Origin of the sequence: Streptomyces bambusae, assembly GCF_019400985.1 — a bacterium.
GTDB classification, from domain to species: domain Bacteria; phylum Actinomycetota; class Actinomycetes; order Streptomycetales; family Streptomycetaceae; genus Streptomyces; species Streptomyces bambusae_A.
In genome coordinates this window covers 1-43,299 of record NZ_WTFF01000019.1, presented here as the reverse complement: position 1 = coordinate 43,299, position 43,299 = coordinate 1, and the positions used below count along the sequence as shown (strand labels likewise).

Here is a 43,299-nt window from a genome sequence, read left to right as displayed (position 1 = left end):
CAGCGGGTGCCGGCGGGCGTCAGCGGGTGCCGGCGGGCGTCAGCGGGTGCCGGCGGTGATGCGGAAGCGCAGTCGGCAGATCACCGCGTCGGTGTCCCGGCGTACGGCGTGGGCGACCACCGAGCCGCGCTGGTTCTGCAGGATCCGCTGCCAGAGGCGTTCCGGCTCGGTCTCCGGGATGAGGACGGTCACCTGGGTGCCCGGCTGCTGCTCCGTCAGCTTGCGGACGTAGCCCGACACGGGGCGGCCGAGCGAGCGGGTCGGCGAGGTGAGTTCGACGAGCTCGATGCCCGGGTTCCACAGCTCCCAGTCGCGGCGCAGCGCTTCGGCGGCCGCCCGGTCCTCGGGGGCGGGGTGGGTGACGGTGACGGCGAGGACGTCGTCGCCGAGGGAGCGGGCTGCGGTCAGCGCGCGGCAGGTCAGCAGCGACAGCCCGGAGACGGGGACGACGACCAGGGAGCGGGAGCGCTGCGGGGGCTGCGGGATGCGGCCGAGCTCCAGGCGTGCGCCGATCCGCCCGTAGGCGCGGTGCACCTTCTCGAAGGCGAGGACGAGCACCGGCAGGGCCACGACGACCAGCCAGGCCCCTTCGGTGAACTTGGTGGCCGTCACCACGACCGCGGACACGCCGGTGAGCAGGGCACCGAAGCCGCCCAGCGCGGCCTTCGCCCGCCAGCCGGCGGGGCGTTCCAGCGACCAGTGGCGGACCATGCCGACCTGGCAGACGGTGAAGCCGACGAACACGCCGATGGCGAACAGCGGCACCAGGGTGTTGGCGTCGCCGCCGGAGAACACCAGCAGGAGCGCGGACACCAGGGCCAGCCAGACCACACCGTGCCGGTGGACCTGCCGGTCGGCCTTGAGCGCGAAGACGTGCGGGAGGTAGTTGTCCCGGGCGAGCAGGCTCATCAGGACGGGCAGCCCGCCGAAGGAGGTGTTCGCGGCGAGCGCCAGCAGCACGACGGTGGCGAACTGGACGACGTAGAACGCCGCGTTGTGGCCGAACGAGGCGTCCGCGAGCTGGGCCAGTACGGTCACGCCCTCGACCGGCTGGAGGTGGAAGCGGCCGATGAGGACGGACAGGCCGATCAGCATCACGCCGAGCAGGGTGCCGAGGGCGACCTCGGTGCGCTGGGCCCGGCGGGCGGCCGGGGCGCGGAAGGACGGCACGGCGTTGGCGACGGCCTCCACACCGGTGAGGGCGGAGCAGCCGGCGGCGAAGGCCTTGAGCAGGACCAGCGCGCCGACGGTGGTGGCGCCGTCACCGAGGGCGGAGGCGTGCCCGGCAGCGGTCTCGGTGGACACCGGCCCGTCCCGGAACAGGCCGACAGTGATCATCGCGAGGATCGAGCCGACGAACACGGCCGTGGGTACGAGGAACGCCTTGGCCGAGTCCACGACCCCGCGCAGGTTCACGGCCGTGACGAGCGCGAGCACGCCGAGGCAGATCCACACCCGCTCCCCGTACAGCGAGGGGAACGCCGAGGTCAGGGCGGCCACGCCGGCAGTGACCGACACGGCGACGTTCAGGACGTAGTCCAGGATCAGCGAGGCCGCGGCGACCAGGCCGGCGCGCCTGCCGAGGTGCCGCCCGGCCACCGCGTAGGAGCCGCCGCCGTCCGGGAAGGCGGCGATGACCTGCCGGTACGAGGCCACCAGCACGGCCAGCAGCGCGGCGATCGCCAGGGTCACCGGCAGGGTGAAGCCGAGGCCGTACGCACCGGCCGCGGCGAGCACGAGCACGATCGACTCGGGGCCGTACGCCACCGAGGCCATGGCGTCCAGGGAGAGCGCGGCAAGCCCCTGGAGCGCGGTCAGCCTGTGCCGCTCCCCCGCCTCCACCGCCGCCCGCACGCCGGTATCAGGGGGCTCCTCCTGGCCCGGCCCCTGACCGGCAGCGGTCGGTTCTCCTGTGTGTATGGCCATGTCGCCGTTTCCTCCGAAGTGAGCGCGGTGAGTACAGCGTCGAAGCCGCTCACTCCGGCCGCCAGCCGCCTTGGCGCGATCCATACGCCGACCGCGCCACTCTTCACGCACTCGATACGCCGGACCGACCAGGAAGGGACGAAAGCCGCACTTCACGGCCGGTGCCGGCGGTCGGCGTCAACGCTGCGTCAAAGGTTCCGGCGGGCCCGTATGGACCCCGTCAAGGTCTCTTAACGCGGCCGGTGACTCGCGCTTTGCTCTGTCTCGGCCACTCCGGCCGATTCCGTCTCATCACTTCATCAGGAGCTCACGATGGCCGATCTGGCCTTCGTCCTCACCACGGTCGCGATCTTCGCGCTGGTGGGTCTCGTCGCCAAGGGGGTGACCAAGCTGTGACTGCCGAGAACATCGTCGGCCTGGTCGTGGCCGTCGCCCTGCTGGGATACCTCGTCCTCGCCCTCGTCAAGCCGGAGAGGTTCTGAGTCCGGAAATGAGTTCCCAGATCGCTGGTGTGCTCCAGCTGCTCGCGCTGATCGCCGCGCTCGCGCTGGCCTACCGTCCGCTCGGCGACCACATGGCCCGCGTCTACTCCTCCGAGAAGCACTACCGCCCGGAGAAGTGGATCTACAAGGCCATCGGCGCCGACCCGAACGCCGAGATGCGCTGGCCCGCCTACCTGCGCGGCGTCCTGGCCTTCTCGGCCGTGAGCGTCCTCTTCCTTTACGCCCTGCAGCGACTGCAGGGCAGTCTGCCCGGCTCGCTCGGCTTCGCCTCGATCGACCCAGACCAGGCGTTCAACACCGCCGCCTCCTTCGTGGCGAACACGAACTGGCAGTCGTACTACGGCGAGCAGGCCATGGGCCACGTCGTACAGACCGGCGGCCTGGCAGTGCAGAACTTCGTGTCGGCGGCCGTGGGCATGGCCGTCGCCGTCGCCCTCGTCCGGGGCTTCGCCCGCTCCCGCACCGGTGAGCTCGGCAACTTCTGGGCCGACCTGGTCCGCGGCGTCGTCCGGATCCTGCTGCCGATCTCCGTGATCGGCGCGGTCATCCTGGTGGCCTGCGGCGCCATCCAGAACTTCGCCGGCATCCACGAGGTCGGTCAGTTCTTGAATGAGCACGGCATGCGCGGCACGCAGCAGTGGAACGGCGGCGCGGTCGCCTCGCAGGAGGTCATCAAGGAGCTCGGCACGAACGGCGGCGGCTACTTCAACGCCAACTCGGCCCACCCCTTCGAGAACCCCACTCCCTTCACGAACCTCTTCGAGATCTTCCTGATCCTCGTCATCCCGTTCGCCCTGACCCGGACGTTCGGCAGGATGGTCGGCTCGGTCAAGCAGGGGTACGCGATCCTGGCGACGATGGCCGTCATCTGGGTCACCTTCGTCGCTCTGATGATGTGGACCGAGTTCACCGGCAGCGGCCCGGCCTTCGAGACCGCCGGCGGCGCGATGGAGGGCAAGGAGACCCGGTTCGGGATCGGCGCCTCCTCGATCTTCTCCGTGTCGACCACCCTGACCTCGACCGGCGCGGTCAACTCCTTCCACTCCTCCTTCACCGGCTTCGGCGGCGGCATCCAGCTGCTGGGCATGCAGCTGGGCGAGATCGCCCCCGGTGGTGTGGGCTCCGGCCTCTACGGCATGCTGATCATGGCGATCATCGCGGTGTTCATCGCCGGCCTGATGGTCGGCCGCACCCCGGAGTACCTGGGCAAGAAGATCAGCACCCGCGAGATCAAGCTCGCCGCCTGCTACATCCTGATCACCCCGGCCCTGGTGCTGTGCTTCACCGCCGCTGCGATGGCCCTGCCCACCCCGGTGAACTCGATGACGAACTCCGGCGCGCACGGCTTCTCCGAGATCCTGTACGCCTACACCTCCGGCGCCAACAACAACGGCTCCGCCTTCGCCGGCCTGAACGCCGACACGCAGTGGTTCAACTCGACGATCGGCATCGCCATGCTGCTCGGCCGGTTCCTGCCCATGGTGTTCGTCCTGGCGCTGGCCGGCTCGCTCGCCGAGCAGAAGCCGGTCCCGGAGACGGCGGGCACCCTGCGCACCGACAAGCCGCTCTACACCGGCCTGCTCGTCGGCACGATCATGATCATCACCGGTCTGACCTACTTCCCGGCGCTCGCGCTGGGTCCGCTCGCCGAAGGGCTGGCGTCATGACCTCCGACACCAAGAATCAAGAGGACGTCATGTCGACCGTGACTCCGACCCGCGCCCCGCACCAGGACGTTCCCACCGGCCACAAGCCGGATGCCGGCCGCGTCGGCGGGGGGCTGTTCGACCCCGAGCAGCTGCTGAAGTCCTTCCCGGACGCCGTGCGCAAGCTCGACCCCCGTGTGATGGTCAAGTCGCCGGTGATGTTCGTGGTCCTGATCGGCTCGGTGGTCACCACCGTGCTGGCGCTGAAGGACCCGACGGACTGGTTCGGCTGGGCGATCACCGCCTGGCTGTGGCTGACCACGATCTTCGCCAACCTCGCCGAGGCCGTGGCCGAGGGCCGCGGCAAGGCCCAGGCCGACACCCTGCGCAAGGCCAAGACCGACACCGTCGCCCGCAGGCTGACCAAGGACGGCAAGGGCGAGGAGTCCGTGCCCGGCACCGATCTGCGCATCGGTGACCTGGTGGTCTGCGAGGCCGGCGACATCATCCCGGGCGACGGCGACGTCGTCGAAGGTGTCGCCTCGGTCGACGAGTCCGCGATCACCGGCGAGTCCGCTCCCGTGATCCGCGAGTCCGGCGGCGACCGCTGCGCCGTGACCGGCGGCACGAAGGTCCTCTCCGACCGGATCGTCATCAAGATCACCACCAAGCCGGGCGAGACGTTCATCGACCGGATGATCAACCTGGTCGAAGGCGCCGCCCGGCAGAAGACGCCGAACGAGATCGCGCTCAACATCCTGCTCGCGTCCCTCACCATCGTCTTCCTGCTCGCCGTGGTCACGCTCCAGCCGTTCGCGATCTACGCGGGCGCCGAGCAGTCGATGATCGTGCTGACCGCGCTGCTGGTCTGCCTGATCCCCACCACCATCGGCGCGCTGCTCTCCGCGATCGGCATCGCCGGCATGGACCGGCTCGTCCAGCGCAACGTCCTGGCCATGTCCGGCCGCGCGGTCGAGGCCGCTGGTGACGTGTCGACCCTGCTGCTCGACAAGACCGGCACCATCACCCTCGGCAACCGCCAGGCCGCCGAGTTCGTGCCCGTCAAGGGCACCTCCGCCGGCGAGGTCGCGGACGCCGCCCAGCTGTCCTCCCTCGCGGACGAGACCCCCGAGGGCCGCTCGATCGTGGTCCTCGCCAAGGAGAAGTACGGGCTGCGCGAGCGCCACCAGGGCGAACTCGCCCACGCCGAGTGGATCGCCTTCACCGCCCAGACCCGCATGTCGGGCGTCGACGTCGACGGCCGCAAGGTCCGCAAGGGCGCCACCGGATCGGTCGTCGCCTGGGTGAACGAGCGCGGCGGCGACGTCGCGGACGACGCACAGGCGCTCACCGACTCGATCTCGCAGGCCGGCGGCACCCCGCTGCTGGTCGCCGTCGAGGACGACAAGGGCGCCCGTGTCCTGGGTGTCATCCACCTCAAGGACGTCGTCAAGGAAGGCATGCGCGAGCGGTTCGACGAGCTGCGCCGCATGGGCATCAAGACCGTCATGATCACCGGCGACAACCCGCTCACCGCGAAGGCCATCGCCGAGGAGGCGGGCGTCGACGACTTCCTCGCCGAGGCCACCCCCGAGGACAAGATGGCCCTCATCAAGCGGGAGCAGGCCGGCGGCAAGCTCGTCGCCATGACCGGCGACGGGACGAACGACGCGCCCGCGCTGGCCCAGGCGGACGTCGGCGTCGCGATGAACACCGGCACCTCGGCCGCCAAGGAGGCCGGGAACATGGTGGACCTGGACTCCAACCCCACCAAGCTCATCGAGATCGTCGAGATCGGCAAGCAGCTGCTGATCACCCGCGGCGCCCTGACCACGTTCTCCATCGCCAACGACGTCGCGAAGTACTTCGCGATCATCCCCGCGATGTTCGCCGTGGTTTACCCGGGCCTGGACAAGCTCAACATCATGGGCCTGGCCTCCCCCGAGTCGGCGATCCTGTCCGCCGTCATCTTCAACGCGCTGATCATCATCGCGCTCGTCCCGCTCGCCCTCAAGGGCGTGCAGTACAAGCCGACCAGCGCCGACAAGATGCTCCGCCGCAACCTCGGCCTCTACGGACTCGGCGGCCTGATCGCCCCGTTCATCGGCATCAAGATCATCGACCTGCTCATCTCCCTCATCCCCGGAATCGGCTGAGCCATGAACAACTCCGTAGCAAACACAGCGCGTCTGATCGGTGCGGGTCTGCGGGCCCTGCTCGTCCTGACGATCGTGTGCGGCGTGCTCTACCCGCTCACCGTCACCGGGATCGCCCAGGCCCTCTTCAACGACCAGGCCAACGGCTCCGAGATCAAGGACAAGAGCGGCAACGTCGTCGGCTCCTCCCTCATCGGGCAGACCTACAACCTGCCCAAGCAGAACCCCGACGACGCGGAGGAGGCGGCCGAGCCGGACCTCAAGTGGTTCCAGCCCCGCCCCTCCAACGGCCTGGGCGCCAACAGCGTCAACACCCAGTACTCGATCATCCTCTCCGGCGCCACCAACCGCTCCGGCGACAACGGTGCGATCGACGGCAAGTGCACCAAGGACGCCGACGAAGGCAACCTCTGCGCCCAGGTGATCGCCGCCAAGGACGCCGTCATCGCGGACAACTCCACCGCCGGCTACAAGGTCAAGCCCGAGGACGTGCCGGCCGACGCCGTCACCTCCTCCGGCTCCGGCCTCGACCCGAACATCTCCCCGGAGTACGCCGGCCTCCAGGTCCACCGGGTCGCCGAGAAGAACGGCCTGGACGTCAAGCAGGTCGAGAAGCTCGTCGCCGACCACACCCAGGGCCGCACGCTCGGCTTCATGGGCGAACCCCGCGTCAACGTCCTGGAGCTCAACATCGCGCTCAGGGCACTGACCGAGAACTGACGGTTCGCCTGCCGCGATCCGGGAGCCGGCGGGGTGCGCACCTCCCCCAGCTACCGCTGGGTGGGGGTGCCCCCGGCCGGAGGCCGGGAGGTCCCAGCACCCCGCCGGCCTGTCACCGATACCGATCCGCTCACGACGAAGGAAGGCTGCACACCGATGACCCGGGTGCTGGTGGTGGAGGACGATCCTCAGCTCGTCCGCGCACTCAAGATCAATCTCCAGGCGCGGAAGTTCGACGTCGAGGAGGCGCCCGACGGCGGCTCGGCCCTGCGGCTCGCCGCGGCCCGCAAGCCCGACGTCATCGTCCTCGACCTCGGGCTGCCCGACATGGACGGCATCGACGTCATCAGGGGGGTGCGCGACTGGAGCCGCATCCCGATCCTGGTCCTGTCCGCCCGGCACACCTCCGAGGAGAAGATCCGGGCACTGGACGCCGGTGCCGACGACTACGTCACCAAGCCCTTCAGCATGGACGAGCTCCTGGCCCGGCTCCGGGCGGCCACGCGGCGCCAGGCGGATCCGGAGCAGCGGACCGGCGAGGTCACGCTGGTCACGACGGACGGGTTCACCATCGACCTGCTCGCCAAGAAGGTCCGGCGGGGCGAGCGCACCGTACGGCTCACCCCGACCGAGTGGCACCTGCTGGAGATCCTCGTCACCCACCCGGGCCACCTGGTCTCCCAGACCCGGCTGCTGCTGGAGGTCTGGGGTCCCACCTACCGTGAGAACACCAACTACCTGCGCGTCTACATGGCCCAGCTCCGGCGCAAGCTCGAGGCGGACCCCGCCCACCCCCGGTACCTGATCACGGAACCGGGCATGGGCTACCGCTTCGAACCGTCGACCTGACCCGGCCCTGAAGGGCCGGGCTCGGAGGTAGCGCCCAACTGGCTGCCGGGTCGGCTCCTCCGTCCAGACACCCCTCGGGTGTCGTCGCAGAGGAACAATGTGCCGAGGCGGCCTCCCTTGCCGGAGCTGATGACGCCGCTGTCGAGGTCGGTCGTACCGCGGAGGTACGCCCCGCCGTAGCCCCGGCCGGCCAGGAACACGCCCCAGGTGAGCACGGCGGGTTCGGGCGGGCCGCCGCCCGGGGCGGGGAAGTCCTCCGCCACGGGCCGGACCCGGCGCTGCAGGATGAAGGGGCCACCCGCCGCCGCGCGGACGCTGTCGGCCCACTCCTCGGCGGACGCCTCCCAGCCCGCCAGCACGTCCAGGCCGCTGTGCGAGCTGCTCGCCTTGAGCACCAGGTCCTCGCGGTGTGCCAGCGCGTGGCGGAGGAGGTCCACCCGTTCCCCGGCCAGCTCGGCCTTCTCGTCCCGGACCAGCCGGGTCCACGGCAGCAGCGCGTCGATCACCTCCAGCTCGGCCTGGTCGAACAGGGACCGGTTGCGCTGGTCGCTGAGGAGGGCCAGGGCGGCCTTGGTGCCGTACACCTCGTTCTCCAGCGGGGTGAACAGGTGGACCAGCCCTCGGTCGGCGGCCTCGGTGAGCGGCGCGAGCAGGGCCGCGTCCTCGGCGGTGTCGACGTCGTTGATGACGAACCAGCGGTGTACGAGATCGACCCGGCGCCCGGCGACGTGGACGCCGTCCGAGCGGTATTCCAGCTGGCCGAGGTGGCAGGGCACGGCTTCGACGCCGTGTGCGGCGAGCAGACCGGCCATCCGGTGCAGATGCCGCTCCATCGCCGGGTAGCTGCCGGGCCATTCGAGCAGGGCGACGAACGGGTTCGCGGAAGGGCCCAGGCCGGGAAAGGACTCGCGCCACAGGTTCAGCAGCACCTCGATCCCGTCGGTGAACCCGAGGCGGTGCCGCTGTACGAACGAGGCCGTGTACGGCTCCTGGAGCAGGGCCTCGTTGAGCAGGGCGATGTCCCAACCGCCCAGCGGGCTGCCGCCGTTGAGTTCGAGCAGACGGAAGCCCTCCTTCTCCCGGTACAGGTCGGCGCGGGCGGACCGGGGGAGCTCGCGGGGCCTGCCGTCGGCCCGCAGGGTGGCGCTGATCTGCGCCGGTGACCAGCCGAGGGCGGTGGTGAACGCGCGCAGGTCGCCGTCGAACAGCCGGTCGGGCAGCGTGAGCAGCAGATCGTACAGTCGGCTGAGCCGGGCGCCCAGCTCACGGCTCTCGCCGCGGCCGAGGAAGACCGGCCGGGTCAGGAAGGCGCTCCCGTAGATGTCCCCGGCCAGGGCGGAGCCCTCGCAGGAGCGTTCCGGAGCGCATCCGGCCGGCAGCCCGCTCAGATACTCCCGGGTCAGCCGGGCGGCGGCGGTGGGGTCGGTCGATCCGGTGGGGGCGGTGGAGCCGGTGGAGTCGGCGGCGGTGGGGTCGGTGGGCATCAGTCGACCTCGATGGTGACGTCGGCGATCGCCTCCGCCGCGGCCCTGTTGACCTCGGCGGCGGTGTCGGCGTGCAGGATCACGTAGCCGACCCGTGCGTCGTTGTCCCCGGGTGCGCGCACCTGGCCGCCCGGCTGGACCGTGACCCGGCTCAGCGCCACCGCGTCCGAGTCACCGATCCCGCTGACCGAGCGGAGGACCCCGCCGTGCGGCGGGACCAGGAACCGGATGCCCGCCGCCGTATCGGCGGTGGGGGTGAGGTCCGGCTCCATACCGAGCGCGACCTGCACGTAGACCCTGGCCTCGTCGATCCCCCGGGCCTGCCGCATCAGGGCGACCACATGGTCCCCGGGCAGTCGGGCACCGAGCTCGATGATCCGCGTGGTGCCGTCCGGAAGCAGCTTGAGTTCGGTGTGGGCGACGCCGTTGGTGATGCCGAGGGCCCGCGCGGCTGCCACCGCGGCGTCCTGCAGGGTACGTACCGACGCGTCGTCGAGCTCTGCGGGGACGGTGTGTCCGAACTCGGCCCGCTTGGCGCCGCCGGTGGTGAACTTGTCGTACGGGAACAGGGGCGTCGCCCGTCCGCGGGCCACCACCGTCTCGATGCTGAACTCGACGCCGCCGACGTACTCCTGGACGACCACGTGGGCGTCCAGCGGAATGCCGTGCGGCATCTGGAAGAGGTGGGACTGGGCCAGTGCGAAGGCCGCCGCCAGCTCCTCGTCGCTGCGGACCACCGACACACCCCAGGAGCCGGACTGCTCGGAGGGCTTGACGACGAGGGGATAGGCCAGGCCGGCCGCCTCCACCAGGACGTACGCCTCCTCGACGGACCGCGCGGTGACGGTCCGGGGGGCCGGGATGCCGTGCTCGGCGAACGCACGCGCCATGATGCGCTTGTTGCGGCAGCTGAGCGCCCGCGAGGGATCGTTGCCGGGCAGCCCGAGGTCGGCGGTGAGCCGCGCGACCAGCGGAGTCAGGAACTCCCAGCAGGCGACCACGCCGTCGACTCCCTCGGCCCGGGCCAGCTCCGCGAGCTCCCTCAGTGCGCCTTCGCTGTCGGAGAAGTCGGTGAAGACCAGCTTCGCGTGGTCCCTGATCTTCGTCTGGAGCGCGGGGGAATACCACTCCTCGAAGACGTCCTCGTGGGTGACGACGATGACCTCCACGCCCAGCTCCCGGGCGGCGTCGAGTACGTATTCTCCGGTGTTCCCCATGGCTTCGAGCAGGAGCAGTGTGGGCATGGCGGTGTGGCCCTCCGAGAAGAGTCGGGTTGACGGTCTAGTCCGGTACGGAAAGGGAGAACAGGGGCGCGGCGTACTGGCGTGGGCGTTCGGCGACGATGCGGGCGCGCAGTGTCCGCGCCGCGGCTCCGGTGAGTCCGAGGCCCTCGGCCACGCAGCGGAAGGTGGCGTACCGGGCCCGGGGGGCGGCGGCCCGCAGTTTCTCCAGCCAGAGGTCGAGGTCGTGCAGGGCCTCGTCCACCGACCCCGTCGGGGAGCCCGTCTCCGGTGGCCGCAGCGATCGTTCGCGCTCGCGCTGGAGTTCGGAGAAGCCGCAGACCTCCCGGCTGACCTGCTCGGCGGCGTCGAGGGTGCCGACACCCCGGACGTACAGCGCGTGGGCCAGCCGGTTGCGTTCCAGCACCCGGTCGGTGGGGATGCGGTAGACACGGGCGCCGGCGTCGGTGAGGACCACCGGCCTGCCGGTGTCGCGTACGACGCAGCCGCCGCGCAGTCCGCGGGCGGCCGCGGCGAGGAGCGCGCTGGCCTCCGAGGGATGCCAGTCGAAGATGTGCTCGACCTTGCGGGTGTCGGATGCGGTGAGGGTGACGTAGTCGGTACCCGCGTCGGGCAGCAGGTCCTGCTCGGGGACCTCGCAGTCCAGCCCGGGGCCCGCGAGACGGAGATCGGCCGGCACACCGGCGGTGGCGCACGCGGCGATCACCAGGGCGTCCGGCAGGGGGCTGAGCAGGGTCGGCTCGTCGCCGCGGGCGAAGACGTCCCCTCCGACGTCCACCACCGTGACCGCGTCGACGGCGTACTTCTCGGCCGCCTGCGCGATCTGGTCGGCCAGGTGGAGGACACCCCCGTAGGGATTCAGCAGCCCGAGTGTGACGGGCAGTTCGGCGGCCAGTCGGGGCAGCGTGGAGCCAGCCGGCGCGATGGCGGACGACGTGGCGGTGATCTGTGAGACGCGCGGCGTGAGAGGTCGCAGACCGGCGAAGTCCTGCTCGGCGCGCGGACCGGGGATCGGGTCGACGACGAGGCGCTCCCACGAGTAGCTGAGCACCACCGCCGGCTCGTCACCGTGCAGCGCGTGGTGCACGAGGGTCGTGCCGATCACATCACCGCCCCCGCCCGCGGCGATGAGCAGCTGCGTCATGACGTTCTCCTGAGTCCTGAGTCGGTCGGCAAGGAGGAAATGCGGCAGCGGCGCCCGGTACGGTCACCGATATCCGTTCGGTGACCGCACCGGGCGAGGTTCCGGGCCCGGTGGGAGAATCAGCCGTTGGCGGTCTTCAGGCCCGAAATGCTGACGGGTTCGGCTCCCATGTGCTTCTGCGCACGCTTGTTGCTCTTGTGCAGACCGGCGTAATACTCGCGGTCCAGGTCGATGACGTTCTTGGAGAAGAACATCCAGGACAGGATGTCGCGGTACTTGAATCCTGATGGCGTCAACTGAATGCGGTTGGTGGGCAGTCGGCGGATGAGGCCGACTTCTTCCGCTGCTTCGAGCACGGGCTCGAAGAGGTGCGCCGTCTCCTGGTAGCCGAAGCGGTCGAGTTCGCCCAGATCCAGGTCGAAGGAGTCGAGGACGAGGCGCTTGCGGATGATCTCCTCGTCATTGAGGACAAATCCGGTGACCGGAGTCAGTTCGTGGTTCCGGGCCTTGGTGATGTAGTCCGCGACCTCCGTGAGACTCGGTTTCACGCTGCCGACCATGTAGTCGACCGAGCTGGTGTAACTGCGGGCTCCGGCTCCGAGTCCCAGCAGCGGGATGCCGTGGAAGGTCAGGACCTTCTGCTGGTATCCGCCGCGTCCGAGCTTCTTGTAGCGGACGTTCGACTCCTGGACGTACCCGGCCGCGGCGAAGGCGGCGTTCGCGTAGTCGTACCGCTCGTACAGGTCCGGGCTCATCATGTACTGGTACGCACCGGTCCTGGAGAACCAGGCGTCCGGCCTGACCGTCAGGAAGTAGGTGCTGACGGTCTCGGGGGCGAGGGCCGCCAGTTCGTCGACGGAGTGCCGCCAGCTCTCCGGGGTCTGCCCGGCGAAGCCCATGATCAAGTCGGTGCTGAGGTTGGGCAGTTGCTTCTCGCGGATGATCTCGACGGCCTGGCGGATGACCCGCTCGTTGGCCTGGCCGCGGCCGGCCTCCCGGATCTCGGCGGGGACTAAGGACTGGATGCCGATGTTCGCCCGGGTGAGGCCCAGGTCGATGAGGCCTCCCAGGGTGTCCGGCTCGTTGACGACGGAGTCCGGGGTGGCCTCGATGGCCACCTCCTCCACCGTGCTCCTCCAGTTGGGGTAGACCTCGTCCAGCGTGGCGAAGAGCTGCTCGAAGTGACGCAGGCTCAGCAGGCTCGGCGTGCCGCCACCGATGTAGACGGTGCGCAGGCGGCGGCTCTGGATGACCTCGGCGTGGTCGCGGATCTGGGTGCACAGCGCGTCCATGTACGCGTCGTACACGTCCATGTCCTCGGAGATGACCGTGTACAGGTTGCAGAACCCGCACTTGTAGCGACAGAACGGCACGTGCAGGTAGAGGTTGAGCTCCGGCACGGGATGTCGCTTCAGGTCCTGCGCCCAGATGTCCTGGATGTTCCAGGCTCCGTTCAGGGGGCGGTAGGCGGAACGCGACGGGTACGCGTAGTTGAAGGGTGGAATGACGCCCTGTTCGATGTGCCGAGCGAGCTCATGGCGAATGTCACTCAACGTGCCTCATCCTTATATCCGGAGGAACAGCTTCGAACGGCCTGTCAACGGGGAGTGGTGCCGCGGTCCGTGCGGCACGGAACAGAGAACGTGACTGAACCGCAGATCCATGCGGCGCAAGGGGAAGCGTGAAGGCAGGCGCGGCGGCGCATCGCTCCCGTATGCCTCTTTCACGATGGTCCGGCTGCTTGCCCGAATCCGGCAGGCTCAGCTGTCCCGTTGGCCAGTGCGTGGCGCAATGGCGGAGGCTTTTGCCAGTAGACAGGCGGCCGCGAGGAATGCGACAGGGACAGAACCGACGAGGGTCGGCGTTCCCTGCCGGGCACATTTCGTCGCTTCCTCCAGATCGGTCCGGACTGTGAGATCGCCGCTCTCCAGGCCTGTTCACGTCGCCCTGTCCGGTTAATGTCGCCGGGCCGAACAGGTCGCGAAACAGGCCGAGTTGGGGCAGGAACAAATCCAGAACTCTGTACGGACGAGGCGGATGAACCGGTCCGCCGGACCATGACGGACGTGTCGGCTGCACCCATGCCGCGCGCCGGCACCCACCGCAGGCCGTCGAGCGGCGCCCGCCGCCACCCGGCCGACGATCGAACTGGAGTACCCATGACCGCCTCGGAGATCAGGCGCATCGCCTACATACGCTCCATCCCGATCTCGCGGGCCGGCCCCTACATTCCGGAGCTGGCCAAGGCGGTGGCCGACGACGGCCGCGAAGCCCGCATCTTCTACACCGACGGCGACTGCGCAGCCGCGGACTTCCCCGGCGGCACCTGGGAAAAGCTGCCGGAGGACGCCACCCCGGACCAGATCGTCGACCGCATCCTGGCCTGGGGCGCCGACGGCGTCGTCTCCCTCTCCTTCCCGGACGAGGCCGCACTCCGCGACGCCGTGGTGAAGGCGAAACTGGCCGAGCACGGCATACCCGTGGTCACCAACGGGGTGGAACCGGCCCGCCTGCTCGGCGACAAGGGGGAGACCAGGAAGATCCTCGCCGACCACGGCCTGGACGTCCCCCAGGGCATGCTGATCGACGGCACACTGCTGAAGAACGCCGCCGCTGCCGTGCCGGCCTACGCGGACATCGTCCGCCTCAAGGCGGAGGAGTTCGGCTACCCGCTGCTGACCAAGGCGGTATGGGGCAGCTCGGGCAGCGGCATCCGCTTCATCCGCGACCGGGCGGACCTGGAGGAGTTCCTGGCCACCCCCGACGAGGGCAACCTCGTCATGGAGCAATGCATCACCGGTGAGCTGTGCACGGTCGAACTCGTCGGCGCCGACGGCGAGTACGCGGTGCAGCCGCTGTGCTTCACCGGACCGGCCGGCGGCAAGCCCACCTTCGCCTTCTGGGAGCTGCGGTCGTCCGCTCCCCGAACCGCGGACGACGCCGCCTTCGTGCCGGTGGCGCAGAAGCTGAAGAAGCTGTGCACCACTCTGGGCATCACCGGCGTCATCAACCTGGACATCATCCACAGCCGTGGCACCTACTACGTACTGGAGATCAACCCCCGGGTCTCCGGCGCCACCGCCCTCGGCGTCGCCGCCTCGGGCCGGAACACCTACCTGAGCATGACCGACATCCTGCTCGGCCGGTGGAAGGCCCCCGCCGAGCCGGTGCTCCCGCGGCAGCGCTGGTCGTTGGAGTTCCCGGTCGACAACGTGACCGACGTCTTCGTCAAGGAGGCCGAGCAGGCCCTGGACGTCGTCCAGATCACCCCCGCGCTCGTGGTCGACGGCCGCGAGTACGGCGGCCTGATGATCGCCACCTGTGAGTACGGGGCCGAGGACGCCTTCGTCCAGCAGATCACGGCCCTGGACGCCACCCATCACGTTCTCTCGGCGGACATGCTCGCGCAGCTCACGGATCTGCTCACCGGCCCGGCCGCGCAGGCCGTCCGCTGACCCCCGGAAAGCCGCACCTCGCGCTCCCGCCCGCACGAAAGGCCTCGTCGCTGCCATGCCTGAGCCGTACGTCCACCTGTCCGCCACCGAGATGCTCCAGGCCCTCGCCGCATTCGGCGAGACCGAGATCAAGCAGCTGCGCCAGTCCTGGGACGGGCTGCCGGTCGACCGCTACATGAGGGACGGTGCCCGCTACCGGCGGCGCCGGTACAGCGAGTTCCACCTGACCGACAGCGGCCTGGTCCGCGCACCGCACGGTGCCTTCCGCCAGTCGCTCGCCGTCAATCCCCTGCACGGCGGGGTGGCCCGGGAGTTCGAGCCCGTCGAGCAGGAGGTGGCCGACTCCCCGCTCCTGACCGCCCTCGTCCGGGCGCTGCTCGCCCGGCTCCCCGGCAGCTTCGACATCGCCACCGGCGGCATCGGCATCCACCAGATCCGCATCCTCGCCTCCCGCGACGCCGAAGGCCTGCCGGCGCCCGAAGGCATCCACGAGGACGGCCACCACTTCGTCGCCCAGGTGCTCATGCGCCGGGAGAACGTCGACGGCGGTGTCTCCCAGCTGTACGACCGGGAGAAGGCCCCGCTGTTCCGCACGCTGCTCACCGAGCCGTTCGAGACGGTCGTCATCGACGACCGGCGGGTGTTCCACGGCGTCTCGGCGGTGGAGGTGGCCGACGGTGCGCCGGTGGGAGTCCGGGACATGATGCTGGTGGACTTCTTCCCGCGCGCCGCCGGTCCGGACGCGGCGGGCGAGCCGGCGGGGGCAGGCGAGCCGGCGGCATCGGGCGAGCCGGCGGGATCGGGCGGGCCGGACCGGTCGGACCGCCCCGGGTCCCGATGACCGGGCGGGAGTTACTGGCGAAGTGGGGGCTTCCCGAGCTGTCGGGGAACGGCCGCTTCGTCACCGCCAACGTCATGGACAGCCTGGGCAACGGGCTCGTCCTGGCCTTCACCGTCCTCTACTTCTCCAGCACCACGTCCCTGTCGCTCGGCTCCGTCGGCGCCGCGCTCTCGCTCGGTCAGCTCATCGCCATGCCCGTGCCGGTCGTGGCCGGCCTGCTGATCGACCGGTTCGGCGCCCGCACGGTGGTCGTCGCCGCCAACCTCGTCTCGGCCGCCGGGTTCTGCGCCTTCCTGCTCGCGGACACGGTGTGGAAGATCGTCGCGGTCCAGTTCGTCGTGCAAGCGGGTTCCGCCGTCTACTGGACGTCCAGCCGCGGCCTGGTCCTCCTCGCGGCCCGCCGGCAGGACCAGGCACGCTGGTTCGGCTTCATCGGCGCCCTGCGGAACATCGGCGGGGGCTTCGGAGCCGCGGCGGCCTCCCTCGCGATCGCGCTGGACAGCGGCGGCACCGGCATCCGGGTTCTGGTCCTGGTCAACGCGCTGACGTTCGTGGTCGCCGCGTTCCTGATCGCCGGCTGGCGGCCCGGGGCCGCCGAGGACGCACCCCGCCGCGCCCGCCCGGCTGCCGGCGGCGGGGGGTACGCCGCGGTGCTGCGCGACCTGCGCTATCTGCGGCTGGTCCTGGCCAACCTGGCCTTCGTACTGGCCGCGGCCGTCCTGCCGGTCCTGCTCGCCGTGTACATCACCGAGGTACTGCACGCCGCCGCCTGGCTGGCGGGTGCGTGCCTGGTCGGCAACATGGTCGTGGTCGCCCTGGTCCAGACCCTGGTCGCCCGTACGACCGAACGCCGCCGCCCGAGCCGGGTCCTGGCGCTGGCCGCCGTGGCCAACGCCGCCGCCTTCGCCGTCTTCGGGCTGCTGCCGGCGGTCCCCGGATGGCTGGTGGCCGCCGGACTGCTGCCGGCGATGGCGCTGTTCACGCTGGCCGAGATGCTCAGCATGCCGCCGAGCAACGAGCTCAGTGCGTCCTTGGCGCCGGAGCACATCCGCGGCCGCTTTCTCGGTGTCTTCCAACTCTCGTGGACCGTCGGGAACACCATCGCCCCGGCCCTGCTCACCATGCTCCTGAGCCACGGGCCGGTCTGGCCCTGGGTGGTCCTGGGGGCGTTGAACCTGCTGGCGGTGCCGCTCGTGCTGAGCCTGGGCGACCGCGCCCCCGAGGACGGCAGCCGCCAGGAACCCGCGCCCCCCGCACAGCCCGCCCAGGAAAGGCTGACGTCGTGACCACCGCTCCCGACCGGCCGCGCGACGTCGCGGGGCTTCGCGCGGTCGCCCGGATCGCGGGTGCCGCGCTGCCCGCGATCTCGTTCGCGGCGCGGCTGCCCGCCGCGATCTGTCCCATCGGCACCCTCATGATGCTGACGGAGCTGGGCAGCATCGGCGCGGCGGGAATCGCCGCCGGGATGCTGTGGACGGGGCAGGCCGTGGGCGGCCCGTTCCTCGGGCGCCACGCGGACCGCCGAGGGCACCGGCCCGTGATCCTCGCGGCCTCCCTCGCGAACGCCGCGGCCATCGCCGCCCTCGTCACGTCGGCGATCACGGCGATGCCGCTCGTCGTGCAGGCCGCGCTCGCGGCCGTCGTCGGCCTCACGGTGCCGCAGATCGGTCCGCTCTCGCGCACCCGCTGGGTGGTGCTGACAGAGTCCAGGAGGGAGGAAAATCCGGCGGCATCACCGGAGTTGACCCGTCGGGCCCTTTCCTTCGACACGGCCGTCGACGAGGTCAGCTTCATGGCCGGACCCGCACTCGCGGGCCTGGCGGTGGCCGTGGTCCACCCCGCGGCCGGGCTCGTGCTGGCGGGACTGGTCATCGCGGTGTTCGGCACCCTCTTCGCGCTCCATCCCACCGCGCCGGGCGGCACGCCGGACCGGGCCTCCTCCCGGGTGCGGCTGCTGCATCCCGCACTCATGGCGCTCTTCGCCATGGCCCTGCTGCAGGGCATGATCTGGGGAAGCGCGAACGCCGGTACGAGCGCGCTCGCCGAGCACCTCGGCGACACCGGCATGGCCGGCTTCGTCTGGGGCGCCATGGCCGTGACCAGTTCGGCCGCCGGTCTGGTCGTCACGATGCGGCCGAGCACCCTGGACCCGACGCTCCAGCTCCGTATCGCCATCACCGCGCAGGCGGTGCTGCTGCTTCCCCTCCTCGTCGTCGACGGCTTCCTCGGCGCGGCCGCCGCCGTCGCCGGCATCGGAATCGCCGTGGCCCCGCACCTCATCGCCGTGTTCATCCTCGCCGAACAGGTCGCCCCGATGGAACGCATGGGGGAGGCGATGGCTCTCCTCGGCAGCGGCCTGATCGTCGGCCAAGGCGTGGCCGCGCTGGCCGCGGGGCAGTGGGCCCAGCACTCCGGACACCACAGTGCGTTCGTGCTGACCTGTGCCTGCGGGGCCGCGGCGGTCTGCGCCGCATGGGCGTTCGTGCGCCCCAGGACCGTCGACCCGTACCGCGCCGCGCACGTACCGGCAGCGGACCTCCCCGAAGCCGCTACCGCCGGCTGACCGCAAGGAACGGACCTCTGCCGTGATCCTCACCCTCGTACCCGACATCATGGACGTTCCCGCCGACCGGTGGGACGCCCTGTCCGCGCAGGCGGGCTTCTACCTCTCCCACCGGTGGCTGTCGGCCCAGCAGCACGACCCCACCGCCCGGGTCCGCTACGCCCTGGTCCACGACGAGGGCCGGCTGATCGCGGCCGCACCGCTGTACGTGGTGGACACCGAGCCCAACGACCTCTACCGCGTGCACGAGATCGTCCCCGGCCGCGCACCGGGCCGGACCGTGCTCGCCGGCGCCCGCCGTGGCTACCTGAACGCTCCGCTCCTCCACCCCCGTCTCACCCCGGACCGGCGGCGCGAGGCACTGGGCCGGCTCGTGGCGGCCTCCCGGTCCCTGGCCGCCGCCGAGCAGGCGCAGCCGTGGTGGCTCTACGTCACCGATGCGGCGGCCGCCGAACTGGCCGACGTCTGCAACGCCGTGCCCGTCCAGCTGAACCAGGACGCCCGTATTCCGCTGCCCGGCAGCACCTTCGACGACTATCTCGCCGGCCTGCCGTCCAAGCGGCGCGTCACCATCCGCCGCGAACGCCGGGCGTTCGCCGAAGCCGGATACGAGCTGCGCACCCTGCGGCTCTCCGAGTGCGCCGACGCCGCCGGCGCACTGGCGGCTCAGCTCCAGGGGCGCCACGGTCACCCGGCCGACCCCGGCTTCATGGCGGCGCTGCTGCGCGAGCAGGCCGAGGGCATGGCGGACACGGGAATCGTCCACGCCGCGTACGCCGAAAATCGTATGATCGCCTTCAGCCTCTTCTACCTGCACGCAGACACCGTCTGGATCCGCTCCACCGGATACGAGTACGCACAACTGCGCGGTGCACACGAGTACTTCAACCTCGTCTACTACCTCCCGATCGAGTACGCCTACGCCCACGGCGCGACCGCCCTCCACCTCGGCATGGAGTCCCTGCGCGCCAAAACGTTTCGTGGAGCGGTTACTTCGGCGCTGTGGGCGGTGGACGGGAGCTGACCCGGAAACCGGTCCCCCGGGCCTTGACCCGGTCCCGGTCCGGCGGCACCTTCACCGACCGGTGGACAGAGCCCCAAAGTTTGCACACGGATTTCACACATCTCCGCTTCGAGCCGATCCCGATGGTCTAGATTGACCGTGCTTCAGCTGTTCGGACACAAGGCGACCAAGAATGATCAATAGGTCCAGTGCTACGGAACGCCAGCAGTCGCGTCCCGGGCGCCGGACGTGGGGATGATCAATTCTTCGTGCCTGAAAGAGGGCCTTGGGTGTGGGGACACCCAAGGCTTCGGCGAGTGGTTCACGTAGGTCTGGAACAGCCAGGAACTCGTGTGCGGGGGGGATCCCGCCGGGAGGAACAGCGCGGCGCCGGAGGCGGGGGCCTCCCGGCGAGCAGCAGTGTGCGGCGAACACGTCCAACCACTGGGGACCTTGGGGGGTTCTGTGCGGCAGGGGGGATTGGTCAGCCCGCTTCCGCCGACGCGCGAGCGTCCGGCGGACGGGGCAGTCGGACAGCAGGCGATCGACTGGGAGCAGCGCTACCGCGGTACCGTGATCACCAGCGACACCGTGGCCACCGCCTTCGTGGTGGCGGCGATCGGCAACTTCTTCGGGGCCCGGGACGCGGCCAACTGGCACGAGAAATGGGGAATTCTCGCATTCGGCACCTGGCTGCTGGTGCTGGGTGCGCTGGCCGTGAGCCGGTCGTGGACTGCGGCCGTGCTCGGCCAGGGCGCCGAGGAATTCCGCCGGCTCGGACGCTCACTGTTCATGGCGACCGTCGTCCTGGCGCTCGGCGGGATCGCCCTCACCTCGCGCAACATCAAACTCTGGATCTTCGTCGCGATCCCCGCGATCGCGATCGTCACCATGACCATGCGCTATCTGCTGCGCCTCCGGCTGCACAGACAGCGTAAGGAAGGCCGGTGCCTGAGACCGGTGCTCGCCGCCGGGAGCCCGGCCACCGTACGCGACCTGATCGCCCGGACCCGCAAGTTCCCGCACCTCGGCTGGCGGGTGGACGCGGTGTGCACGCCGGACGGTCCCGGGCGGGGCGGTGACCGGATCGACGGAGTGCCGGTCGTCGGCCGGCTGGCGGACGTCGCGGGCCACGTCCGCCGCGACGGCTACCGGGTCGTCGCGGTCACACCGGACCCGCACTGGTCACCGGACCGGCTGCAGCGGCTGGCCTGGAACCTCGAAGGCAGCGACGCCGAGATGGTCGTGGCCCCCGTGCTGATGGAGGTGGCCGGCCCGCGGCTGCACGTCGACGCGGTGCTCGGGATACCGCTGCTGCGGGTCAGCATGCCGGCCTTCACCGGAGGCCGCCGGGCGGTCAAGGAGGTCGCCGACCGGATGGGCGCGGCGGTCCTGCTGGTGCTGTTCGCGCCGCTGATGGTGTTCGTCGCACTGCTCGTGCTGGCGGACAGCCGGGGCGGGGCGTTCTACCGCCAGCGCAGGGTCGGCAAGGACGGCCGCGAGTTCACCATCGTCAAGTTCCGCACCATGGTCGCCGGGGCCGACCGGGCACGGGCCGGACTCGCCGACCGCAACGAGGGCGCCGGCCTGCTGTTCAAGCTCCGCCGGGATCCGCGGGTGACCCGGGTGGGAGCGGTGCTGCGCCGGTACTCGATCGACGAGCTCCCGCAGCTCTTCAACGTACTCACGGGATCGATGTCGCTCGTCGGTCCGCGGCCTCCGCTGCCGGAGGAGTCCGCCGCGTACGGCCCGGACATCCGGCGGCGGCTGCTGGTCAAGCCCGGACTGACCGGCCTGTGGCAGATCAGCGGACGCAGCGACCTGCCGTGGGAGGAGGCGGTCCGGCTGGACCTGCGGTACGTGGAGGACTGGTCGCTGGCCCTGGACACAGTGATCTTGTGGAAGACGCTGCGTGCGGTGGTGCACGGGCAGGGGGCCTACTGATGCGCGGGGGGCTGCGATGCGACGGTCCCGCCGGCGCGCGGACCGCAGGCCGGTGGGGCCTGCCTGGGGGGAGGAACGGGTCATGAGAGTCAGCGTTTTCGGGCTCGGCTACGTGGGCTGCGTGTCGGCCGCGTGCCTGGCCAGCATGGGTCACGAGGTCATCGGGGTGGATGTGAACCAGGTGAAGGTCGACCTGGTCAACAGCGGCTCGGCGCCGGTGGTCGAGGAGCGGATCGGCGAGCTCGTCGCCGAGGTCGTGCGGACCGGAGCGTTACGCGCCACCGGCGACGTCGGCGAGGCGATCGCGGGCAGCGAGGTGTCGCTGGTCTGCGTGGGCACGCCGTCGGAGCCCAACGGCAGCCTGTGCACGACGTACTTGGAGCGGGTCACCGAGGAGATCGGCGCCGCGCTCGCCGAGCGGGGCGGGCGGCACACGGTCGTGTTCCGCAGCACCATGCTCCCGGGCACCTGCCTGAACCTGCTGGTACCGATCCTGGAGAAGTACGTCGGCGGCACCGCCGGGGTGGACGTCGGGGTCGCGGTCAACCCGGAGTTCCTGCGCGAGGGCACGAGCGTGCGGGACTTCTTCGACCCGCCCAAGACCGTCATCGGCGAGCTCGATGCGGCGAGTGGCGATGCCGTGATGGCGCTGTACGACGGCTTGCCGGGCGAGGTGTTCCGGGTGCCGGTCCCGACGGCCGAGGCGATCAAGTACGCGGACAACGCGTTCCACGGCCTCAAGATCGGCTTCGCGAACGAGCTGGGCGCCGTGTGCCAGGCGCTCGGGGTGGACTCGCACCAGGTGATCGACGTGTTCCTGGCGGACCGCAAGCTGAACATCAGCCCCGCCTACCTGCGGCCCGGCTTCGCCTTCGGTGGCTCCTGCCTGCCCAAGGACCTGCGCAGCCTGGTGCACGCGGCGCAGCGGGCCGACGTCTCGGTGCCCATCCTGTCCCACGTGCTGCCGTCCAATTCCGACCATCTGCAGCGCGCGGTGGAGCTGGTCGAGCGCACCGGCAAGCGCCGGGCCGGCCTGTTCGGGCTGTCCTTCAAGCCCGGCACCGACGACCTCCGCGAGAGCCCGCTCGTCGAGCTGGCGGAGAGGCTCTTCGGCAAGGGGTACGACCTGCGGATCTACGACGCCAATGTGAGCCTGTCCCGGCTGCTCGGCGCGAACCGCGAGTACATCGAGACCCGGCTGCCGCACCTCGCGCAGCTGCTCGCGGATTCCGTCGACGAGGTGCTGGAGCACGCCGAGGTGTGCCTGGTCGGGACCAGGGATCCGGCCGTGCTGTCGGCGCTGCCCCATGGCGGCGGCCCGGTGATCGTCGACCTCATCCACCTTCCCGACGCCGAGGCGCGCCGGGCCGAACCGGGGTACATGGGCCTTGCTTGGTGACACGGCGTTCGGTGGCACATCGTCCGGTGACGCAGCCGGCAGCGACCGGCCGGGCCGGCGCGCGCTGATCCTGGTGGAGAACCTGTCGGTGCCGTTCGACCGGCGGGTGTGGCAGGAGTGCACGACACTGCGCGACGCGGGCTGGGAGGTGCACGTCATCTGTCCCCGGGGGGAGAAACGGGACACGGAGGCGTACGCGGAGATCGACGGGGTGCGCATCCACCGCTACCCGTTGCGCGCGGCCACCGGAGGCCCGGCCGGCTACCTGCGGGAGTACGGAACGGCGCTGTGGCACACGGCCCGGCTGGCCCGCAAGGTCGGCCCGGTCGACGTGGTCCACGCCTGCAACCCGCCCGACCTGCTGTTCCTGCCGGCGCTGTGGCTGAAGCGGCGCGGCGCGCGGTTCGTCTTCGACCAGCACGACCTGGTGCCCGAGCTGTACCTCTCCCGGTTCGGCCGCGGCGAGGACCTGCTCTACCGCGGCGTGTGCGCGCTGGAGCGGCTGACCTACCGGGCCGCGGACGTCGTGCTCGCCACGAACGAGAGCTACCGGGACGTCGCGGTGCGCCGTGGCGGCCGGCGGCCGGCGGACGTGTTCGTGGTACGCAGCGCGCCCGACATCGGCCGGTTCCACCCCGTGGAGCCGGAGCCGGAGTTGAAGCGCGGCAAGCCCCATCTGCTGTGCTACCTCGGCGTCATGGGGCCGCAGGACGGCGTGGACTACGCCTTGCGGGCCCTGGCGAAGCTGCGCGACGAGCTCGGGCGGACCGACTGGCATGCGGTGTTCGTCGGCGGCGGCGACACCTTCGACGCGATGGTGGAGCTGGCCCGGCGGCTCGGGCTCTCGGAGCAGGTGCAGTTCACCGGGCGTGTTCCGGACGCCGACCTGGTGCGCTACCTGTCCACCGCGGACGTGTGCCTCTCCCCCGACCCGCGCAATCCGCTCAACGACGTGTCGACGATGAACAAGGTCCTGGAGTACATGGTGATGGGCCGGCCGATCGTCTCGTTCGACCTGAAGGAGGCGCGCGTCTCCGCCGGTGACGCCGCCGTCTACGCCCCCGCCGACGACGAGGCCGAGTTCGCCGGGCTCATCGCGCTGCTGCTGGACGATCCGGAGAAGCGGGCCCTGATGGGCAAGATCGGCCAGGAGCGGATCAGCGGGCCGCTCTCCTGGCGGAACTCGCAAGCGTCGCTGCTCGCCGCCTACGCCGCTGCCTGCCGTGACCGCGCCCCGGTGCCGGGGGGCGGCCCGGGCCGGGCACGGAGGAGGCCGCGCCGTTGAGCGACGACACGATACGCCTGGTCACGATCGGGCGGATTCTCCGTCGGCGCCGGCGGCTCCTCACCCTCCTCGCCCTGCTGGGAGCGCTCGTCGGCTACGGCGCCTCCGTGCTGTTCCCGCCGCGCTACACGACCTCGGCGTCGGTACTGCTGCCGGGGGCGTGGGAGGAGCGCGAGCTGCTGACCCAGGCGGAGATCGCGACCAGTTCGGCGGTGCTCGACCGCGCGGCCGCCACGCTCGGCTGGACCCGCGTCAGCGGCACCGAGCTGCGGGACCGGGTGAGCGCCGGGACCGCCGACGGGAACATCATCAAGATCTCGGGTACGGCCGACACCCCGGAGCGCGCGCAGCGGCTCTCGGACCAGGTGGCCCAGCAGTTCGTCGCCTTCGCCGCGCGGATCGCGGGCGACAGCGCCGCCGCCGACGCGGCTACGGCGCCCGAGGCACTGCGGCAGAAGGTGGCGGAGACCAACCGCCGCATCACCGACCTGGCCAATGCGGCCGATCCGGGGCGGAACGTGGAGAGCGTGCAGGCCCGCACCGAACTGGAGAAGCTGCGCACCGCGCTGCAGGACGCCATGAAGAAACTGGACGAGGCCGACCCGGCGGCCGGCAAGGCCGGCATGGTCGTCATGGGGCCGGCGGCCCGGCCGACCGGCGAGGCACCGCCGACCAGGATCCAGCTCGTCGCGGCCGGGGCGCTGCTGTTCCTCCTGTGCGCGGTCGTCGGCCATCTGTCCGCCGCACGGGTCGACCGCCGGCTGCGTACCGAGCCGGAGATCGCCGCGGCACTGGGCGGGGCACTGCTGGGTACCGTCGACGTACCTGTGCAGCGGCCCGCGCACCGGCCGCAGGGCCGTGGCGCGCGAGCCCGGCTCCGCCGGCTCCTCGGCGTCGACACCCGGTGGGACGTACCGGCTCCGCGGATGTCCGGCGACGAGGCCGGCAGGCTGATCCGCTACCGGCGGGTGTGCGCCCGCCTCCGGGACCGACTGCCGGCTCCCCGGCGGCTGCTGGTCGTCGTACCGGACGGCGACACGACCGCCGTCCGGGCCGCCGAGCGGCTCGCCGCCGAGGCCGGGAGCGGTCCCCTGCTGCGGGTGGTGGACGTCTCGGTGTCCCGGCCGCTGGTGCCGGACCGCGACACCGAGTCCGGTGCCCTGGTCGTGCTCAGCGCGGGCAGCTGGACCGCGGAGGAGCTCACCGGCATCGCCGGGGCGTGTGCGGACGCGGGGCACGAGGTCGTCGGCGTCGTCGTCGCCACCACGGTCCGGGACCGTCCGACGCCGGCCGCCGGCCGGCCGCCGGCCGAGGCCACGCCGGCGCTCGCGGTACGCGGCCACGCGAGCGGGGGTTCTGTGTGACGACGGGCAAGACTTCGGAGCCGTCGGCCGCCGCTCCGCTCCTCGACCTGCAGGCGCTGGTGGTCGCGGTGCGCAGGCGCCGCCGCCTCTGGTGCACCCTGGCGATCCTGGGGCTGCTGGCCGGCGCGGCGACGGCGGTCCTGCTGCGGCCGCCGCCGACCGCGGTGACCAAGGTGCTGGTCGCGCATCAGGAGGACCAGCCGAACGACACCGGAACGCTGATCCGCACCGACGTGCAGCTGCTGGGGACCACGCGCATCGCGGGCAGGGCCTTGCAGTCCCTCAAGTCCTCCGAGAATCCCGAGGACTTCCTACGGGACTACCGGGGCACCGGCCTGACCAACAACGTCATGCAGATCGATGTGACCGGTGACAGCGACGCGGAAGCGGTGGCCCGGGCCAAGGCACTGGCCGATGCCTTCATCGCGGACCATGTGGAACGGATGCAGGAGGCGGCGAACGCCGAGGCCAAGGCCCTGCTCGACCAGCGCGACCGCATGCGCGACGAGCTCGCCCAGGTCAACAAGGCGATCGGGGAGCGAGCGCCGGGGAACGACCCGAAGGCTTCGGCGAGCACCGAGACGCTCTACGCCCGCCGGGCCGAGCTCGACTCGCGGATCGCCGACTTCGACCAGCGCGCAGCTCAGGCGCGCACCGGCACGCCCCGGATCGTCGCCGGCACGCAGATCGTGGACGCCCCGCGCGCGGTACGGCACTCCCTGCCCAAGGCCGCGGCCACCAACACCGCGATCGGGCTCGTCCTCGGCCTCGTACTCGGGCTCGCACTGGCCGCCGTCAGCACCGTGGTGGCGGACCGCCCCGTGCTGCGCCGGGACATCGCGGCGAACCTGGGCGCCTCGGTCATCGCGGAGCTGCGCCGCACGGCTTTGCGGTCGGCCGGGCCGTGGCGGCGCCGACGGACCCGGGCGGCACGCGAACGGCTCACCGCGACCCTGGCCCGCACCGTGCGCACCGCCGCGGAACCGGTGTCGCTGCTGGAACTGGGCTGTGCGCGCAGCACGGTCGTGATCGCGCTGGACCTCGCCGGGGCACTGGCACCGGACGGGCCGGTGGTGGTCGTCGACGGTCTGCCCGGCCGGCAGCTCACCGACCGCCGCCGGGGGCCGGGAGGCCCGACCGTGGTCAGCGGCAAGGACGCCGCGGACGTGTCGCACGAGGAGCAGCGGTTCGGCGTCGGGTCGGTCGCGCCCGGCACGACGTGGACCGACCTGCCGTACCTCGGTGGCCAGACCGTGCTCGTCGTACGTGCCGGGCACGGCAGCGCCGCGTGGCTGCACACCGTGGCGCGGCAGCTCGCGGACCTGCGCATTCCGGTGATCGGTGTGGTGCTGATCGACCCCGATCCGCGTGACCGGACCGACGGCACGCTGTGGGACGGGCTGCACACCGCGCTGCGCGGGCACGACGAGCGGCTGGCCCGGCAGCACGAGGCCGGCCGGCGACGGACGGAGCGACTGCAGATGTGGGCCGCACGGGTCCCGGACAGCGGCCAGGAGGCACGGTAGAACATGTGTGGCATCGCAGGAACCTACCGGTGGCCGGACGGCAAGGCCGTGACGGACCGGCTCACCGAGACCTTCGCCCACCGGGGTCCGGACGGGGCGGGCCGGTACAGCCACCCCGCCGGTGACGGCGAGGTCCACCTCGGACACCGCCGGCTGGCCATCATCGACCTGTCCGGGACCGGCGCCCAGCCGATGGTCTCGGACGGCCTCGCCCTCTCGTACAACGGCGAGCTGTACAACGCGCCCGAGTTACGCGCCGAACTGGCAGCCGCCGGCGTGCGCTTCCGCGGGACCTCCGACACCGAGGTGCTGCTGGAGGCCTGGCGGCGTTGGGGCACGGACTGCCTGCCCCGGCTGCGCGGCATGTTCGCGTTCGCCGTCTTCGACGAACGGACCGGTGAACTGGTCCTTGCCCGCGACCAGTTGGGCATCAAGCCGCTGTTCCTGCTCCGGCGCGGCGGGGGCCTGGTGTTCGCCTCCGAGCTCAAGGCGCTGGCCGCCGTGACCGGCGGATCGCTGGAGGTGGACCCGGCGGCGCTGGTGGCCTCGCTGCTGTACTACTGGGTGCCGGACTCGCGCTGCGCGTTCCGCGAGGCGGAGAAGCTGCCGCCGGGGAGCTGGCTCAGGTGCCGGCCCGACGGCCGGGTGGAACGCGGCCGGTACTGGAACCTGAAGGACATCGCCGCCGAGGGCCGGGAGCGGGCCAGAAGCGGTGAGCTGCCGGACCTGGCCGCCGTCGTCGAGGAGTCGACCCGGCGCCACATGCTCTCCGACGTCCCCGTGGCGACCTTCCTCTCCGGCGGCCTCGACTCCAGCTACCTGACCGCGCTGGCGGCCCGCCACCGGCCCGGGATCTCCGCCTACACGATCGGGTTCCGTGCCGAGGACGCCAGGTTCGAGGCGATGCCGGACGACCTGCGCTACGCCCGGCAGGTGGCCGGGCGGTTCGGCGTCGACCTGCACGAGATCGAGATCGCCCCGGACGTGCTCGACCTGCTGCCGCGGATGACGTACCACCTGGACGAGCCGATCGGCGACCCCGCCGCGATCAACACGTTCCTGATCTGCTCGGCCGCCCGGGAGGCAGGGGTCAAGGTGTTGCTCTCGGGGATGGGCGCCGACGAGCTGTTCGCCGGCTACCGCAAGCACCTGGCCAACCTGCTCGCGCTGCGCTACCAGCGCATCCCGCGCCCCCTGCGGCGCACGATGTCCGCGGCCGTGGACCGGCTGCCGGTCGCGACGAGCCGCCGGGGGTACCGGTCGGTGCGCTTCGCGAAGCGGTTCCTCTCCTTCGCCGATCTGCCGGAGGAGACCGCGTTCCGGCGCAGCTACACCATGTACGACCGGGACGAGCTGCTCGCCCTGGTCGATCCGGACCTGGCGGGGACGGTCGAGGACGTGCTCACCGAGCACGCGGACGTCTACCGGGACAACGACCTCGACGACTTCGTCAACCGCATGTGCCTGGGCGACGCCCGGATGTTCCTGCCGGGCCTGAACCTCGCGTACACGGACCGGTCGAGCATGGCCGCGTCGACCGAGGTGCGGGTGCCGTACGTGGACGTCGAGGTGGTCAAGGCGGCGTTCGCCGTGCCCGGCGATCGCAAGATCGTCGGGCGGCAGGGCAAGGCCGTCCTGAAGGAGGCGGCCACCTCGATCCTGCCCCGGGAGATCGTCTACCGGCCCAAGGGCCTGTTCAGCGCCCCGCTGCGGGCCTGGATGAGCCGGGATCTGGCACCGCTGGTGCGCGAGGTGGTGCACGACGGCGTACTCGTCCGCTCCGGGTTCCTGCGCCGAGAGGCGCTGGCGCGGCTCGTCGCCGAGGACGCCGCCGGGCATCGCGACTACTCCAAACATCTGTGGCACGTGCTGACCCTCGAGTACTGGTACCGCAGCGCGACCTCCGGGTCCGGCCAGGACTCCCCCGCAACGGCGTAGAGACAAGGACTCCGAGTGAAGCAAGTTGTGCAGAACTACAAGAGTGGCGAGCTGGCGCTGCTCGACGTGCCGGTGCCGGGGTGCAAGCCGGGCGGTGTGCTGGTCCGGAGCGCCTACTCGCTGATCTCCACCGGGACCGAGCTCATGAAGGTGTCCGAGGCCGGCATGTCGATGGTGGGCAAGGCCCGCTCCCGGCCGGACCAGGTGGCCAAGGTCGTGCAGAGCGTGGCGACCAACGGGGTGGGCGCCACCTACCGCAAGGTGATGGGCAAGCTGGACTCCTACACCCCGCTGGGCTACTCGCTGTGCGGGGTGGTCGAGCAGGTCGGCACCGGGATCGACGACGTGAAGGCCGGCGACCTGGTGGCCTGCGCCGGCAACGAGCACGCGCTGCACGCCGAGCTGAACTGGGTGCCGAAGAACCTCTACACCCCGGTGCCGGACGGCCTCGCGGCCCGGCACGCGGCGTTCGGCACCGTCGGGTCGATCGCGTTGCAGGGTGTCCGCCGCGGCGAGCCGCAGCTCGGCGACGTGGCGCTGGTCGTCGGCCTCGGGCTGATCGGGCAGCTGGTGGTACAGCTCCTCGCCGCCTCGGGAGTCCGCGTCGTCGGGGCCGACCCCGACCCGGCGCGCTGCGAGCTCGCCGAGCGCCTGGGCGCTGCGGCCTGCGGCGATCCCGCGTCCGCGGCGGTGGAAGCGGCCGTCGCCGAACTCACCGGCGGCCTGGGCGTGGACCAGGTGTACCTGGCCGCCGGCGGCGGCAGCAACCAGCCCGTCGAGCTGGCCGCCCGGCTGAGCCGGGACCGCGGCCGGGTCGTCGACATCGGCAAGTGCCGCCTGGACCTGCCGTGGAACGCGTACTACGAGAAGGAGCTCGACGTCCGGTTCTCCCGCAGTTACGGCCCCGGGCGCTACGACCCGGAGTACGAGCTGGAGGGACGGGACTACCCGATCGGCTACGTGCGCTGGACCGAGCGCCGCAACCTGGCGTGCTTCCTCGATCTCGTCGCCCGCGGCCGCGTCGACGTGGAGCCGCTGGTCTCCCACATCGCCGACTTCGACGATGCCGTCGAGACGTACCGGCGCCTGAAGGACGGCGAACTGAAGGCCGTGGCCGTGCTGTTCCGCTACCCCGAACACGTGGCAGAGGTAGCGGCCCCGGCAGTGGCCGTGCCCGCGGTGAACGTCAAGCGCGGTCCGGCCCGTGCCCCCAAGTCCTCGGTGCGGCTGGCGTTCGTCGGCGCGGGGAACTACGCGACGTCGATGCTGCTGCCGCACCTGGCACAGCGCGACGGCGTCGAGCTGTCGGCCGTCGTCACCACGACGGCGCTGTCCGCGGCCAACGCTCAGCGTAAGTTCGGCTTCGCCCGGGCGACCACCGATCTCGACGCCGTGCTCGGCGACGAGTCCGTCGACGCGGTGTTCGTGGTCACCCGGCACAGCTCGCACGCCGAACTGACCCGGCGGGCGCTGCTGGCCGGCAAGACGGTGTTCGTGGAGAAGCCCCTGGCCCTCACCGAGGAGGAGCTGGCCGGCGTACTCGCGGCGGTGGAGGAGTCCGGCAACGACCGGCTCCAGGTGGGCTTCAACCGCCGGTTCGCGCCGCTGCTGCGGCAGGCCCGGCAGCGGTTCGGCGCCCGGACCGGTCCGGCGAGCCTGCGCTACCTGGTCAACGCCGGCCGGCTGGACCACGGCAGCTGGTACCTCCGGCAGGGCACCGAGGGCTCGCGGTTCGCCGGCGAGGGCGGGCACTTCATCGACACGGCGAGCTGGCTGCTCGATGCCGACCCGGTCTCGGTGTACGCGGTCGCCACGCCCGGCAACGAGGACCTGCAGGTCGTGCTGCGCTACCCGGACGGGTCCACCGCCACCATCAGCTACGTCACTACCGGCGCGTCCGGCTTCCCCAAGGAGACGCTGGACCTCGTCGCGGACGGCAAGGTGCTGCGGCTGGACGACTTCGTCCGTGCCTCGGTGTTTTCCAATGGCACAGCCGGGAGCAAGCGGTGGGTCAGCTCGCGGCTGCCGCAGGCCCGGGACAAGGGCCAGTCCGCCGAGCTGGCCGCGTTCGTCAAGGCCGTGCGGACCGGCGGGCCGATGCCGGTGCCGCTGGAGTCGCTGGTCGCCACCACGGCGGCCACCCTCGCCGTGCAGGCCGGCCTGGCCGGCGGGGTGCCGGTGCGGCTTGCGAGGACGCGATGATGGTGAACTCGGGGAGTCCGGGCTGGTACCTGCGGCGGCTGTCCCGGATGGGGCCGCGGGAGGTCGGCGGCCGGGTGGGCGACGCGGTGCGCAGGCGGCGGTGGCGGTCGGCGCCGCCGCACTGCCCGGGCGTGACCGGCGCCCGGTTCACCGCGGTCCTGCCCGACCGGGCGATCGCCGCGGTGCCACCGGACGCCGCGAAGCGTCTGGTCGCCGAGGCGGACCGGCTGATGGCCGGGCACGCCGAGTACTTCGGGGTGGACCGCGACGACCTGGCCGACCCGGACTGGTGCTACGACCCGAAGACCGGGCGCCGGGCTCCCTGGGGCTACGCCTTCGACGTGCCGTACCGGGACGAGGACGCGGTCGGGGACATCAAGCAGATCTGGGAGCTGTCCCGGCACCAGTACCTGACCGTGCTCGCCGCCGCGTACGCGGTCACCGGGGACGAGCGGTACGCCGAGCGGGTGGCCGGGCACCTGCGGTCGTGGTGGGCGGCCAACGCGCCGCTGCGCGGGGTGCACTGGACCAGCGGCATCGAGCTGGGCATCCGGCTGCTGTCCTGGGTGTGGATCCGCCGGCTGCTCGACGGCTGGCCGGGCGCGGCCGGGCTGTTCGAGGACAACCCGGTGGCGCGGAACCAGATCTGGCACCACCAGCGCTGGCTGGCCGCCTTCCCCAGCCGGGGGTCGTCGGCGAACAACCACGTCATCGCCGAGGCCGCCGGGCAGTTCGCCGCGGCCTGCGCGTTCGGGTGGTTCCCCGCCTCGGCGCGCTGGCGGGCCGGCGCACTGCGGTCGCTGGAGCGGCAGCTGCGCGCCAACACCTTCCCCTCCGGCCTCAACCGCGAGCTGGCCACCGAGTACCACGGCCTGGTGCTGGAGCTCGGCCTGGCCGCGGTGGCCGAGGCGGACGCCGCCGGCGTGCCGGTCCCCGCGACGATCCGGCTGGTGCTGCTGCGGATGACCGACGCGCTCGCGGCCGTCGTGGACAGCCGGCTGCGGCCGCCGCGCCAGGGGGACGCGGACGACGGGCACGGCCTGGTCGTGGACGGTGCGGGCACCGACCGCTGGGCCTCGTTGCTGTCCACCGGGGACGCCGTGTTCGGCCGGCTCGCCTGGTGGCCGGAGGTGACCGGCACCGATGTACGCACCCCGCTGCTGGCCGCGCTCATCCGGCCCGGCGCACCTGCCGTGACCCGCCCGGCGAGCCGCCCGGCCCACTTCGCCGACGCGGGGACGACCATCCTGCGCGGTACGGGTCCGGGTACGGGTACGGGGACGGGTCCGGGTTCGGGGGAGATCTGGTGCCGCTGCGACGGCGGTCCCCACGGGTTCCTGTCGATCGCCGCGCATGCCCACGCGGACGCCCTGTCCGTGGAGGTACGGCACGACGGGATCGACGTACTGGCCGACCCGGGGACGTACTGCTACCACGGGCAGCCCGAGTGGCGGCAGTACTTCCGGTCGACCCTCGGCCACAACACCCTGCAGCTGGACGGCCGTGACCAGTCCGTCTCCGGCGGCCCGTTCCTGTGGACCCGGCATGCCCGCAGCCGCGTCCTGGTCGCGGACACGTCCGGCGAGGGCGTGGCCCGCTGGTGCGCCGAGCACGACGGATACCAGGGCTCCGTGCACCGCCGCCGGGTGGAGCTGACGGCCGCGAGCCGTGAGCTGCGGGTGGTGGACGAGGTGCGCGGTCCGGGCCGGGCCGTGCGCCTGGCGTTCCACCTCGGCCCGGCGATCGCCGTGGACCTGGTGGGCAACCGGGCACGGCTCACCTGGAGCCGGGACGGCGAGGACCGCTCCGCGGTGCTCGACCTGCCCGGGCAGCTGCGCTGGCAGGCACATCGCGGCGAGACCGACCCGCCGCTGGGCTGGTACTCCGCCGGCTTCGGACGCAAGGAGCCCGCCACCACGCTGGTCGGCACCGGGTTCGCCGACGGCGCGGACGGGTTCACCACCGTACTCAGGTTCCGCGGCTAGGCAGGGGGGAGGCGTGGTGTTCGAGTGGCGGAACCGGGCGTTACCGGCGGCGCCGGTGGCGCTGGTCCTGCTGGCGGCGACCGGCTGTGTGAGCACGCCGGGTGCCCCGGCGGCGAAGCCGGCCGTGGGACCGTCCACGTCCGTGGCCCGGGTGTGCGACAAGCCCGAGCCCGGGCCGGCGAGCGCGCCGGAGGGCGCGGTGACGGTCGACCCCGCGGTGCCCGGTGACCTGGCCGCGAAGACCAGGAACAGCCCCCCGAACACCACGTTCTGGCTCCGCCCGGGTACGCACACGCTGGAGCCGGACCGCTTCGCCCAGGTCGTCCCCAAGGAAGGGGACCGCTACCTCGGTGCGCCGGGCGCGGTGCTCGACGGCCGGAGGACCAACCAGTACGCGTTCGGCGGCACCGCCCGCAACGTCACGGTCCGCCACCTCACCGTGCAGGGGTTCGTCGCCCCGCAGGACGAGGGCGTGGTCAACCACGACTCGGCCGACGGGTGGGTGATCGAGCACGCGACGATCCAGAACAACTCCGGCGCCGGGCTGATGGCCGGTGCCCGCCAGCAGGTCCGCGCCAGTTGCCTGCGCGGCAACGGGCAGTACGGAATGAACGCGTACAAGTCCGGTGCCCCCCTCGGCGGACTGGTGGTCGAGGGCAACGAGATCACGGCCAACAACACCGACGACTGGGAGCGGCGGCAGCAGGGCTGCGGCTGCACCGGAGGCGTCAAGTTCTGGGCCGTCAACGGCGCGGACGTACGCGGCAACTGGGTGCACGGCAACCGCGGAGCCGGGTTGTGGGCGGACACCAACAACAACGACTTCCGCATCGAGAACAACGTGCTGGAGGCCAACGACGGTGCCGCGCTGATCTACGAGACCAGCTACAACGCGGTCATCCGGAACAACACGATCCGGCGGAACAACTGGGTCGAGGGCCGCAAGTACGCCGACCGCGGCGACACCTTCCCGCATCCGACCCTCTACGTGTCCGAGTCCGGCGGCGAACCGCAGGTCCGGGCCCGCACGGACAAGATCGAGATCTACCGGAACGTACTTGAGGACAACTGGTCCGGGATCACCCTGTGGGAGAACGCCGACCGGTTCTGCAACAGCCCGGCCAACACCTCGTCCGGCGACTGCACGCTGCTGGTGCCGCGCGCCGACCGCTGCGCGCGGCCGGCGATCGCCGCCGCACCGCTCTACACCGACTGCCGGTGGAAGACCCAGCGTGTGGACATCCACGACAACCGCTTCGTGCTGGACACGTCCGTCGTCGACTGCACGGCGAAGTGCGACCGCATGGCGGTGCTGGCCAACTACGGCACCTTCCCGGACTGGTCGCCGTACCACGGCGAACGGGTGGCCGAGGCGATCACCCTGGAGCAGCACAACCGCTGGCACGACAACGCCTACGTCGGACCGTGGAAGTTCGTCGCCCACGACCCGAGCCGGGTGCTCGACTTCGGGCAGTGGCAGGGCATGCCGTACCAGCAGGACGCGGGCAGCACCTTCGCCCCACCGGCGGGTGGTTGAGATGGGGACACCGAGGACCGTCGGCATCGTCTGGGGACTGCTGATCCTCAACACGCTCGGCTCCGCCGGCGCACAGACCATCGTCCCGTTGCCCCGCTCCCTGATCCAGATGGTCACCATGGGCGCGCTGGTCGCCGCGTTCACGCTGGCGCTCGTACTCAATCTCCGGCTGCGCATCCAGGCCGGCGCCTATCTGTTCCTGCTCACCCTGCTGCTGGTGTCGAGCGTGATCTCCAGCGCGCGCCTGGAGTCCGGGTTCGGCGCGCTGTTCCGGTGCGTCCGGCTGGCCCTCTTCGTCGGCACGCTGTGGCTGCTCAGCCGCTGGTGGGACGGCGGCCCGACGTTCGTACGGCACCACATCCGGATGTACTTCGCGGTGCTCGGGTCGGTGGCCGTCGGCCTGGCGGTCTCACCGGGCGCGGCCATGCCCGATCTCTACGGCGGGCGGCTGGTCGGCGCGTTGTGGCCGCTCACGCCGCCGCAGATCGGACAGTACGCCGCGGTGATCACCGGGCTCACCGTGCTGCTCGTACTGGGCCGCCGGACCGACCGGGCCGGCGCGGCGGTGGTCATCGCGGCGTCGTCCGTCCTGCTCGCGCTGACCCATACCCGGACGGCCACGCTCGGGCTGTTCATCGGGCTGGCGCTGGCGATCGGCTCGCTCGTCCTGACCAGCGCCGCCGCCCGCCGGTTCTTCACCTGGGCGGTGCTGTGCGCCGCGGTGGCCGCGGTGGTGTTCGGCCCCGCGCTACGGACGTGGTTCCTGCGCGGACAGAGCCAGGAGAACTTCTCCAGCCTCACCGGCCGCGCCAAGGTCTGGGACGCCCTGCTGGCGGTGCCCCGCACGGCCTCGGAGCAGTTGTTCGGCGTGGGCCTGGGCGACAAGTCCTTCGGCGGGCTGCCGATCGACAACAGCTGGCTGGCCGTCTACCACGAGCAGGGTCTGACCGGCATCGCCTTGGTGGCGGCGTTCATCCTCGTGCTGGGCGGTGTCGCGCTGCTGCGGCCGCCGTCGCTGTCGAGGGCCTGCGCGATCTTCCTGATCAGCTACTGCGCGATCGCGTCGTACACCGAGGCCGGGCTGGGCGACGCCTCGCCGTACCTGCTGCACCTGGCCGTCGCCGCCTCGCTGCTGACGACGCCTGCCGCGGCCACTGCCCTCTCCACGCCCGAGATCCCTCGGCAACGCGTCCCGCGATGGGCCCGCAGATCGGAGGTGACGTGAGCATGCACGTCCTCGTGGTGCACAACCGCTACAACTCGGCGCAGCCGAGCGGGGAGAACAAGGTCGTCGACCAGGAGGTGGAGCTGCTGCGCGCGGCGGGCCACCGGGTCGAGGTGTTCGAGCGGCGCAGCGACGACATCGCCGCCCTGTCCCTGCCGGCCAAGGCCGCGGTGCCACTGCTGGTGCCATGGAACCCGGCTGTCCGCGCGGAGCTCACCGCCCGGCTGCGCACCGAGCGGCCGGACGTGGTGCACGTCCACAACGTCTTCCCGCTCCTGTCGCCCGCGGTGCTGGCCGCCTGCGCCGACGCCGACGTGCCGGCCGTCGCCACGCTGCACAACTACACCCAGATCTGCCCGCCCGGCACGCTGCAGCGGGACGGCCGGCCGTGCACCGAGTGCGTCGGGGCGGCGCCGCTGCCCGCCGTCCGGCACGGCTGCTACCGGGGCTCCCGGCTGGCGACGGTGCCGCTCGCGGTGAGCCTGTCGGTCAACCGGCGGCGGTGGTGGTCGGGCGTGGAGCGGTTCTTCTGCATCTCCGCGGCGCAGCGCGACGTGCTGGTACGGGCCGGCATGCCGGCCGAACGGCTGGCGGTGAAGCACAACTTCGTGCCCGAACCGGGCGTCCGACGGACGGGGGACGGCGAGCATCTGCTCTACCTCGGCCGGCTCGCCGAGGCCAAGGGCGTACGGCTGCTCATGGCCGCCTGGGACGAGCTGGCCGCGAGCGGCGGTGTGGGCGTGCCGCTCGTGGTCGCCGGCGCGGGACCGCTGGAAGCAGAGGTGACCGCCTGGGCGGCGGGCCGCGACGACGTGCGCTACGTCGGCCTGTACGACCCGGCCCAGTGCGTGCAGGCCATCGCACGGTCGGTCGCCGTGGTGGCTCCCTCGACGTGGCTGGAGGCGTTCGGCCTGGTGGTCGTGGAGGCGATGGCGGCCGGGGTCCCGACCGTCGCCGCCGGCCACGGCGCCTTCGTCGAACTCGTCGAGGACGGGGTGACCGGGCTGCTGCACCGGCCGGGCGATCCCGGCTCGCTGGTGTCCTGCATCCGCCGGATCACGGCCGAGCCGGACCGCAACCGGGAGATGGGGCTGGCGGCCCGGCGCCGTTACGAGCAGGGGTTCAGCCCGGCCGTCGGGCTGGAGCGCCTGGTGGAGGGGTACCGCGCCGCGATCGCGGTGCGGTCCGGCGGCGGGGACGGCCCGCCGCCGGTAGGGGACGAGAACACTGGCTCGCGGCGGGAGCACCGGCGCGAGCGGGATGGGGGCAGTAGATGACACGATGCCGACTCTGCGGCGGGGCGGCGCTGGCGAGCGTCGCCGATCTGGGGGCGACCCCGCCGTGCGAGAGCTTTCTCGCCGCGGACCAACTGGACCGGCCGGAGCCGGCGTACCCGCTGCACCTGCGGGTCTGCACGGACTGCTGGCTCGCGCAGATCCCGCCGCTGATCAAGCCGGAGGAGACGTTCACGGAGTACGCGTACTTCTCCTCGTACTCGACGTCCTGGGTGGAGCACGCGCGGACGTTCGTCGACGGCGCCGTACAGCGGGTGGGCCTCGGCCGCGACGCCTTCGTGGTCGAGGTCGCGAGCAACGACGGGTACCTGCTGAAGCACGTGGTCGACCGGGGGATCCGCTGCCTCGGCATCGAGCCGTCGGTGAACGTCGGCGCCGCGGCGCGGAAGGCGGGTGTGCCGACGCTCACGGAGTTCCTGGACCCGGCCACCGGCTCGGCCGTCCGCGCCGAGCACGGCCCGGCCGACCTGGTCGTGGCCAACAACGTGTACGCGCACATCCCCGACGTGGTCGGGTTCACCCGGGGGCTGCGCGCCCTGGTCGCCGACGACGGCTGGGTCTCCGTCGAGGTGCAGCACCTGCTGACGCTGATCGAGGGGAACCAGTACGACACGATCTACCACGAGCACTTCCAGTACTACACGGTCGCGTCGGCGATCCGGGCGCTGGCGAGCGGTGGACTCGCGCTCGTGGACGTGGAGTTGCTGCCCACGCACGGCGGCTCCGTCCGGCTGTGGGCCCGGCCGGCGGAGGCGGCCGGCGAGCCGTCCCAGAGGGTGGCCGAGGTGCTGGACCGGGAGAGGGCCGCCGGGCTGCAGGACCTGTCCGGGTACACCGAGTTCTCCGCCCGGATCGCGAAGGTGCGCCGGGACCTGCTGCGGTTCCTCATCGAGGCGGCCGAGCGCGGCGAGACGGTCGTCGGCTACGGCGCTCCGGGCAAGGGCAACACCCTGCTCAACCACTGCGGCATCCGGCCCGACCTGCTCCGCTACACGGTCGACCGCAACCCGTACAAGCACGGCAGGTTCACCCCCGGCACCCGCATCCCGATCCTGCCGCCCGAGCAGATCGCCGCCGACCGGCCGGACTACGTGCTCGTCCTGCCGTGGAACCTGCGGGCCGAGCTGGTCGGGCAGCTGGCGTTCGTGCACGAGTGGGGCGGCCGGCTGGTCTTCCCCATCCCGGAACTGAGCATTGTCGAGGTCTCGCGATGAAGGTCGTACTGTTCTGCGGCGGTTACGGGATGCGCATGCGCAACGGAGCCGCCGACGACGTGCCCAAGCCGATGGCGATGGTCGGTCCCCGGCCCCTGATCTGGCACGTCATGCGCTACTACGCGCATTTCGGGCACAAGGAGTTCATCCTGTGCCTCGGTTACGGGGCCCACCACATCAAGGACTTCTTCCTCAACTACGAGGAGACGACGTCCAACGACTTCGTGCTGCGCGAGGGCCGCACCGAGTTGCTGTCCACCGACATCGCCGACTGGACGATCACGTTCGCGCAGACCGGCATCGAGTCCCCGATCGGGGAGCGGCTGCGCCGGGTGCGGCATCACCTGGACGGCGACGAGATGTTCCTCGCCAACTACGCCGACGTGCTCACCGACGCCCCGCTGCCGGAGATGATCGACCGGTTCGCCCGGCGCGACGCCGGTGCGTCGATGATGGTGGTGCCGCCGCAGCAGTCGTTCCACTGCGTGGACCTGGGCGAGGACGGCCTGGTGGGGGGCATCACCGCGGTGAGCGAACTGCCGCTGTGGGAGAACGGCGGCTACTTCGTGCTCCGCCAGGAGGTCTTCGACCACATACCCGAGGGCGGGGACCTGGTCGCCGACGGATGTGCCGGGCTGGCCAAGCGCGGCCGGCTGGTGGCGCACCGGCACCGCGGTTTCTGGAAGCCGACCGACACCGTGAAGGAGCGGGCCGCGCTCGACGCGGCCTACGCCCAGGGCGACCGCCCGTGGGCCGTGTGGGAACGGGACGGCGCGGGGTCGGGCGCGACCGGCGGCCGGGGCGGCACCGCGGTGGTGACCGCGTGATCCGGCTCGGGGCCGGGCGCCTGGACCGGATCGTCGCGGTGGGGGCGCACTGCGACGACATCGCCATCGGGGCCGGCGGCACGCTGCTGACGCTGTGCCTCGCGCGGCCGGGGGTCCGGATCGACGCGCTGGTGCTCTCCGGCGGCGGCAGCGACCGGGAACAGGAGGAGCGGGCCGCGCTCGCCGCCTTCTGCCCGGGCGCCGACCTGCGGCTGACCGTTCTCAAACTGCCGGACGGCCGGCTGCCCGCGCACTGGGAGGAAGCCAAGTCCGCGGTCGAGGAACTGCGCGGGAGGACCGAGCCGGACCTGGTCCTCGCCCCGCGTACCGAGGACGCCCACCAGGACCACCGCGGCCTGGCGCAGCTGCTGCCCACCGCCTTCCGCGACCACCTCGTACTCGGCTACGAGATCGTCAAGTGGGACGGCGATCTCGGCCGTCCGACGGCGTACGTGCCGCTGTCGCCGGAGATCGCCGAACAGAAGGTGCGGCTGCTGCAGGAGCACTACCCCTCGCAGCGGCACCGGCCCTGGTACGACCGGGAGGCCTTCCTCGGCCTGGCCCGGATCCGCGGCATCGAATGCCACGCGCGCTACGCCGAGGCGTTCGCCGTCACCAAACTCACTCTCGACCTGGGGGAATGAACCTTGCGCGTACTGCTGACCGGACACCAGGGCTACCTGGGCACCGTGATGGCCCCGGTCCTCACGGCCGCCGGGCACGAGGTCGTCGGTCTCGACTCCGGACTGTTCGCCGACTGCGTCCTCGGCCCGCAGCCCGCGGACCCGCCGGGGCACCGGGTGGACCTGCGTGACGTCACGGCCGACCACGTGGCCGGGGTGGACGCCGTGATCCACCTGGGCGCGCTCTCCAACGACCCGCTCGGATCGCTGGCGCCGGAGCTCACCTACGACATCAACCACCACGCCTCCGTGCGGCTGGCCCGACTGGCCCGCGACGCCGGAGTGCGGCGCTTCCTGTACGCGTCGACCTGCTCGGTGTACGGCGCCGCCGGCGGGGACGACCTGGTGACCGAGGACGCCCCGCTGCGCCCGGTGACCCCGTACGCGGAGTCCAAGGTGCGGGTGGAGGACGACCTGCACGCGCTGGCCGACGGCGACTTCACCCCGGTGTACATGCGCAACGCCACCGCCTTCGGTTTCTCGCCCCGGCTGCGCGCCGACATCGTGCTGAACAACCTGGTGGGCCACGCCTTCCTGTCCGGCGAGGTCCTCGTGCTCTCCGACGGCACCCCCTGGCGCCCGCTGGTGCACGCCGCCGACATCGCCCGGGCGTTCGCGGCCGCGCTGACCGCGCCGCGCGAGGCGGTGCACGACCGGTCGTTCAACATCGGCAGCGAGGTCAACAACGTCACGGTCGCCGAGATCGCCGAGCAGGTCGCCGAGGCGGTGTCCGGCTCGAAGGTGCGGATCACCGGGGAGACCGGTGCCGATCCGCGGTCGTACCGGGTGGACTTCTCCCGGTTCCGCGCCGCGGTCCCCGGCTTCGACTGCGAGTGGACGGTGGAGCAGGGCGCGCACGAACTCGCCGACGCCTACCGCAAACACGGGCTGACCCGGGAGGACTTCGAGCAGCGCTTCACCCGCCTCGCCGTGCTGCGCGCGGCGTCCGGGACCGGTGCCGTCGACGACGCCCTGCGGTGGCGCCGATGACATCGGCCGGCGAGGAGATGCACGCGCTGGTGGAGCGGTTGTACCCGCTGTGCCGGAGCATCACCGGCGACGGTGTGCGCGCCACCCTGGAGATCGTCGGCGAGTACCTCCCGCTGGAGGTGCACGAGGTGCCGACCGGGACCCAGGTGCTCGACTGGACGGTGCCGCAGGAGTGGAACATCCGGGACGCGTACATCGCCGACGCCGCCGGCCACCGGGTCGTCGACTTCGCCGCGTCCAGCCTGCACGTGCTCGGCTACAGCGTGCCGGTGTCGGCGACCATGCCGCTGGCCGAGCTACGCGACCACCTGCACACCCTGCCCGACCACCCGGGCTGGGTCCCGTACCGCACCAGCTACTACGAGCCGGAATGGGGGTTCTGCCTGTCCCAGGAGACCCTGGACGCGCTGCCGGACGGCGACTACGAGGTGCGCATCGACTCCACGCTGGCGGACGGCCACCTCACGTACGCCGAGCACGTCGTCCCCGGGCAGGTCGCCGACGAGGTGATCGTCTCCTGCCACGTCTGCCACCCGTCGCTGGCCAACGACAACCTGGCCGGCATCGCGGTGGCGACGTTCCTGGCCCGGGCACTGGCCGGGGAAACGCCGTACTACACCTACCGGTTCCTGTTCGCGCCCGGCACCATCGGGGCGATCACCTGGCTGGCCCGCAACGCGGAGCGGATCGAGCAGGTCAAGCACGGGCTGGTGCTGGCCTGCGCCGGCGACCGGGGCCGGCTGACGTACAAGCAGAGCAGGCGCGGCGACGCGGAGATCGACCGGGTGCTGCGGCACGTGCTGGCCGCGTCCGAACGCCCGCACCACATCACGGAGTTCACCCCGTACGGCTACGACGAGCGGCAGTTCTGCTCGCCCGGGTTCGATCTCGGCGTGGGCTCGCTCAGCCGGACCCCGTACGCCGGCTACCCCGAATACCACACCTCGGCGGACGACCCGGACTTCGTCACCCCCGAGGCGATGGCGGACACCCTCGCGGTCTGCCGCGAGGCGTTCTCCGTGCTGGACCGCAACCGGCGGTACGTCAACCTCAGCCCGTACGGCGAACCACAGCTGGGCCGGCGCGGGTTGTACGACTCGCTCGGCGGCCGCAGCGACGCCAAGCAGGCCCAGATGGCCATGCTCTGGGTGCTCAGCCTCTCCGACGGCGAGCACGCTCTGCTGGACGTCGCCGAGCGCTCCGGGCTGCCGTTCGACACCGTCGCCGCCGCGGCCGGTGCCCTGCACGGCGCGGGGCTGATCAAGGCGTGACGCCGATGACCACCGAGGGGAGGAAGACGGGCACCAGGACGCGGGCCGGGTCCGCAGGACGGGCGCTGGCCGGCCGGCTGTCCTGGGGCCTGGCCGACCAGGCGGCCTCCAGCATGAGCAACTTCGTGGTGGGCCTGTACGTGGCCCGCTCGCTGGGGCTGTCCGCGTTCGGCGTGTTCAGCCTCGCCTGGGTGACGTACGGCGTGGTGCTCAACGTGTCCCGCGGGCTGGCCACCGATCCGCTCGTGGTGCGCTTCAGCGGCGTGCCCGAGGCGTCCTGGCGCGGGGCGGTGGCGCGGTCGACGGGCACCGCGCTCGGCGTGGGCACGGCCGTCGGGGGGGCCTGCCTGGTGGCCGGGCTCGGTCTCGGCGGCCAGGTGGGCACGGCGTTCGTCTGCCTCGGCGTCACGCTGCCCGGGCTGCTGCTCCAGGACGCCTGGCGGTTCTCGTTCTTCGCCGCCGGTGCCGGACGGAAGGCGTTCGTCAACGACGTGGTGTGGAGCGTCGCGCTCGTCCCGGCCATGATCCTGGCTGCCGGCGTCGGCAGCGTGGCCGCCTTCGTGCTCGCCTGGGGCGCCTCCGCCGCGGTGGCGGCCGGTTACGGGTGCGTCCAGTCCGGCATCGGGCCCCGGCCGGCCGGGGCCCGCGCCTGGCTGCGCGAGCAGCGCGACCTCGGCTACCGCTACCTGGTCGAGAACGTCAGCCTCGGCGGCGCGAGCCAGCTGCGGGCGTACGGCCTCGGCGCGATCGCCGGCGTCGGCGCGGTGGGCGCGGTCCGGGGCGCCGAGCTCCTGCTCGGCCCGTTCCTCGCCGTGCTGATGGGCCTCTCGCTGGTCACCGTCCCGGAGGCGGCACGGGTGCTGCGGCGGGCCCCGCACCGCCTCGGCGCGTTCTGCCTCCTGCTGGGCGGCGGACAGGCCGTCGGCGCGCTGCTCTGGGGCGGGGCGCTGCTGCTCGTACCGGACCGGGCCGGCGCGTTCGTGCTCGGCGGCGTCTGGCACTCCGCCTCCCAGCTCGTCGTGCCGGTCACCCTCGGCGTCGCGGGCGCCGGCCTCGGCACCGGCGCGGCGGCCGGGCTGCGCG

Annotated in this window: 32 protein-coding genes; 27 read left to right on the top strand and 5 right to left on the bottom strand. The window is 71.8% G+C overall.

Features of this window, described 5'->3' with window-relative positions:
* Positions 1–39 precede the first annotated feature (39 nt).
* The gene (locus GPJ59_RS05525) at positions 40–1,926 is read right to left on the bottom strand and encodes an APC family permease (RefSeq protein ID WP_219665238.1); all 1,887 of its coding nucleotides are present in this window, start codon (positions 1,924–1,926) and stop codon (positions 40–42) included.
* A gap of 392 nt (positions 1,927–2,318) precedes the next feature.
* Here GPJ59_RS05525 and kdpF point away from each other — a divergent pair, with 392 nt between their 5' ends.
* From kdpF to GPJ59_RS05500, 5 genes are all read left to right on the top strand, one after another.
* Complete coding sequence (kdpF, locus tag GPJ59_RS05520) at positions 2,319–2,408, top strand: K(+)-transporting ATPase subunit F (protein ID WP_018845955.1); 90 nt, start codon at positions 2,319–2,321, stop codon at positions 2,406–2,408.
* 8 nt (positions 2,409–2,416) lie between these two features.
* Positions 2,417–4,096 (top strand): potassium-transporting ATPase subunit KdpA, encoded by a 1,680-nt coding sequence (kdpA, locus tag GPJ59_RS05515; RefSeq protein ID WP_219665237.1) that lies wholly within the window; start codon positions 2,417–2,419, stop codon positions 4,094–4,096.
* Positions 4,093–6,231 carry a potassium-transporting ATPase subunit KdpB gene (gene kdpB / locus GPJ59_RS05510; protein ID WP_219665236.1) on the top strand — a complete coding sequence of 713 codons (2,139 nt, stop codon included), beginning with the start codon at positions 4,093–4,095 and terminating at the stop codon, positions 6,229–6,231. The genes kdpA and kdpB overlap by 4 nt, the downstream gene beginning before the upstream one ends.
* A 3-nt stretch (positions 6,232–6,234) precedes the next feature.
* The gene (locus GPJ59_RS05505; protein WP_219665235.1) at positions 6,235–6,951 is read left to right on the top strand and encodes a potassium-transporting ATPase subunit C; all 717 of its coding nucleotides are present in this window, start codon (positions 6,235–6,237) and stop codon (positions 6,949–6,951) included.
* Positions 6,952–7,107: 156 nt separating this feature from the next.
* Positions 7,108–7,800: a response regulator gene (locus GPJ59_RS05500; protein ID WP_219665234.1), complete on the top strand. Its 693-nt coding sequence runs from the start codon at positions 7,108–7,110 to the stop codon at positions 7,798–7,800.
* On the opposite strand, the gene GPJ59_RS05495 is transcribed toward GPJ59_RS05500, so the two are convergent.
* The 4 genes from GPJ59_RS05495 to GPJ59_RS05480 form a co-directional block, all read right to left on the bottom strand.
* A complete protein-coding gene (locus GPJ59_RS05495) occupies positions 7,776–9,284 on the bottom strand; it encodes a hypothetical protein (RefSeq protein WP_258023917.1) in 1,509 nt (502 codons plus the stop codon). The two genes, GPJ59_RS05500 and GPJ59_RS05495, sit on opposite strands and share 25 nt — an antisense overlap.
* Complete coding sequence (locus tag GPJ59_RS05490; RefSeq protein WP_219665233.1) at positions 9,284–10,528, bottom strand: ATP-grasp domain-containing protein; 1,245 nt, start codon at positions 10,526–10,528, stop codon at positions 9,284–9,286. The genes GPJ59_RS05495 and GPJ59_RS05490 overlap by 1 nt, the downstream gene beginning before the upstream one ends.
* A 37-nt stretch (positions 10,529–10,565) precedes the next feature.
* Positions 10,566–11,669 (bottom strand): DUF1152 domain-containing protein, encoded by a 1,104-nt coding sequence (locus GPJ59_RS05485; protein ID WP_219665232.1) that lies wholly within the window; start codon positions 11,667–11,669, stop codon positions 10,566–10,568.
* A gap of 119 nt (positions 11,670–11,788) precedes the next feature.
* Entirely contained in the window at positions 11,789–13,222 is a 1,434-nt protein-coding gene (locus GPJ59_RS05480) for a coproporphyrinogen-III oxidase family protein (RefSeq protein ID WP_219665231.1), read from the bottom strand.
* A 513-nt stretch (positions 13,223–13,735) separates the two neighbouring features.
* On the opposite strand from GPJ59_RS05480, the gene GPJ59_RS05475 reads away from it, so the two are divergent.
* The 22 genes from GPJ59_RS05475 to GPJ59_RS05370 form a co-directional block, all read left to right on the top strand.
* Positions 13,736–15,124 (top strand): ATP-grasp domain-containing protein, encoded by a 1,389-nt coding sequence (locus GPJ59_RS05475; protein WP_308120148.1) that lies wholly within the window; start codon positions 13,736–13,738, stop codon positions 15,122–15,124.
* A 55-nt stretch (positions 15,125–15,179) separates the two neighbouring features.
* Positions 15,180–15,965, top strand: a complete 786-nt coding sequence (locus GPJ59_RS05470; RefSeq protein WP_219665230.1) for a 2OG-Fe dioxygenase family protein — start codon at positions 15,180–15,182, stop codon at positions 15,963–15,965.
* Complete coding sequence (locus GPJ59_RS05465) at positions 15,962–17,251, top strand: MFS transporter (RefSeq protein ID WP_219665229.1); 1,290 nt, start codon at positions 15,962–15,964, stop codon at positions 17,249–17,251. The genes GPJ59_RS05470 and GPJ59_RS05465 overlap by 4 nt, the downstream gene beginning before the upstream one ends.
* The gene (locus GPJ59_RS05460) at positions 17,248–18,528 is read left to right on the top strand and encodes an MFS transporter (protein WP_219665228.1); all 1,281 of its coding nucleotides are present in this window, start codon (positions 17,248–17,250) and stop codon (positions 18,526–18,528) included. The genes GPJ59_RS05465 and GPJ59_RS05460 overlap by 4 nt, the downstream gene beginning before the upstream one ends.
* A gap of 22 nt (positions 18,529–18,550) precedes the next feature.
* On the top strand, positions 18,551–19,552 hold the full coding sequence (locus tag GPJ59_RS05455) for a GNAT family N-acetyltransferase (RefSeq protein ID WP_219665227.1): 1,002 nt from the start codon (positions 18,551–18,553) through the stop codon (positions 19,550–19,552).
* Between the two features lie 444 nt (positions 19,553–19,996).
* The gene (locus tag GPJ59_RS05450; protein ID WP_219665226.1) at positions 19,997–21,475 is read left to right on the top strand and encodes a sugar transferase; all 1,479 of its coding nucleotides are present in this window, start codon (positions 19,997–19,999) and stop codon (positions 21,473–21,475) included.
* Positions 21,476–21,557: 82 nt separating this feature from the next.
* Positions 21,558–22,874, top strand: coding sequence for a nucleotide sugar dehydrogenase (locus GPJ59_RS05445; protein WP_219665225.1), 1,317 nt, complete (start codon positions 21,558–21,560; stop codon positions 22,872–22,874).
* Complete coding sequence (locus tag GPJ59_RS05440; protein WP_219665224.1) at positions 22,864–24,159, top strand: glycosyltransferase family 4 protein; 1,296 nt, start codon at positions 22,864–22,866, stop codon at positions 24,157–24,159. Before GPJ59_RS05445 ends, GPJ59_RS05440 begins: the two co-directional genes overlap by 11 nt.
* A complete protein-coding gene (locus tag GPJ59_RS05435) occupies positions 24,156–25,523 on the top strand; it encodes a Wzz/FepE/Etk N-terminal domain-containing protein (RefSeq protein ID WP_219665223.1) in 1,368 nt (455 codons plus the stop codon). Before GPJ59_RS05440 ends, GPJ59_RS05435 begins: the two co-directional genes overlap by 4 nt.
* Positions 25,520–27,049 (top strand): Wzz/FepE/Etk N-terminal domain-containing protein, encoded by a 1,530-nt coding sequence (locus tag GPJ59_RS05430; protein ID WP_219665222.1) that lies wholly within the window; start codon positions 25,520–25,522, stop codon positions 27,047–27,049. The genes GPJ59_RS05435 and GPJ59_RS05430 overlap by 4 nt, the downstream gene beginning before the upstream one ends.
* Positions 27,050–27,052: 3 nt before the next feature.
* Positions 27,053–28,987, top strand: coding sequence for an asparagine synthase (glutamine-hydrolyzing) (gene asnB / locus GPJ59_RS05425; protein WP_219665221.1), 1,935 nt, complete (start codon positions 27,053–27,055; stop codon positions 28,985–28,987).
* A 15-nt stretch (positions 28,988–29,002) separates the two neighbouring features.
* Entirely contained in the window at positions 29,003–31,189 is a 2,187-nt protein-coding gene (locus GPJ59_RS05420; RefSeq protein ID WP_219665220.1) for a bi-domain-containing oxidoreductase, read from the top strand.
* Positions 31,186–33,174, top strand: a complete 1,989-nt coding sequence (locus GPJ59_RS05415; RefSeq protein ID WP_219665219.1) for a heparinase II/III family protein — start codon at positions 31,186–31,188, stop codon at positions 33,172–33,174. The genes GPJ59_RS05420 and GPJ59_RS05415 overlap by 4 nt, the downstream gene beginning before the upstream one ends.
* A gap of 16 nt (positions 33,175–33,190) precedes the next feature.
* Positions 33,191–34,711: a right-handed parallel beta-helix repeat-containing protein gene (locus tag GPJ59_RS05410; protein ID WP_374200787.1), complete on the top strand. Its 1,521-nt coding sequence runs from the start codon at positions 33,191–33,193 to the stop codon at positions 34,709–34,711.
* 1 nt (position 34,712) lies between these two features.
* A complete protein-coding gene (locus GPJ59_RS05405) occupies positions 34,713–35,936 on the top strand; it encodes an O-antigen ligase domain-containing protein (RefSeq protein WP_219665217.1) in 1,224 nt (407 codons plus the stop codon).
* A gap of 2 nt (positions 35,937–35,938) precedes the next feature.
* Positions 35,939–37,213, top strand: a complete 1,275-nt coding sequence (locus GPJ59_RS05400) for a glycosyltransferase (RefSeq protein ID WP_219665239.1) — start codon at positions 35,939–35,941, stop codon at positions 37,211–37,213.
* Positions 37,210–38,445 (top strand): class I SAM-dependent methyltransferase, encoded by a 1,236-nt coding sequence (locus GPJ59_RS05395; protein WP_219665216.1) that lies wholly within the window; start codon positions 37,210–37,212, stop codon positions 38,443–38,445. Before GPJ59_RS05400 ends, GPJ59_RS05395 begins: the two co-directional genes overlap by 4 nt.
* A complete protein-coding gene (locus GPJ59_RS05390; protein WP_219665215.1) occupies positions 38,442–39,272 on the top strand; it encodes a glucose-1-phosphate cytidylyltransferase in 831 nt (276 codons plus the stop codon). The genes GPJ59_RS05395 and GPJ59_RS05390 overlap by 4 nt, the downstream gene beginning before the upstream one ends.
* Positions 39,269–39,916: a PIG-L deacetylase family protein gene (locus GPJ59_RS05385; RefSeq protein ID WP_219665214.1), complete on the top strand. Its 648-nt coding sequence runs from the start codon at positions 39,269–39,271 to the stop codon at positions 39,914–39,916. The genes GPJ59_RS05390 and GPJ59_RS05385 overlap by 4 nt, the downstream gene beginning before the upstream one ends.
* Before the next feature lie 3 nt (positions 39,917–39,919).
* The gene (locus tag GPJ59_RS05380; protein ID WP_219665213.1) at positions 39,920–40,945 is read left to right on the top strand and encodes an NAD-dependent epimerase/dehydratase family protein; all 1,026 of its coding nucleotides are present in this window, start codon (positions 39,920–39,922) and stop codon (positions 40,943–40,945) included.
* The gene (locus tag GPJ59_RS05375) at positions 40,942–42,216 is read left to right on the top strand and encodes a DUF4910 domain-containing protein (protein WP_258023915.1); all 1,275 of its coding nucleotides are present in this window, start codon (positions 40,942–40,944) and stop codon (positions 42,214–42,216) included. The genes GPJ59_RS05380 and GPJ59_RS05375 overlap by 4 nt, the downstream gene beginning before the upstream one ends.
* A gap of 5 nt (positions 42,217–42,221) precedes the next feature.
* Positions 42,222–43,299 (top strand): hypothetical protein (locus tag GPJ59_RS05370; protein ID WP_219665211.1); only part of this gene is annotated, 1,078 nt, incomplete at its 3' end.

Bases quoted from the DNA above. Each gene is read 5' to 3' on its own strand.
- GPJ59_RS05525 (WP_219665238.1), bottom strand. From the start codon at position 1,926: ATGGCCATACACACAGGAGAACCGACCGCTGCCGGTCAGGGGCCGGGC.
- kdpA (WP_219665237.1), top strand. From the start codon at position 2,417: ATGAGTTCCCAGATCGCTGGTGTGCTCCAGCTGCTCGCGCTGATCGCC.
- kdpB (WP_219665236.1), top strand. From the start codon at position 4,093: ATGACCTCCGACACCAAGAATCAAGAGGACGTCATGTCGACCGTGACT.
- GPJ59_RS05505 (WP_219665235.1), top strand. From the start codon at position 6,235: ATGAACAACTCCGTAGCAAACACAGCGCGTCTGATCGGTGCGGGTCTG.
- GPJ59_RS05500 (WP_219665234.1), top strand. From the start codon at position 7,108: ATGACCCGGGTGCTGGTGGTGGAGGACGATCCTCAGCTCGTCCGCGCA.
- GPJ59_RS05495 (WP_258023917.1), bottom strand. From the start codon at position 9,284: ATGCCCACCGACCCCACCGCCGCCGACTCCACCGGCTCCACCGCCCCC.
- GPJ59_RS05490 (WP_219665233.1), bottom strand. From the start codon at position 10,528: ATGCCCACACTGCTCCTGCTCGAAGCCATGGGGAACACCGGAGAATAC.
- GPJ59_RS05485 (WP_219665232.1), bottom strand. From the start codon at position 11,669: ATGACGCAGCTGCTCATCGCCGCGGGCGGGGGCGGTGATGTGATCGGC.
- GPJ59_RS05470 (WP_219665230.1), top strand. From the start codon at position 15,180: ATGCCTGAGCCGTACGTCCACCTGTCCGCCACCGAGATGCTCCAGGCC.
- GPJ59_RS05465 (WP_219665229.1), top strand. From the start codon at position 15,962: ATGACCGGGCGGGAGTTACTGGCGAAGTGGGGGCTTCCCGAGCTGTCG.
- GPJ59_RS05445 (WP_219665225.1), top strand. From the start codon at position 21,558: ATGAGAGTCAGCGTTTTCGGGCTCGGCTACGTGGGCTGCGTGTCGGCC.
- asnB (WP_219665221.1), top strand. From the start codon at position 27,053: ATGTGTGGCATCGCAGGAACCTACCGGTGGCCGGACGGCAAGGCCGTG.
- GPJ59_RS05415 (WP_219665219.1), top strand. From the start codon at position 31,186: ATGATGGTGAACTCGGGGAGTCCGGGCTGGTACCTGCGGCGGCTGTCC.
- GPJ59_RS05405 (WP_219665217.1), top strand. From the start codon at position 34,713: ATGGGGACACCGAGGACCGTCGGCATCGTCTGGGGACTGCTGATCCTC.
- GPJ59_RS05400 (WP_219665239.1), top strand. From the start codon at position 35,939: ATGCACGTCCTCGTGGTGCACAACCGCTACAACTCGGCGCAGCCGAGC.
- GPJ59_RS05395 (WP_219665216.1), top strand. From the start codon at position 37,210: ATGACACGATGCCGACTCTGCGGCGGGGCGGCGCTGGCGAGCGTCGCC.
- GPJ59_RS05390 (WP_219665215.1), top strand. From the start codon at position 38,442: ATGAAGGTCGTACTGTTCTGCGGCGGTTACGGGATGCGCATGCGCAAC.
- GPJ59_RS05375 (WP_258023915.1), top strand. From the start codon at position 40,942: ATGACATCGGCCGGCGAGGAGATGCACGCGCTGGTGGAGCGGTTGTAC.